Genomic DNA, 57,120 nt, shown 5'->3' with positions numbered 1-57,120 from the left:
CGTGCGTTTCATCGGCGATGCTCGCCAGCGCATTCGCGAGGACTTTCTGCGCATACTGCGCTTCTTCCGCTTCGTCGCGCAGTATGGCAACGCCGCCGCCCCCGACGCCGATGGGCTCGCAGCCGCCCGCGCCGAGAAGGCCGGCCTGACACTGTTGTCCGGCGAACGTATCCGCGCCGAGCTGTTGCTGCTGTTGGTTGCGCCCGGCGCGGTGGCGGCCCTTGACGCCATGCGCAGAAGCGAGCTGATCGGACCGCTGATCGGCGTTGCCGGCGATGTCGGCCTCGTAGAACGGCTGTCCGCCATCGAGCAGGCGCAGGGGCTTGAGCCCGATGCCGTACTGCGACTAGCCGCGCTGGCCTCGGACGCGCGCGTGGATCTGCGTGAGCGGCTGCGGCTGTCGTCGGCCGAGGGCGAGCGGCTCGCCAACGCCGCCCGCGGCGACCCGGCCTTCGACCCTCGCATAGACGAAGCGGCGGCCAAGGTGTTCCTCTATCGGCACGGACCACAGGCGTTCATCGATGGCTCACTGCTCGGTTGGGCGCGTTCGGGCGAGGATGCCCGCAACGCGGCGCGTGCCCATCGTCTGCGGCTTCCGCAGCGCTGGAGCGCACCCCGCCTTCCCGTGCGCGGCGCCGACGTCATAGCGCTCGGCGTCGCCGCCGGCCCGGCGGTTGGACGGGTGGTGAGTGCCTTCGAAGAGTGGTGGATCGGGGCCGGCTTCCCCAGCCAACCCGAGCGCATTTCAGCCAAGCTTGGCGAGCTGGCGCGCAGCGAGCTGGCAGCTCGCCGCGACGCTTGAGTCTCAGGGTGAGAACAACCCGCTGATGGCGTCCGACAGCGAGGTCGGGCCGCCGTACTGCGACTGCTTCTTCTTCCGCCGGGTGTACTGCTGCTGACCGATCGGGCCGTCATCGGACGTGGCCACGACGTCATCGCCCGGGTAGCTCGGCTGCTCGAAGCGGATCGACTTGCCGGTCAGCGCCGCGGCCGTGCGACCGTCGAGGCCATAGAAATCGCCGTACGTATGCAGCTTGCCGTCGTCATCTACGCGTGCGGTGAAATAGGTGATGTGCACGGGGATATGCTTGTCGAGCCCGACCTCGCCGCCGCTGGAGAACATGCTTTGCACCTTAGCCGCCGACCAGCCCTTGTCCTCGGCGAGGAGAACCTCGGCGAAGCGGCGCGGTTCGTGCACACGCATGCAGCCGTGGCTCAGGGCGCGATAGGCTTTGCCGAACAGGTTCCGCTCGGGCGTATCGTGCATGTAGACGTCATGCGAGTTCGGGAACATGAACTTCACGTCCCCGAGCACGTTCTTCGGGCCCGGCGGTTGCTGGAAGCTGTAGTTGTGGATGTTGACGCTGGCCCAATCGACGGAGTTGGGATCGATCTGGCGGCCACCCGCGTAGGCCTTGAGGTCATAGGCGTCGAGCACGGCCTGCGCCGAGTACCCGCCGCCGAAGATGCCGAAGAAGCCCGCGCCAGAGCTCTTGCGCAAGAGCGGCGCCAGCTCCTTGGCCTTGATGCCGGCGGGGACGCCCCAGCTGGGGCGGAACACGACGGTCTTCATGTCGGCGGAGAAGATCGGGGTTGGCCAGGACGGCTGTCCGACGATGATCTCGTCAGTATGGACCACGTTGCCACCCTTCACGATGCGCGTGAGGAACTCCGGCACGTTGTCCCAAACGTAGAACTCGCCCATGTCGGCCGGCACCCAGCGCCAGCGCTCCATGTTGATGAGAATGCGCTCGATCTTGGAATCGTTGGTCGCCGGCGGCGGAGGAGCCGGCCCGCCGTTCAGAACCTGACGCGTCCCGTTGCCGACGACGCCGTCGGGGCGCAGGCCGTTGCCGCGCTGGAACTCGCGCACCGCCTCCTGCAGCTTCTCATCATATACGTTCTCGTTCGCCGGATCATCCGCAGTCACCTTCAGACGCTGCCGCAGCAGGGCGACCTGCTCATCGCTGCTTCCGGGGCGAATGATGCGGCCCATCGGCAGCTTCACGGCAAGCGCCGGATCGACCACCGGCACCTCTTCCTTCACCTCGCCGCCGCGCAGCTTGAGCAACACCTGACGCAGCGCTTCGAACTGCGGATGCTTGGGGTGCAGCGATACGAGATAGGCGTCCGGCTTCTCGGCCGTGGCGATGTCGGACAAGACCGTTCTCGGGGGCACCAGCGTCGGCCGCTGGTCCATCAATTGCGAGATGCTGCCGGGATTGACGCGGCCGCCGCGCGCATAGCGCGCGTACTTCAGAACCGCGAGTGCCACCTGCAGCTCGGCATCGGCAGCTGCTTCCGGCGTCAAGTTGCTGGCGCCAGCCGAGGGTACGTCGAATGCCGAGGCCGGCAGGCCCCAATTGTCGGCGCGGCCGATTTCGGCGACGACCGCCTTGCCCTTCTCGGTGAGACCGGAGGTCGAAGCCCAAATCGCCGTGCCGGTCAGCTCGCCGTAATAGGCGGCGAGTGCGGCGGCATCATCCTCGCTGGCCTTCTTGCCGAGTTCGCTGAGCCTCTGGCGGATGCCGGCAACGATCGGGTCGGCCGGCGGCAGCACCTGGGCGGGCGCGCTGTCGGGCGTCGTGCCCGACGCATCGGGAAGCGCGGCGGTGGCCTTCGGCGGCTCGCCGGGCTTGGCGGGTTCGGTAGTGGAAGCGGCTGGCGACGCAGCGGCGGTCGCGCCAGCTGCCGGCGTAGAGACCGTCGGAGACGTAGTCTTGCTCGGATCGTCGGCCTTGGGGCTGTTCTCCGTAGCCGCCGTTGTCGTGGTTGCCACCGGACTAGCCGGCGGCTGCGGCGCCGCCGCGGTTGCCGATTTTGTGCTCGGATCCTCGACCTTGATCGGGGCCGCGGCCGTAGTCGGCGCCGGCGTCGCCGCGGGCGCCCCATTCGTCTGGGCGCCGGTGGGGGTGCCGGCCTGCGTCGCCGCCGGGTTCTCGGCGCGCACCGCGAGCGAGCTCGTGACGCAAAGCGCCGCGATCGCCGGCAAAAGCCCGACGCGCGTCAATACAGCCGTTTTTCTGATCATCCCTCGGTCTCCAAAAGCGCCTGCAAGCTAGATGGAGAAAATGGCCGCGGCTGGGCCGGATCCGACGCACACGACTAGGGGAGCATGTGGCAATCGATGCAATATGCCGTCAAGGCTAACATGGGTCATGCCGGCCACAGTGCAGGCATAAATATCTCACGAATCGCGAAAAAGCCCCGGCCATGGCCGGGGCTTCTCCGTTCGTCCACATCTAAGGCGTGGGCGGACTTTAGAAGTCCATGCCACCCATGCCGCCCATGCCGCCGCCGGGCATCGGCGCGTGCGCATGCTCCTTCTTGGGCAGCTCGGCGACCATGGCCTCGGTGGTGATAAGCAGGCCCGCGACGGACGCGGCATCCTGCAGCGCGCAGCGCACGACCTTGGCCGGGTCGATGACGCCTTCGGCGACCAGGTCGCCATAGGTGAGCGTCTGTGCGTTGTAGCCGTAGTTGTACTTGTTGTTCTCGAGGATCTTCCCGACGATCACCGACCCATCCTCGCCGGCATTGTTGAAGATCTGACGAGCAGGCGCCTGCAGCGCCTTCTTGACGATATTGATGCCGACCCTCTGGTCCTCGTTCTCGACGTTGAGGTTGTCGAGCGCCTTGATGGCACGCAGCAGCGCAACGCCGCCACCGGGGACAATGCCTTCCTCGACGGCCGCGCGCGTGGCGTGCAGCGCGTCGTCGACACGGTCCTTGCGCTCCTTCACCTCGACCTCGGTCGCGCCGCCCACCTTGAGCACCGCGACGCCGCCGGCGAGCTTGGCCAAGCGCTCCTGTAGCTTCTCACGGTCGTAGTCGGAGGTAGTCTCCTCGATCTGCGCCTTGATCTGCTTCACCCGCGCGTCGATGTCGGCCTTGGAGCCGGCACCATCGACGATGGTGGTGTTCTCCTTGTCGATTGTCACCTTCTTGGCGCGGCCGAGCATCTGCAGCGTGACGTTCTCGAGCTTGATGCCGAGGTCCTCGGAGATCGTCTGACCGCCGGTGAGGACGGCGATGTCCTCCAGCATGGCCTTGCGGCGATCGCCGAAGCCCGGAGCCTTGACGGCCGCGACCTTGAGGCCGCCGCGAAGCTTGTTGACGACCAGCGTCGCCAACGCTTCGCCCTCGACGTCCTCGGCAATGATAAGCAGCGGCTTGCCCGACTGCACCACCGCCTCCAGCACTGGCAGCATCGCCTGCAGGCCGGAAAGCTTCTTCTCGTGGATGAGGATGTAGGGGTTCTCGAGCTCGGCCACCATCTTCTCGGCGTTGGTGATGAAGTAGGGCGAGAGATAGCCGCGGTCGAACTGCATGCCTTCGACGACGTCGAGCTCGGTCTCGAGGCTCTTACTCTCCTCGACGGTGATGACGCCCTCGTTGCCGACTTTCTTCATCGCTTCCGCGAGCTTGGCGCCGATCTCCGTGTCGCCGTTGGCAGAGATGGTGCCAACCTGGGCGATCTCGTCGTTCGACTTGATCTTCTGCGCCTTGCTCTTCAGCTCTTCGACGATGGCGTGCACGGCGAGATCGATGCCGCGCTTCAAGTCCATCGGGTTGGCGCCGGCGGCAACCGACTTGGCGCCTTCCTTGACGATCGCCTGGGCGAGAACGGTGGCGGTGGTGGTGCCGTCACCGGCGAGGTCGGAGGTCTTGGAAGCAACCTCGCGCACCATCTGGGCGCCCATGTTCTCGAACTTGTCCTCGAGCTCGATTTCCTTGGCGACGGTGACGCCGTCCTTTGTTACGCGCGGTGCGCCGAACGACTTCTCGAGCACAACATTACGGCCCTTGGGACCGAGCGTGACCTTGACGGCATTGGCGAGAATGTCGACGCCACGCAGCATCTTCTCGCGCGCGTCCTGCGAAAACTTCACGTCTTTGGCGGACATGTGGGGAAGCTCCTATAAGCTTGTACTATTTGTCGGCTCAGGCAGTCGCCTCAAGCAGCGGCTTTAACGCTGGCCTTGCCCTCGATCACGCCGAAGATGTCGCTCTCCTTCATGATCACGAGATCCTCGCCGTCGATCTTGACCTCGGTGCCACTCCACTTGCCGAACAGCACCCGGTCACCGGGCTTCACATCGAGGGGGATCACCTTGCCGGTGTCGTCGCGGGCGCCGGGCCCAACGGCGACGACCTCGCCCTGAATCGGCTTTTCCTTGGCGGTGTCCGGAATGATGATGCCACCCGCGGTCTTGGTGTCTTCCTCCATGCGGCGGACGACAACGCGGTCATGAAGAGGACGGAACTTCATGGTATCAACCTCATGATATGACAGGCGTTTTTATTGCGAGCGCCGCTGGCGGAGCGCGCGACTAAGGAAGCGGAAGCGCATCGAGCCTTTTGCAAGCCTTCCTCCGCCCCGCGTCGCGTATATGATGCAGGCCGTTAGCACTGTCAAGTTTCGAGTGCCAAAAAACGCGTCAAGGCCGGCGCTGCCACTATCCGCGTGGGCGCATTAATTTAGGCTTAGCAACCGCTTCGTTGGCGGGCACCGAAGTCAGGCGGCGCGGCGGTGCTCGCCCTCCTCGACCTCCTCGATGATCTTGGCGACGAAGGCATCGATGTCGCCCGGGTGGCGCGAGGTGATGATGCCCTCGTCGGCGACCACTTGCTTATCGACCCAACGGCCACCCGCGTTGATCACATCAGTGCGGATGGCGATGTAGGACGTCACCTCGCGGCCCGCAATCACTCCGGCCTCGATCAGCAGCCAGGGGCCATGGCAGATGGCGGCAACCACCTTTCCGGATTGAATGAATGCTTTGATGATGGCCAGCGCCTTGTCGTTGATGCGCAGCTTGTCCGGATTCATCACCCCACCCGGTAGCACCAGCGCGTGGTAATCGCCCACCTCCACATCATCCAATGTCAGATTGACGTCGACTGGCGCCCCCCAATTCTTGTCCTTCCAGCTCTTGATCTGACCGGGCTCCGGTGCGGCGACATCCACCGTCGCCCCCTTCGCCCGCAACTGCTCCAGCGGTTTCACCAGCTCAGATTGCTCGAAGCCGTGGGTTGCCATGATTAGGATACGGCTCTCACCAATGGACGGCATCGCGTTCTCCCATTTCTGCTCAAAGCTATAACGAGGGCAGAGGACTTCTGTTCCAGACACGGAGCATAAGTGATGAGTATATCCGCGCCGGCAAGGAAGACCGCGCGAAAAGAACAGGGCCCGCAGCGATCATTCGCCGGCGGGCCCTGTTCTACTTTATTCGGGTCGGCCGAAGGCCGGAAAAAGCAACGCGCTAAATGGCAAAATCAGTGAGCTTGGCGCCCTTGCTCAGCTTCGCCACCAGCCAATTGGGCTTGCGGCCGCGACCAGTCCAAGTCTCCGACTTGTTGTCGGGATTGACGTATTTGGCGGCGCTCGACTTGCCGCGGCCACGGCCACCGAAAAGCTCGGAAACGGAAAACCCACGCTTTTCCGCCAGCTGCGCCAATGCCTGTTTCACTTCGGCCCGCTCGCGATCGCGGGCGGCGCTGATGGCCTTCTGCACCTTGCCTTCGAGTTCGAGCAGATCCTTCAGCGACATCTTATCGACATTGGGGGTGGCCATGCGGCAGTCCTTCCTTATGCGCGCTTCACTAAGGCAATTTGCCAATTGCCACATCTACGGCTGCTTCAATTACTTTTTGCCTTCCATTTGTCAAGCACAGTCGAAAAAACATTGAAATTTAAAACGCGCTGGCAGGCCAACCATGCAACCATAACGAGCACTAGGCGCAACTACTGCGCACCCGTTGATTTTCGAAGCATTTCGTTAGAAGCCGTTGGCCGGGAAAGGCGCCGGGTAAAGTGTCCGTCTTTCGCTCGGGTGCCGAAATGAGCTGCCGGATTTGTTCAGCCACCGTTCAGGTGGGGGCGCCTAGGTGTGCGTAACCCTGAACTCCCATCTTCCCCGGAGTGATCCACGAGGGCGCAGCATTCAGGGTCGCTGCGCCCTCACCTCCCCGCTCGTGCACTCGAAGGCGCGCGTAGCGTTGGGTTGTGCGCGGAACCCGGCTGGTCAGGCCGCGTTTGCCATGGCGCATGCGAGCCGGTACGTTCCCGCCACAAATCACTCCCTGCCGAGCACCCCATTCCGGAGGCCTGAGATCATGACATTCCAGCTCCCGCCGCTTCCCTATGCCTACGACGCGCTCGCCCCATACATGTCGGCCGAAACGCTGCAATTCCACCACGACAAGCACCACCAGGCCTATGTGGACATGGCCAACAAGCTGATCCCGGGCAGCAAGTACGAAGGCAAGAGCATCGAAGAGATCTGCAAGGAGGCCTACGCCGATAGGGCGCAGCCGGTGATCAATAACGTCGGTCAAGATTACAATCACATCCATTTCTGGCAGTGGATGAAGAAGGGCGGCGGCGGCACCAAGCTGCCGGGTACCGTCCAGAAGCTGGTCGACGGCTACGGGGGCTTCGACAAGATGCGCAACGACTTCATCGAGAACGGCAAGACGCAGTTCGGCTCCGGGTGGACCTGGCTCGCGATCAAGGACGGCAAGTTACAGCTGCTGAAGACGCCGAACGGCGAGAACCCGCTGATGCACGGCGCCTCGCCCATTCTCGGCTGCGACGTGTGGGAGCACAGCTATTACATCGACTATCGCAATGCCCGCCCGAAGTATCTCGAGGCCTGGTTCGACAATCTGATCAACTGGGAGCACGTCGAGGAAATGGCCGCCAAAGCGGCGTAGACTTGGCCGGAGGCAATTGAATACGGCGCTGGCCTTGGCGGTCGGCGCCGTTTCGTTGTCGGCCTACTTGCCGGGCGAATTGAGCGAGCCGAGGTAGGCCGTGATCGCCTCGATCTCCGCCGGCTCGAAAACGAACTCGGGCATGTCGGGATGTCCAGACATTATCCCCTCGGCAAGCGCCTCCGCCAGATTGTCGGGAGGATAGCGCGTGACGACGACGCGGAATGCGGGCGCCTCCTTGTGCTTGCTCTCATCGTCCATGCCGATGGCATGACAGCGGGCGCAATTGGCCTCGAGCAGGAGGCGTCCCTTGCTGACGGCATCGGTCTGCGCCAGCGACAGGCAAGGTGCTCCCACGGCAATGGCCGCTGCGGCGATCAAGGCGAGCGTGCGAGGTCTTGGTAGCATCGGGGCCTCCTTGCTTGCGTATCGCCTTCGATGATCCCGCTGCGCTCCTCGCGCATTGACCCCGCGCAACGCCCGATCATCGTCCGCGGATGCTCTTCATGATGATGCTGCGTATGACCGAGGCCACGGTGCGCGCAAAGGAGCGCTGCACCTCGCGCCCGATCATCTCCCCCATCCCCTGGCGATGCCGCCCGCTCGGCCCCTTGCCGCCGAAAATGATATCGCTCCAGCCGCCGCTCGATGCCTCGGCCTCCTTTGCCGACGCGGCCTGCTGGCCGCGCTGCGCGAGTATCTCCTCGGCGCTTTCGCGGTTCTTCACCGTCTCGTATTTGCCGTTGAACGGGCTCGCGGCGATCAGGGCACGGCGCTCGGCGTCGGTGATCGGCCCGATGCGGCCCTCGGGCGGGCGAACGAGGGTACGCTGCACGATCGACGGCTCGCCCTTGTTCTCCAGCATGGAGACGAGCGCCTCGCCGACCTTCAGCTCGAGAATGACGCGTTCGGTGTCGAGCTCGGGATTGCGCCGGAAGGTCTCGGCCGCCGCCCTCACCGCGCGCTGCTCTTGTGGCGTGAACGCGCGCAGCGCGTGCTGCACGCGGTTGCCGAGCTGCGCCGAAACCGAGTTCGGCACGTCCATCGGATTTTGCGTGATGAAGTAGACGCCGACGCCCTTGGAGCGGACGAGGCGCGCGATCTGCTCGATGCGGTCCATGAGCCCCTTGGGCGCGTCGTCGAACAGAAGATGCGCCTCATCGAAGAAGAAAACGAGCTTGGGCTTGGGCTGATCGCCAACCTCGGGCAGGGTCTGCCACAGCTTGGAGAGCAGCCAGAGGAGGAAGGTCGCGTAGAGCCGCGGCTTCTCCATTAGCTTCTCGGCCGACAGAATGTTGACCACGCCGCGCCCGTCCGGGGCCGTGCGGATGAAGTCCCAGATGTCAATCTCCGGCTCGCCGAAGAAGTGATTGGCGCCCTGATCCTCGAGCACCAGGAGCCGGCGCTGGATGGCGCCCACGGAGCTGGTCGCCACGTTGCCGTACTTGGTCGTCAGCTCCTTGGCGCGCGCGGCCACGTTGTTGACGATGGCGCGCAGGTCGCCGAGGTTGATCAGCGGCAGCTTCTCGTCGGAAGCGACGCGGAAGGCGATATTGAGCACGCCCTCCTGCACGTCGTTGAGCTCGAGCATGCGCGACAAGAGCAGCGGGCCCATATCCTCGACCGTGGCCCTGATCGGATGACCGGCGGCGCCGAACACGTCCCACAGCACCACCGGGGAGGCGCCGTTCTTGTAGTTATCGAGGCCGACCTCGGCGGCGCGCTTCAACAGAAAGTCCTTCGGCTCGCCCACCTCGGCGATGCCGGACAGGTCGCCCTTGATGTCGGCGGCAAAAACCGGGACACCGGCGCGCGAGAAACCCTCGGCCAGCACCTGCAGCGACACCGTCTTGCCGGTGCCGGTGGCGCCGGTAATGAGGCCATGCCGGTTTGCGAGGCTGAGATCGAGGTATTCCGGCTTGATGCTCTTACCGAGGAAGATCATGCCGTCCTGCAAAACCGATTGGCTCATAGCTGTCTCCGGCCCCCAAAGCGGCCCGACTCGAAGGATTGACCGCCGTTCGCTCTTGGCATGGGAGGATACCCTTTGCAAACATCGGTTGCATGGCGGACTTGGGGAAAAGTATGTGTCCCGGCGCGCGGCGCGCTCTAGCGACGCGGGCGCCTTAAAGCGCGCGCTTTCGGCGTGCGAAACGCCACGAGGAGCGACTATAGAATGATCGAGCGGCAGCCGCTGCGATGCGGATGCTCCGGCCTAGGACTTGAGATCGCCCCGACATGACTGAGACGACCACTCCCCTCGACCTCGCCTCCGGCTTCGCGCCGGCCACGTTCGAAAAGTGGCGCCAGCTCGTCGACAAGGCATTGAAGGGAGCCGATTTCGAACGCCGCCTGGTTACCAAGACGGCAGACGGCCTGCGCATCGAGCCGCTCTATTCGCGCTCCGACACGCTGCCCGGCGCGCAGGGCGCGGTGCCCGGCAAGGCGCCGTTCACACGCGGCACGCGGGCGCAAGCGTCAGACCTCGGCTGGCAGATTCATCAGCGTGTCGTCGAGGCTGATGCAGCAGCCGCGAACAAGGTCATTCTGGAGGAGCTGGAGGGCGGCGCCAACGGCGTTGTGCTGCAGATCGCCGGTCCGGGTCAGAACGGCATCAAGATAACGAGCGCCGAGGACGCGGTGGCGACGCTGCCCGGCGTGCTCGTCGACTACGCACCCATCCAACTCGCGGCGAGCGTCGCGGGCCTTGAGGCGGCGCGACATTACCTGAAGGCGCTGGCGGCATTGAAGCGCGAGACCGGCGGCAGCGCCGTGTCGCGGCTCAACGTCGATCCTGTAGGGACGCTGGCGCGTTTCGGTGCAGCGTGGGCGCGCATCGACAAGGCACTCAAAGAGACGGTGCACTTCGCCAGCGAAGCGCGCGGCACCGAGCGGCGCATGACGACGGTTCTCGTCGACGCGACAGTGCCGCACGAGGCCGGTGCCAGCGAGGCGCAGGAACTGGCGTTCCTCGCCGCCGCCCTCGTCGCCTACCTGCGGGCCTTCGAAGCGGCCGGCGTGCCGCCGAAGGATGCGCTTGCCAGCATCGCCTTCGCACTGTCGGTCGACACCGATCTGTTCCTCAACGCCGCCAAGGTGCGCGCCGCGCGCACCATCATAGCGCGCATCGCCGAGGCGAGCGGCGCATCGGCCGCCTCCATGCACATCACCGCTGTCACCTCGGCGCGCATGATGGCCAAGCGCGATCCGTGGACCAATATGCTGCGCACGACCGCGGCATGTGCGGCGGCGGCCTTTGGCGGCGCCGATGCCGTCACGGTGCTTCCCTATACGTGGGCGCTCGGCATCCCTGACCGCTTCGCGCGACGCATCGCGCGCAACACCCAACTCGTGCTGCAGGAAGAATCGCAGCTCGGCCGCGTCGTCGATCCGATCGGCGGCTCCTGGTACGTGGAGAAGCTCACCGACGAGCTCGCCAGGAAGGCGTGGGCCTTGTTCCAGGAGATCGAAAGCAAGGGCGGGATCGTCGCCGCGCTCACCTCCGGCGCCTTGCAGGACGACATCGGGCGCGTCGCCGACACGCGCGCCAAGGCCATCGCCAGCGGGCGCCTAGAGCTGACGGGTGTCTCGGTATTCCCCTTCCTCGGCGATGACGGCGTCAAGGTCACCCCATATCCGCAGCCCGCGGCTGTCGCCGAGGCCGCCGTGCGCCCATTGGCCCCACATCGCCTCGGCGAAGCCTTCGAGAAGCTGCGGGACGCGGGCGACGCGTTCCTTGCCAAGACCGGCAAGCGCAAGCGCGTATTTATGGCCAATCTGGGCGAAATCGCCGAGCACAACCGGCGCTCGCAATGGATGTGGAACTTCCTCGCCGCGGGGGGGATCGAAGGCCTGACGAGCGATGGCTACAGGAGCGCGGCCGAGGCGGCGGAGGCATTCAAAGCCTCGGGCGCCGCGATCGCATGCATCTGCTCCTCGGACGAGGTCTACGCGCGCGAAGCGGAAGCAGCGGCGAAAGCCTTGAAGGCGGCCGGCGCCGCCCGCGTGCTGCTGGCCGGACGCCCAGGCGAAGCCGAGGCCGCCCTGCGCGCCTCGGGCGTCGACGGCTTCCTGTTTGCCGGGCAGGATGCGGTCGCAGCCCTCGAGGGTCTGCACAAAGCGCTCGCGCAAAGCTAAGTACTACGCGTTGGGGCAAGCCGTATCGGAGGAACGCCTGTGGCCAGCCTGCGTTTTCTCGCCAGTCTGTTCGCGCTCATTGCCGTCGTCGCTCTCGTCGCCGACGCAACGCCAGCACTCAACGGCACCGGGCCATTCACAACCCATAGTGTGATCGGCTATTGGACCGAGCTGGCGCCGGCCTCACTCGTAGCGACGCGCGCCAATATCATCGAAATGACGTTTCCGTGGGTATGGAATACCGTGCTGTTGAGCGTGCTCAGCGCACCCATGTCGGCGTTGTTCGGCGGACTCGCGATCGTCTGCGGCTACTTCGGCCGCCGCCGCGAGCAGATGAAGGTGCACGTCAACTAGGCGGTGCTACTTCTTCTTCGCCGGAGTGGCTGTAGTACTCGCGGTCGTGCTGTCCGGCATCACGAGCTTTGTGATGCTGGTCAGCGCGGGTGGCAGGCCGCTGCTCGGCGGGAAGATGATGTCGAGCGCAATACCGAGGACGACCAGCCCGACGAGCAGGCCGATCAAACGCATCACCCACTTGCGGTGACTCTTATTGAGCGCGTCGATCTCGGCCTCCGGAACCTCGCCTGCCGCCTCGGCGAGAAATTCCTTCTTCAGCCCGAAATACTTCTTCTGCAGTGAGCGGCGCACGTTGCCTTTGTGCTCAAGCTGCAGCCCGGCCCGCTCGGCGAGCTTCTGGGCAATCTCCGGATAAGGGAAGCACGGGTCGCTGTTGGCCTCGCTGACGTAGCCGAGCTTCACCGTGCTGTCGTCTTTCAGGATCAGCCGGGCACCCTGCAACAGCACCGGAGCGACCGAGCCGCCGTAGATCTCGCGGCGCGTCTCCACGGCCTTGATCTGATCGTATGGAATGTCGTGGCTGCGGTAGCGCACGATGGGCGTCGGTCCGCGCCCCGCTGGCAGCGTCATCTTCACCGAGGTATCGCCGAGCTCAATGCGCGTCATCAACGAATGCATCAACTCGATGACGACTAGGAACATGATGAACGTGAACCCGGCCGCCAGCACCACGAGGCCGAGCGTGCCGTGCCAGTGGCCTTGCGAGATGCGCCAGAACAACATCGGCGGCAGGCTGACGAAGAACGGCAGCAGCAAAAGGAAGACCAAGGAGAAGGCGAATTTGCGCCCCCCTCCAGCAGCGTAAACGGTGCGTTCGGGCTTCTTCGCTGGCGCGGCCGCCGGTGCGTCCCCCATCACTGCAACATCCGCCATCGCTCGCGTCCCCCCGAACGTTACGCTGCAACTTGCTCAGATAACATCACAATAACATGACCCTAGTAGGTCTGCCGGTCCGGCGGGCGAAAGACTATATCAGGGCCAGTCATCATCCAATCCGGGTGGACCATGCTTTTCCGCAAGAACAAGACATCGATACCGACCGCCGAGACCGCGCTGAAGGGGCGCGGGAGCCCGATCCCGACCGCCGAGGAGCACGACATTTTCTCGCGGCCGCTGAAGGGCCCCTACCCTGCTGGCCTCGAGATGGCAATGTTCGGGCTCGGTTGCTTCTGGGGCGCCGAGCGCAAGTTCTGGAGCCTCGGCAACGGTATCTGGATCACCGCGGTCGGCTATGCCGGCGGCTTCACGCCGAATCCGACCTATCAGGAGGTGTGCACTGGGCAGACGGGGCACAATGAGGTTGTGCTCGTCGTCTACGATCCCGAGGAGATCAGCTACGAGCGGCTCTTGAAGACATTCTGGGAAAGCCACGATCCAACGCAGGGCATGCGGCAGGGCAATGACGTCGGCACCCAATATCGCTCCGGCATCTACACGTTCACCGAGGCGCAGCGTGCGGCGGCCGAGGCTTCCAAGGCCGACTACCAGAAGGCGTTGACGAAGAATGGCCTGGGCAAGATCACGACCGAGATCCTGCCGGCGCCGGAATTCTTCTTCGCCGAGGACTACCACCAGCAGTACCTGTCGAAGGTGCCGCACGGGTACTGTGGCCTCGGTGGCACCGGTGTCAGTTGTCCGATGCCGACCGGCGTCGCCGCCGCCTAACCTATTTGCTCGCCGTTGCCGATGCCGGCACCGCAGCCGGTGCTGGCGTCGAGGCAACCTCGTCGCCGGTATCGGGCTTGGCGGCGGGGCCGTTGAGCACGACTTTGCACTCGGCCGGCAGCTGATCCATCGTGACCTTCCGGCGCTCGCTGTCCGGGATGATCCTCACGCCCGGCTTCGGCTGAGGTTTCTTCAGCGAAGCCTCGATGGTCTTCAGCCAATTATCGACCTCTTTGCCGCAACCGTCATCGCCCGAGACCGCCGGCTGGGATTGGCAGCCGCCGTTGGGGCAGCCAATACGGATGTGGAAGTGATAGTAGTGCCCCCAGATTGGTCGCACCTTGCCGAGCCACGCACGGTCCTTTCCGGCCGCCTGGCATAGCGCCTTCTTGATCGCCGGGTGCACAAACACCCGCTCGACCGCGGGATATGATGCGGCGCGCTTGATGACGGCGACATGCGCCGGCGTGAACACCGCCGGGTCGACGGCTAAGCTCGTCTTGTCGAGCATCGTGGTCGCTTGAATCTCCTCGCGCTCCCTGCGCGTCAACACACGGTTGGGCATCGGCGTCAGCCAGATGTCGGCATCGAGGCCGACTTGATGGCTGGCGTGACCGGACAGCATCGGGCCCCCGCGCGGCTGCGAAATGTCGCCGACAAGCAGGCCGCTCCAGCCGTCCTGCTTGGCCTCGGAGGCGAGGCGCTTCAGCAGCTTGATCAATTTGGGATGGCCCCAGGCGCGATTGCGCGACAGACGCATCGCCTGCCAGTCCGGGCCGGTGTCGGCGAGGTGCACCGCGCCGGAGAGGCAACCCTTCGAGTACCAGCCAAGCGCACGCGGGGCGAGTGCCGCAGCGGTCGGCACCTTGCCGAAAAGCTCGCGGGCCAGCACCTTCGGCTTCTTCTCTTTTTTGTCGTTCTTCGCCGCCTTCGTGCCGGCGCCATCGTTCACGTTGGCGGGCGCGGCGGCCTTCTGCTCCGGTGCAGGGACGGGCGCGGCTGCCGCGCGTTTCGCTTCGACGGGCGCAGGAGCGTTAACCGCTGGCTGCGGCTGTGGATCGGCTGAGGCTGCGTACGGGATCGCCAATAGCGATCCGATCAGGCAAAGAATGCGGGTGCGTTGCATAGCTCCCCCCAAAGCAATGTTCAGGCCATACTAGATGCATACGGCTAAAAAGCGACCTTCAGTTGCATCGGCCAGTTAACGACGATAACCCCCGATAGGCGCTTGATCCGTGACGCATTTTCTGACTGCCGGACCGTCGCAGGCAAAAACTCACCTGTCGCTCGCGCATGGGGCCGGGGCACCGATGACCAGCCCGTTTCTGGAGACGATGACACGCCTGCTGACGGACCGTGGGCTGCAAATATCGCGATTCGAGTTCGAGTATATGGCGACCCGGCGCGCGGGGGGAAAGCGGCGACCGCCGCCGAAGGCCGAGCTGCTGGTCCCGGAATACAAGCGCGCGGTCGATGAGCTACGGGCGAAGGGAGCGAGCGGCCAGGCGCTGCTCATCGGCGGCAAGTCGCTGGGCGGGCGCGTCGCCAGCCTCGTTGCCGACGAATTGCTCGCAAGTAGCACGGTCTGCGGTCTGGTGTGCCTCGGCTATCCGTTCCACCCGCCGGGCAAGCCGGACAACCTGCGCACGGCACACCTAGTCGATTTGCGCTGCCCGGCATTGATCGTGCAGGGCGAGCGTGATCCGTTCGGATCTCGGGCGGAGATCACGGGCTATCGGCTGTCGCCCGCAATCACATTTGCCTGGGCAGGCGATGGTGACCACGACCTCGGCCCGCGTGGAGGCAGCGGGTTCACACGAGCCGGCAACCTCGCGCTCGCCGCCGACGCCGTCTGCGCATTCGCGCGTGGCGTCGGCTAGCAGTGGAACGCGACGCGCTCAGTCGTCGTCCCTCTTCTTCTTCTTGTCGACGACCTTGTCGCCCAGTTTGCCTTTGATGCTCTCGATGCCGTCCTTGAAGATACCATCGATGGTCTTGCGCGCGTCGGCATCCTCTTTGCCGTCGGCGGCATCGTAGGTGGCGGCCCAAACGATATTGACCTCGTCGAGGTCATCGTCGTCGGGCGTCACGGTGAACTGCGCCTCGTAATTTTTCACCGGCAGCGGGCTCTCGATGATCTCATAGCGGTAGCTGGCGCCGGACCTCTCGAGCAGCTTCTCCTTGATCACGCCGCCGTCCTGCAGCGTCAACGTGCGGTATTCGGTGTCTCCGTCCTTCGATTCTTCGCACGTCTTCACAGCCGGATGCCATTCGGCAATCGCGCACCAGCCGCCGAACTGCGCCCACAGCGCCTTCTTTTCGTCTTCGACCTTTGCCTCGTCGACGTGCACCTCGAGCTTCTTGCCCGAGGTGAGGCTCGCGGCCTTGGCGCCGCCGGCGAGTGGCGCGAGCGCGGCAGACAGCAGCAATGCAGTGATCAGCAATCTCATCGTTTTCTCCCAGATCGGGCCCCAGCGCCCCACACGTTTTTGGTGCGCCGTCACAGGACGGCGAAGTGGTATAGTGTAACCTTGCGGTGGCAAAAGTGCGAGGGGATTTGCGGTAGGTCAGGCGGCAGACACGCGATGGTCGCCGGGAATTCCCAGCCGCTCCAGAAATGCAGCGACGGGTGTCGGCGTGCCCGTGTAATGCCCTTGGACGGCATCGCAGCCTTCGCCGCGCACCGCGGCGAGCTGTTCGTCGGTCTCAACCCCCTCCGCCGTAACCTCGAGCCCGAGACTGTGCGCGAGCATGACGATTGCCCGCACGATCTTCAACGAGCCTTCGTTGCGGGTGATGTCGCGGATGAACGAGTGATCGATCTTGACGCGGTCGAACGAGAAGCGATGCAGATAGCTCAGCGACGAATAGCCGGTGCCGAAGTCGTCGAGCGCAATCGACACGCCGAGATCCTTCAATTCGTCCAGCACGGCAATGTTCACCGCACTGTCGCGCAGTAGCACCGACTCGGTGATCTCGAGCTCCAGACGCGAAGGATCGAGGCCAGATTGCTCGAGCGCTGCAGCCACCGTCCGCACGAGACCGGGATTGTCGAACTGCATGGGCGAGAGATTGACCGCGACGGCAATGTCCCGAGGCCACTTGACGGCGGCGAGACATGCCTTGCGGATGGCCCAGGCGCCGAGCTGCTCGATGAGTCCGCACTGCTCGGCAAGCGCAATGAACTCCGCCGGTGAGACCATCCCGCGCTCGGGGTGGTGCCAGCGCAACAGCGTCTCGGCACCGGTGACGGCAAGACGTTGCAGGTCGAAGATCGGCTGGAAATAGAGCTCGAACTGTTCGTACGTCAGTGCATCGCGCAGGTCTGCCTCGGCGCGGCGGCGAGCCTGCATGCGCGCATTGAGTTCCTTCTCGTAGAAAAAGTAGGTGCCGCGTCCCAGCTCCTTCACCCGCCGCATGGCGAGCGCCGCATCTTGGATGAGCTCGTCGGCGCTGTTGGCATCGACGCCGAGGGCGATGCCGATACTGGCGCCGAGTTCCAGACGCTGACCACACGCCAAGTACGGCTCACCAATGATCTCGATGATCCCCCGTGCGCGCTTGGCAATGTCCTCGTCTTTGAAATCACCCACCTTGATGACCGCGAATTCATCGCCACCAATCCGCGCCACTGCATCGCGATCCTTGACCACGCTCCGCAGACGGGAGGCGACAACCTTCAACAGCTCGTCGCCGGCAGCATAGCCGAGCAACTCGTTGACCGCTTGGAACCGGTCGAGACCGATGTATTGGATGGCGATGCGCTGCCCTGTCTCGGCCACGATAGCCATCGCCTCGCTCACGCGTTGCTGGAAGCGCGCACGGTTCGGCAGTTGGGTCAGCGGATCGGTGAACGCCTGCTCGTAAGCGCGCGAGCGCGTCTCTTCATGCTCCAGAGCGATCATGCACAGATGCAGGCAGGTCGCCACGACCTGGCGCTCGAGGACCGTTGGCCCGCGCGGCCGCGGGTAGTAGAAGGCGAACGCACCCACCACCCTGCCGTCCGGTGCCTTGATCGGGCTTGACCAACACGCACGCAGGCCGAGCGGCAATGCCAGGTGCTTGTAGTCCTCCCACAACGGATCGCTGGCAATGTCGGTCACCTCCACCGCCTCGCCGCGGAACGCAGCCGTGCCGCACGAGCCAACCTTGGGGCCGATGGGGACGCCGTCGATTGCGCGCGAGTAATGCAGCGGTAGACTGGGACTGGCGATGTGCCGAAGTTGCTGGTCGCGATCGATGGCCAGCACCGAGCAAATCACTGACGGAGCTAGCGCCTCGACCCTCCGGCACAGCGTTTCCATGATACCCCTCAAAGGGGCGCCATTGGCCATCGACTGGAGTATCTCCTGCTGCATCAAATGCAGGCGCCGTGTTGCCGACCGGCGCACTTCGATCTTGACTAGCGGCATACCATCGCTGACGAAGCGGCCGATCTCCAACTCGACGAGCTCGCTGCTCGTCCCCTGCTTGGTGCGCGCCACCACTTGCACAACTCTCGCCGCACCATGCTCCTGTGCGTTGCGCCAGATCTCCTTCCAGCGGCCGGGGTTGAATTCCGGCCAGACATCGCCGACCAGACACTCGCGGAACTCCAGCGATGACTGCGCGCAGTCATCGGCGAACGCCGGCGACCAACCGTGCAGTCTCCCTTGTTCATCGAAGAGTGCAATGGACGCGTGCGGTGCGTGTTGGATCTCGATAGCGTCTTCGCCCGCGTGCATTGGCAATCGCCTTGGTGGCTGCGTGCCGCTTCGTGGACGGCCTTCGTGAGGCTAATTCGATCACAAATTCCCATAAAAAATGCGTTACGGAATCGATTCTCATTATTCGCGTAGAAATTGCATCGACCGTCGCGCGCCAAAGTAGGGCAAACTGAACAGTCCTATAGAGGATGTCGCACTGGCCGTGCGCCCGCCTAAATCTGCTTGTGACGCGCGTGCGCACTGCGTTCCAGCGCCGTGCGGACCAGATCGTCGAGTTGCAGCCCGTCCGCCAGCAGCGCCAGAAAAGCGCGTTCATCGGCCTTGAATACCAAGTCGCTGGCGGCGACCTCCGCCGCCAGCGCATAGGCCGTCTCACGCAACTCGCGCGGTAGCGCCTCGACAATCAAGCGAACCACTTTGTTCACGCCGTCGGGCTTAGCGAGGATCTTTCCGCACTCCTGCGCCTCGCGGCTGAGCCACGCGTCGTCGATGCCGCGCAAGGCAGGCAGCTCGCGCACCATCGAGTTGATGCGTGCCAGCTCATTCTGCGAAATCAACCGATCCGCCGCGGCAACGGTCACCATGGCGTAGATGAGAGCTTCCTGCGGCGAGAGCCTCGCCTTCGTCGGGTGGTCGGAGCGCACGTGGTCTGATCCCCTTCACCATTTCTGGAGGCGTCCGCGTCATCGGCGCCTTGTGACGGGCGTTGACGCAAGTGCCGGCCGGAACATAGGGTTCCCCGCACGCCAATTCCACCGCCCTCCGCAAATCCAGCACAGAAGCGCTTCGCTCGATGTCAGCCTCCGACTCCGCCATCTCGCCCGCCCTCTCCGACGCGAAGGCCTGGCCCTTCGAGGAGGCACGCCGGCTCATAAAGCGGCTCGAGAAGCTGAAGGGCGGCGACGAGAAGACGGTGATTTTCGAGACCGGCTATGGCCCATCGGGGCTGCCGCACATCGGTACCTTCGGCGAGGTGGCGCGCACCAGCATGGTGCGCCATGCGTTTGAACTGCTGACCGAAGGGCGGCGCAAGACGCGCCTCATCTGTTTTTCGGACGACATGGACGGGCTGCGCAAGGTCCCGACCAACGTTCCCAATCAGGAGCTGCTGCACGCCGCGCTCAATAGGCCGCTAACCAGCGTGCCCGATCCGTTCGGCAAGTTCGAGAGCTTCGCGCACCACAACAACGCCATGCTGCGCGACTTCCTGGACCGCTTCGGGTTCTCTTACGAGTTCATGTCGGCCACCGAGGCGTACAAGTCCGGGTGCTTCGACGAAACGCTTTTGAAAATGCTCAAGGCCTACGACAAGGTCATGGAAATCATCCTGCCGACCTTGGGACCGGAGCGCAGGGCGACCTATTCCCCGTTCCTACCCATCTGCCCGCGCACGGGACGGGTGTTGCAGGTACCGATGATCGAGCGCCACCCGCGCAAGGGCACCGTCGTCTACGTCGATCCGGAGACCGGCGAGAAGGTCGAGACCAAGGTCACCGGCGGGGCGGTCAAGTGCCAGTGGAAGGCCGACTGGGCGCTGCGCTGGACCGCGCTCGGCGTCGACTACGAGATGGCCGGCAAAGACCTGATCGAGTCCGTGACCCTATCCTCACGCATCTGCAAGGCGCTCGGCGGAACACCGCCCGAGGGCTTCAACTACGAGCTGTTCCTTGATGACAAGGGCGAGAAGATCTCCAAATCGAAGGGCAACGGCCTGACGATCGACGAGTGGCTGCGCTATGCGAGCCCCGAAAGCCTGTCGCTGTTCATGTATCAGAAGCCGAAGTCGGCAAAGCGGCTGTACTTCGACGTCATCCCTCGCGCCGTGGATGAATACCTGCAATTGCTTGCCGCCTATCCGCGCCAGGATGCGAAGGCCAGGATCGATAATGCCGTCTGGCATATTCATGCCGGCAATCCGCCACCGGCCGACATGCCCATCACGTTCGCACTGCTGCTCAATCTCGTCGCCGCCTCCAACGCCGAGGACAAGGACGTGCTGTGGGGCTTCATCCGGCGTCACGTAAAGGGCGTGAGCCCGCAGACGCATCCCCTACTCGATCGGCTCGCCGGCTACGCCGTCCGCTACTACGCGGACTTCGTGAAGCCGCGCAAAAAGTACCGTCGCGCCGACGAGGTGGAGACGACAGCGCTGCGCGCCTTGTCAGAGGCGTTGAAGGGTGCCGAGCCCGACGCCACGGCCGAAGAGCTGCAGGGCATCCTTTACGACGTCGGGCGCTCCATCCCACGCTATCAGGATCCCAACGCCAAGGGCGCCACGCCCGAAAGGCCCGGTGTATCCAACGCATGGTTCAACGCCATCTACGAAATTCTCCTCGGCGAGGAGAAGGGGCCGCGCTTCGGCAGCTTCATCGAGCTCTACGGCATCAACGAAACGCGTGCGCTCATCGACAAGGCGCTGAGCGGCGAGCTCACCCAAGCCGCCTGAGGGTGGCGTTCTGCGCCACGTCGCTGCGCGCGCCCTGCATGCCGGCGATCTCGATGCCCCAGATGTCGCGCATCAGCCCCAGGAGCTTGGCCTCGCGGGCGCGAATCTCGGCGGCGCGCCAGACGTTGGCGTCGACCACGTCGCGCGTGATTGCGAGCACCGGCGGATCGTCGACCGTGCCGCGATAGATCTCCCGCTTGCGGTAGAATTCCTGATTGCGGGCGCGATCGTTCTGCTTTTGCGTGACGGCGACGAGATTACCCAGGCTTTCGGTGCAAGCCTCGCGCTCCTCGGCGTCGGCGAACCAGCGGCGCCACTCGCTCGTCGCGCCGGGGCGCTGCGGAAGCACGTGCTCGACGCTGTAGTCCTTCGGATCGAGCACGGTAGTGCTGCGCGTCAGCTCGTCGTTGAGGCGCAAGAGCAGTTGCTTGCACACTTGCGCATCGCGCCGGTACATGGAGCGCAAATGGTAGCCGATGTTGCGTATCTCGTCCCGCGTCAGCGCCAGCGGCCCCTCGCCCGGTAGCACCGGCGCGCGCGACTTGACCAATTGGACGACGTTGGCGAGACGGCGCACGCGCTTGCCGGTTCCAAGGCAAAGCACCCGTAGCAAATGGACGAGACGATCGATTTCCTTCAGCAGCATCGTGGCACGCTCAGGATCGTCCGCATACTGGTGCACCGCGAGGATCGCAGCCGGTGCCCAGTCGCCCTCGGGGAGCCGTCCGAGGTAGACGAGATAGCGGCGTGCATCGGGATCGATGTTGAGATTAACGTCGGCGGCTCTAAGGACCGTGTCGTAGGCCTTGGACAGCGGGCAGACGACTTCGTTGAGAAAAGCTTCGGCGCCACCGACCTCGCGGATCGTGCGGCGGACGCCGGCGATGATCTTGGTATCGCCACGACCGTAGATAGTGAACACGTGGCTGAAGAACGTCTCGAACTTCGGACCGAGCAACTGGGCTGCGTTGTCCCACTTCTCCAACGCCTCGGCCAAGCGCTCTTCCGGTATGCTTTTCAGGAGCTCTGCCTTGAGGATGTCGTTGCGCTGCAACGCCCGCCCGCGCTCGTTGAGGACCGTGAACAGCCGATGGGCCCTATCGATGTCGCGCGTCAGGACGACGACGAAGTGGCATTGGTCGCACAGATAATCGGCCAGTCGGCGCCGATCGGCTTCATCGAGCGAGGACAGCTCGTGCACGAAATGATCACGTACCTTTAGCAGCCGTTCCTCGGCATCGCTCAGCGCCTCCGCCGTCGGAGCCGACAAACACGCGCCCCGTGTTTGCACGCAGGTCTCGAGGAACGCTTGCTCGCGCGCGCTCACCTCGATGCGGAATTTGATGCCGTGCTGCTTGGTGGCGGCGGAATCGGCAACGATCAGCTGGTCGAGCCGATTGCGAGCGCCCCAACGCCAGCGCTCGGTCCCCAGATCGCGCAATACCGCTGCCAGCATCGCCAACGTCACGAGGCGCTGCTGCCCGTCGATGATCTCAAACAGGCGCGGATCGCGCTCCCGCGCCTTCGGCAGGTCGCTTCCGCTGCCGTCGAGCAGCAAGATCGTGCCGAGGAAGTAGTCCTGTTCCTCCGCCCCGGCCACACCTCCGAGGCCCGCTGCCGCCAGGATGTCCTCGAGCAACTGGCCGGCTTCCACGGTCGTCCAAGAGTACGGCCTCTGGTAACAGGGCACAGAAAAGTGGAAAGGTGAGGAGAAGAGATTCGTTAGGGTCAGCGACGCTGTTGGGAGACCGGGGAACATCGAATTTCTTTTTTCGTTTGGCGTTCGCAAGCGCCGAGGGCGAGCCACGAGCGCCAGTTTGATGAAGGTATCATGACTGCGCTCATCGTGACAGACGCCATCTCAGAAAAGCACCTATCCGCCAGACGTCGTATGCGCGGTGTTGATAGAATGCGACAGGCGCGCGGCGCCGCGACGCGCGCGCAAAGGGCGCGGCCGTGCGGCAAAAATTTTCCAGCGTGGCGTGCACGATCGGGCAAGCGATGACAACAACTCGGCAATTCGTCTTCAAGGTCACCACGCGCGCGGCCTGGAAAACAGCATGTCGCTCGGGCGTTTACGCCGGCTCTGCCGACGACCTGCGCGACGGCTACATTCATCTGTCGCTGCGCGAGCAACTGCCCGGCACTCTGGCCAAGCACTTCCGCGGCCGGCACGATCTCGTGTTGATCCAGTTCGAGACCCTGGCGCTCGGCGAGCTGCTACGGTGGGAGGTCTCGCGTGGAGGAGAAGTGTTCCCGCATCTCTACGCTCCGCTGCCTACGCAAAAGGTTGTTGCGGTGTGTGACCTTCAACTAGGCATTGACGGCGTGCCGATGCTGCCCAAGGAATTTGCGGCATGCTGAGAACGCTATTCGACCTTGCTCCGCGCGCGCTCGCCCTCCTGCCACCGGAAGAAGCTCACGAGTTGACTCTCAAGTCGCTGGAGCTCGGCGTGTTTCCAGCCGCTCCCGAGGGCGATGATCCTATCTTGGCGGTTGAGTTCGCCGGCTTGTCGCTGCCCAACCCCGTCGGCATTGCCGCAGGCTTCGACAAGGATGCGCGGGTACCCGACGCTATCCTGCGTCTCGGCTGCGGATTTGCCGAGATCGGCACCGTCACGCCGCTACCGCAGCCCGGCAATCCGGCGCCACGCGTGTTCCGCCTCGTGCGCGACCGCGCCGTCATCAATCGGCTCGGCTTCAACAACGGCGGCCATCAGGCCGCACTCGGTCGACTGCAGCGCCGCACGCACGCCGGCATCGTCGGGGTCAACATCGGCGCCAACAAAGACTCGACCGACCGCATTGCCGACTACGTACGCGGCCTCGATACATTCTACGATGTGGCCAGCTATTTTGCGATCAACATCTCGTCACCTAACACACCTGGCTTGCGCGATCTGCAAGACCCCGCCGCACTGGAGGAATTGCTGCGCCGGCTGTTCGACGCGCGCGCCCGACGGATGGATGCAGGCAGTCCGAAGCGACCCATCGTCGTCAAACTGGCACCGGACATCGCCGAGAACGATTTAGGTCCCGTCATCGCACAGCTCGTGGCGCAAGGCGTTGACGGCATTGCCATCTCCAACACCACGATCTCACGGCACGGGCTCACCGACGCAAATGCACGTCAGGCGGGTGGGCTTTCCGGACGCCCGCTGTTTCACCGCTCGACCGTTATGCTCGCGCGCGTACATCAGGCGACGGCAGGCAAGATTCCGCTCATCGGCATCGGCGGCATCGACAGCGGAGCCACAGCGCTGGCCAAGATCGAGGCGGGAGCGACGCTGGTGCAGCTCTACACCGGCCTGATCTACGAGGGCCCAGGCCTCATTCAGCGCATAAAGCGTGAACTCGCCCAGGGCGTGCAGCAGGCCGGCGCGCAATCGCTTTCCGCACTTGTCGGGCGAGGAGCCGCAGACTGGGCCGCCAAGTCGATCGATGGCTAGGCCGAGCCGCCGCGCGGTGGCGGCGGCACATCGGGCCCCCGCATGGTTTTGATCAGGCGGGAGATGAACCAGATCGGCACCACTACCATGGCGCCGAGGATCAGGTAGCCAAGCACGGATTCGATGGCGCCGAAGCCGAGATCGTAGATCCGCCGCAGCAGGACGTTGATCTGGTAGAAGAAGTTCTCGGGCGTGATGCCGAGTGCCGAGAGCACGACGCCGACGACGATGGAGAGCACGACGAGGCGGACGAGAACGCCCAGGACGCTGCCGCCAAGAAACGTGTTGCGGTCCATCGGGTCGTTCTCCCTTCAGGCGGTGGCGGGCATCGGGTAGCCGCCCCATCTCAATGCGGGTGACACGGCTCACCGCCCTTAGCATAGTTGCGAGAGCGTTTCGACAGCGGAGCGTCGCGTAGGCGGAAATGAGGATCGCGAAGCCAGACCCGACCGCCACCGTACGTCACCTGCGCGAGCCGGCGCAGACTCCGATCGCAGCCGCTTTGCCCGAGCCGTTTGCCGCCTGGTTTGCCGCGCGTGGCTGGAGCCCGCGCGCCCACCAGCTGGCGCTCATCGAGGCCGCCAACCAGCGGCGCTCAACCCTGCTTATTGCCCCCACCGGCGCCGGCAAGACACTCGCCGGCTTTCTGCCCAGCCTTCTGAGCCTTGCGCAGCGCCGGCGCGCCAATCGCGGGCGCGGGCGCGGGCTGCATACGCTCTATATCTCTCCGCTCAAGGCGCTGGCCGTCGACGTGGCGCGCAACCTGACGGCACCGGTCAGCGAGATGCAGCTCCCCATCCGCACCGAGACGCGCACTGGCGACACGTCGGTGGCGCGGCGCGCGCGCCAGCGGCGCTCCCCGCCCGACATCCTGATGACGACGCCGGAGCAGCTGACGCTGCTGCTCAGCCACGCCGACAGCGCCGCGCTGCTCGCTGACCTCGACACGGTCATCCTCGATGAGGTGCACGCCCTGGCGGCGACCAAGCGCGGCGACTTGCTGGCCCTCGATCTTGCCCGCCTGCGCACGCTCGCCCCCGGGCTGCGCGCCGTTGGTCTGTCGGCGACCGTCGCCCGCCCCTCCGAGCTGCGCGCCTATCTCGTGCCGCAAGCGGCACCGCAATCACGCATCGAGATGGCCGATTTGGTCCTTGTCGGCGGAGGCGCCAAGCCGCACATCGACATCCTCGAGCTCGACGAGACGATGCCGGCGGTGGGGCACACGACGCGCTATGCGATCGGCGAGATCTACGCGGCTATCGACGCGCACCGGTTGAGCCTGTTGTTCGTCAACACGCGCATGCAGGCCGAGCTGCTGTTCCGAGATCTGTGGCGGATCAACGATCTCGGCCTGCCGATCGGCCTGCATCATGGCTCGCTCGATGCGACGCAGCGGCGCAAGGTGGAGGCCGCGATGGCGGCAGGTTCACTGCGGGCCGTCGTCGCAACCTCGACGCTCGATCTCGGCATCGACTGGGGCGACGTCGACCTCGTCATCCACGTCGGCGCGCCGAAAGGGGCGAGCCGCTTCATCCAGCGCATCGGCCGCGCCAACCATCGGCTCGACGAGCCCTCGCAGGCCATCCTCGTTCCCTCCAACCGCTTCGAGGTCCTCGAATGCCGCGCCGCTGTCGATGCGGCCGAGGTCGGGGCACAGGATGTTACCTTCTCGCGACAGGGCGCGCTCGACGTGCTGGCACAGCACATTCTCGGTACTGCATGCACCGGCGCCTTCGATCCCGCCGCGTTGTATGCCGAGGTGACGTCGGCGGCGCCCTACGCGGCACTGACGCGTCCCGCATTCGATCGGGTGCTCGGCTTCGTCGCCGACGGCGGCTATGCGCTGAAAAGCTATGAGCGATACGCGAAGCTGAAAGCTACGCCCGACGGGCGCCTGCGCATAGCGCACCCGCGCTTCGTGCAGGCCTATCGGATGAACGCCGGAACGATCGTTGCCGCACCGCTGATCAAGGTGCGCCTCGTCGGACGCCGGACCGCCGCCACCCGCAAGGCGCTCACCGGTGGGCGCGTCATGGGCGAGGTCGACGAATATTTCATCGAGCAGCTGCGCCCGGGCGACGCCTTCGTCCTCGCCGGCGAGGTGCTGCGCTTCGAAGGCATGAGTGAGAGCGAGGCCTTCGTCACCCGCGCCACCGCGCGCGATCCCATCATCCCCAGCTACAACAGCGGCAAGTTCCCGCTTTCGACGCACCTTGCCGAGCGCGTGCGCGCCATGCTCGCCGACGCGCACGAATGGAGCCGCCTGCCGCCGTCCGTCGCCTATTGGCTGGAGCGGCAGCGCGAGCAGTCCGCCATACCAGGGTGCGACGAGGTGCTCATCGAGACGTTCGCGCGGCGCAACTGCCACTACCTCGTCGCCTATCCCTTCGAGGGGCGTCTTGCGCATCAGACGCTCGGCATGCTGCTCACCCGGCGGCTCGATCGCATGGGCGCCCGGCCGCTCGGCTTCGTCGCCAATGACTACGGCATGGCGCTGTGGGGCTTAGGTGACCTCTCGGCGCTCATCGCCGCGGGTAAGCTCGAACTCGATAAGCTTTTCGCGCAGGATATGCTCGGCGATGACCTCGACGCCTGGCTGGCGGAATCGAACCTGATGAAACGCACCTTCCGCCAGGTCGCGCTCATCGCCGGCCTCGTCGAGCGGCGGAACCCTGGCCGCGAGAAAACCGGGCGCCAGATCGCGCTGTCGACCAATCTCATCTACGATGTGCTGCGCCGGCACGACCCGCATCACAGCCTGCTCGAGGCGGCGTGGGCCGATGCGGCCACAGGCCTGCTGGACATCGCCCGACTCGGCGATTTTCTGCGCCGCGTCGAGGGAAGAATCGTGCATCAACCGTTGGACAGGGTATCGCCGCTTTCCGTGCCGATCCTCCTCGAGATCGGGCGGGAGGCTGTTGCCGGCTTCGCCCGCGAGGAGTTGCTGCGCGAGGCCGCAGCTGAGCCGCGGCTGCGCGAGACCTTAGAGGAGACGCAATGCTCGAGCTGAAACCTGAGCGCCTCGCCTTCGACGACTTCCAGGATCAGGAAATCTCCATCTGCGGCAAGCTGTTTCGCGCCGACATGTCGGGCGCGCTCTATTGGCCAGGCGAGGACGCGCTGATCGTCGCCGATTTACACCTCGAGAAGGGCTCGGCACTCGCCAAGCGTGGGCAGCTCGTTCCGCCGTACGATACGCGCGAGACCCTGCGCAAACTAGCCGCCGCCATCGACCGCTACAATGCCGGCACCGTCATCGCGCTCGGCGACAGCTTGCACGACATCGAAGCGTCGGGGCGCATCGGACTCGAGGAGCTGGAGATCCTGCAGATCATGCAGGAAGATCGCGAGTGGATCTGGGTGACGGGCAACCACGACCCCAAGGTTGGTGAGCGGCTGGGCGGCAACGTCGTCGAGGACATCGAGGTCGAGGGCATTGTGTTGCGTCACGAGCCACGTCCCGGCCCCGTCACGCACGAGATTGCCGGGCACCTGCACCCGGCGGCCAAGATCTCCATGTACGGCTACACGCTGCGCCGGCCGTGCTTCGTCGGCAACGGGCGCCGTCTCGTCGTGCCGGCGTTCGGCGCCTATACGGGCGGCCTCAACATTCTCGCCGCTCCATTCGAGCCGCTGTTCGGCAACGACGGCATGCACGTGTGGATGCTCGGCCAGGAAGGGCTCTACCCGGTAGCAACCCGTCTGCTCAAGGAAGATTGAGAGCTCAACCCGGCTGGCGGCTGAAGTAGGCAGAGGCGAGCAGCCCCGATCCGACAGCGAGCAGGACGGCAACGAAGCCATAGCTCATCGGATAGACGAACGCGAAGTTGTGCACCAGCCGCTCGATACCGGCGCGGTGCAGCGTCACCCGCGCAATGTGCGCGCTCACCACCTCACCGTTACGGAACAAGTAGGTGCGCGCGACCAGAGGGCCCACCGGCACGTTGGCAGGAAGAGCGATCGTGCTTCGGAACAGGCTGCGGCCCGCAAAGGTGACCCCGTCGGGCTCGATAACGTACAGGTTGTCCTTCTTTTTCAATCGAATGACGGCGGCCCTGAAGGCGGCGAGCTCGTAGTCCTTGTAGCTCGCGCGCGTGGCGGCCGATGGCGTCATCTTGATGTGCTGCAGGCCGATGGCGTGCCGCTCCAGCACCAAGGGCCCGGCAATCTCCTCGATCGGCCGCGTGGATGCGATGGCGTAATAGCTTGGCACCGAGCCGAAGGTGACCGAGGAGGTATTGATCCACACGCCGGCCACGTCGCTCTTACGGCGGACAACGACCGGGAAGGGCGTGCCTTCTACGACGATGACCACGTCGTAGTAGCCGGTCTGCTCCTTTGGAGCCTGACTGTTGTCGATGGCACCGAACACGACGATCTCGTGCCCGGTAAAACCGGTCGTCACCGCAAGGGTGCGCGTCGAGATGTCCGCCTCGACCTTCTCCTGAGGCACCGGCGGCGTGGGAGCGAACGTCGGTCGCGGGGGGCCCATGCGTGGTTGGCGTGGCTCCTGAGCCAGCGCCGGCGCAACGCACATCACTGCGAGCAGAAAGGCCAGGAGGTGGCGCATCACAGTCATCCCCCGATCACCGGGCCAATCGAGTAGACCTCGCTCGGCTTGACCATCAGATCCCAACCAATGCGCAGGCAAACGAGCAGCACCAGCGCCGCCAGCATGAAGCGCAGCTGCTCTCCCTTGAGCCGCCCTCCGGCTGCCGCTCCGAACTGGGCGCCGATCACGCCGCCGACGATGAGCAGCAGGGCCAGCACTACGTCCACGGCCTTGTTCTGCATGGCCTGCAGCAGCGTCGTCACGGCCATGACGAACACGATCTGGAACAGCGAGGTGCCGATGACGATGCTGGTCGGCACGCGCAAAAGATAGATCATGGCCGGCACCATGACGAAGCCGCCGCCGACCCCCATGATCGCCGCCATGAAGCCGACGAACGCGCCGATCATGGCCGGCGGCAGCGCGCTGATATAGAGCTTCGAGCGATGGAAGCGCATCTTGAGCGGCAGTCCATGCACCCAGCTGTGCTGGCCAGTCTTGCGCACCGAGACCGCCTGACCGGCCTGCGTCCTTTGGATGCTGCCGATGCTCTCGATCAACATCAGCGCGCCGACCGCACCAAGGAAGGTCACGTAGCTCAGCGACACGAACAGATCGAACTGGCCGACCTGGCGCAATATCTTCATCAGCGACACGCCGATGATCGACCCGGCGACACCGCCGACCACCAGAACCGCGCCCATCTTCACGTCGACGTTTCTGCGCCGGTACTGCGCCAACGCCCCGGAAACCGAGGAGGCGAGGATCTGCATCGACCCGGTGCCCACGGCTACCGCCGTGGGCACCCCCATGAAGATGAGCAGCGGAGTGAGCAGAAATCCGCCCCCGACGCCGAACAGGCCGGATAGGAACCCGACGGCGCAGCCCATGCCGAGAAAGAGCGCCACGTTGACGGACATCTCGGCGATGGGCAGGTAGATGTTCATCAGCTTCGCTAGCGGACAGACCCTTCGGAGCGCGCCGCATCACCTAGCGCAGCGTACCGGCCGACTGCCGCCTGATGCTCCGACATCGCACGCCATGTCAAGGTAGGAGCCGTGGTCGACGGCCAGGATAGGCGAGGTAAGTAAAGATACCCGTGTCGCAAGACAAAAATGCGCCGCGTTTGGCGCGGCGCATTGCAGCCTTTCTCTCTATCCCGCGATCAGCCGCGACGGCTGCCATCCTTCCAAGCTTGGCCGGCAAGGCGCGCGTCGTTGGCCAGACCCTTCATCGGCTTGGCGCGCCATTCTTCGGCCTGGGCCTCGGCGGCGGCAAGATCGTCCGCGCTCAGCTTCGGCTTCAGCGCGTCGCGGCGGCCGGCGGCGTCTTTGTCCCCCGACTTGGCGGCCAGGAGCAGCCACTTGTAGGCCTGCTGCAGGTCCTTGGTGACGCCGAGGCCGTTCTCGTAGAGCACGGCGAGATTGTACTGGCTGTCGGCGAGACCATGGTCACCGGCGGCCTTGAACCAGCGGGCAGCGCCTTCGTAATCGCCCTTCGGGCTGCGCGCGGCGGTGAGCACGGCAAGATTGTGCATGGCCTTGACGTTGCCCTGGGCGGCGGCGCGCTCGTACCACACCTGGGCGCGCTGCGCGTCGGCCTTCACGCCGAGGCCGCGCTCATAGAGCGTTCCGAGGCGGAACTGGGCCATGGCGAAGCCGTTGGCGGCCGCGCGCCGGTACCACAGCGCCGCTTCCTTCAGATCCTGGTCGGTGCCTTTGCCCTCGGCGAGGCGCGATGCCACCTCGAACTGCGCCGAGGCATCCCCCTGCGCCGCCGCGAGACGCAGCGAGAAGGGGCCGACGGTCGCCGGCGGCAGCTTCGAAGCCCCGTTGACAGGGGCAGCCTCCTCACCGGTGGGGGACGCAGCACCCCCGTTGCGGCGCAGGACGTGCTCCTCCATCAGAGCGGCGGGGGTGACCTTCGCCGCCGCAGCACCGAGCTGGCCGGAGAGGTAGGCCATGCGTTGCTGCTCATTCAACTGCGCGAGTTGGGCCCCGGTGGCATCGTTGTCCTGCATGGTGATGCCGTCAGGCAGCGAGGCCGTGTCGACGGGCGCGCCAGTGGCATTCACGTCCTCATATTCGCCGGCGCCCTGCTCGAGCGGCGGCACGACCTGCTTGGTCTGCTTCGAAGGCGGCGTGGCCGAGGGCGGGAGCGCGTTGGGCGCGTCCGGCATCGTCGGAGCCTCGTCCATCGCTGGGTCGACGGCCGGATGGGCGCCGGTCGGCTTGGTTACTGGAGCGATCGTAGCGGCGGCCGGAAGCGCGTCGAGCTGCGGAGCTGGTGTGCGCGGCATGAAGAAGATCGCCGCCGGGATCGCCGCCAGCAACACCAACAGGCTCATTGCCACGCGCTGCGAGCGAAAGCTGAAGATCGAGCGCCGACCGCGCGCCTTCGCCGGCGCCTCGCGCGGCCCGGCCGAAAGCTGGCCAGCGCGCAGATCGCTGTCGGCGCCGACGCCATCCGGCCTGCTCGCGGCTTTCAGCTTGGCGCGGTGCGCGTCAGCGATGAAGTCGTGGCGCAGCACTTCCATCGAGCGCTTGGGAGCTTGTGGCTCGCCGAAGCTCTCGGCCTCGGCATCGCGCGAGCGCGAAAATGCAGCATCGAGATCAAAGCTGGCAGTCGTGTAGACCGGCACGCGCGGCGGCTGATCGACCTCGGCATCTTGCCGGTAGGCGCGCACATTGGCTTCGACCGCCTCTTCCATGGGCAGGAAGTCCGACTGGTCGGCCTCCGCGCTCGGCATCTCGGCGTAGACCGTTGCCGTCGGCGGCACCAGGTCGTCGATCGTTGCTGCCGCGGGAGTTGCGGCCGTGGCCGGCGCCGCTGCCGATCCGTAAGCGGGGGCGGAGGCCTGCTGCTGGGCAAGCTCGAGCGCGTCGATACGGTCGAGGACGCGGATGATCGCCTGCTGCATCGTCTCCAGCATGCTGGCGTTGTTCTCGTCGCTGTTGCGGCGCTCGTTGATGAGGTTCTCGAGCATGCCGCGCATCTCGCCGATATCGCGCGAGCGGGCGTCGCGGAGGTCGCTGTCGACGAAATTGGCGGCGACGCGCTGCGCCGCGGCGTTGGCAACGTCCTCGTAGTTCACGTCGCGGGAGGCGCTGCGGCTGACCAGGCCGCAGAGGCGCTCGTCGGAAAGCTGCACGGCGATCATGCGTAGCTGCGCATCGATGGCATCGAGCCGGCCGACGTCGGCGCTGACCTGCACGCCCTCATTGAACAGGCGGGTCAGACGCTCGTCGGACAGTTGCGAGGTCAGCGTCCCAAGATGCGCGTCGATGACGTCGAGGCGCGCAAGCTGGCGACGGAACTGGCTGAGCTGATTGGCAATGTCCTCGATCTGCGCTTCCGCGGCACGCAACTCGTCGAGGTCGGCGCGCGTCGCCACGTGGCCGAGGACCGCATTAAGCTGCGTCTCGAGCTGGTCGAAGCGGCGTCCCAGCGAGGCCAGTGCGCTCTCGGGGCGAATCTGCGCCAAAGATTGCTCGATGCGCGCCGCAATGTCGGCAAAACGCTGGTCGAGCCAATTGGAATCCATCGCGCAGCCGCACTGCGGCTCTGGCGCGGCTTCGGTCATGGCACCGGTGGGCGCGCTGGCATAGAGCGCCTGCTGCGAGGCACGGGCGGGAACTGCCCGTGCACCCGTGCGCGCGCTACCCTTGGCGGCATCTTCGCGGCGCGACGCGGCGTAAGCCTCCCCGGACTCGTATAGTTGGACGAGAGCGTTGGCGGCGGCCTCGTCCCAGGGATCGATGTTGTCGGCAGCGCGCCGTGTGGAATTGGACGCGCCAAGGGCAATGACCTCGTTGGGCTGCGCGCGGGCCACCCGCACGTCCTCTTCGGTGACGTAGCGGACGGTTTTGACGCGGGCCTCGGTCGCGCGTTGTGCCGGGTTGTATGGCACCAGGGCACCGCGGCTGAGGTCGGACAGCCGTTCGCCGAGGCGTTGCATCTGCTGCTGGATGCGCTCGACATCAGGCTCGAACTCGTGCGGCACCTGCGCCCTGATGGACCTGGCCTCGTCGCTCAACGCGGCCAGCCGGTCGCGCATCTGATCCAGCATCGTCGCCTGGGACGGCTCGTTCGAAGCCATGGACGCGGCATCGGCACGCGCGCCATAGATTTCGTTGTAGGCTTGGTTCGACATCTCAATCCCTTGGCGCTGGTCGCTGGAGCCCTGCCGGGGCTGTGCCGGCTGCGGTTGCCGAATCGGGACGCGCAAAACGAGATTCCGCTCATCCACAGGCTTTGCGAGTCGCGGTAAACGTGAGGTTAAGCAGCGCATGAAAATCGCACCGGCAGGCGCAATTAGCCGCAAGATGGGCCCCGATCGGCCCTGGCCGGCGTCATTGATTGCGGTGCAGCGGCCAGCGATGTGATGCAGATGACGACAAGGTCACCAGCCGACACGACAGTCGGGCAGGCGTTCGACACGCTGGCGGTCCAGACGCGCGGGCCCGGATTGTCGGATCAGACTGCGGCGGTACGCGGCTGGCTGGCGCAGATCGGAGCCGGCGATGGGTTGCTCACCGTGTTCATCCGCCACACCTCGGCGTCCCTGCTCATCCAGGAGCACGCCGACCCGGACGTGCACACCGACCTCCTCGACGCGCTGGAGCGGCTGGCCCCGCGCGACCGCCCCTATGTGCACGACATCGAGGGGCCGGACGACATGCCGGCGCACATCAAGGCAGCGCTGACGGCAACCTCGCTATCGATCCCCATCAAGGCGGGAAAGATGCTGCTCGGCACCTGGCAGGGAATCTACGTGGTCGAACATCGCGACCGGTCGCACCGCCGCGAGGTCGTACTCCACTACCTGGGCACATTCGACGGTTAGGCCCCAGCTGGCCCGCGCCGATGGCGGCGGGTTGCCGATACCAGCTCGTGTGCGATGCCCGGCTCGCTCATTGCATGACCAGCGTCGGCGACGATGCGCAGCTCGGCCGTAGGCCAGGCGCGCTTCAGGTCCCAGGCGTTCTTGACCGGGGTCACGACATCGTAGCGCCCATGCACGATGGTGCCGGGAATGTCGCGCAGGCGGCCGGCATCGGCGAGCAGCTGGTCATCGCTGGCGAAGAAGCCGCCGTTGACGAAGTAGTGGCACTCGATACGCGCAAAGGCGATCGCATAGGCATCGGCGCCGAAGTGACGGATGCGCTCGGCGTCTTGCAGCAACGACAGCGTCGAGGCCTCCCATACGCTCCATGCCTTGGCGGCGGTGAGGCGCACTTGCGTGTCGGGGTCGGTGAGGCGCCGGTAGTAGGCAGCGATCATGTCGCCACGCTCGGCCGGCGGGATGACTTGCTGATAGGGGGCAAAGGCGTCGGGATAAATCCAGCTGCAGCCCTCTTGGTAGAACCACTCGAGCTCGGCCCGGCGCACCAGGAAGATGCCGCGCAGGATGAGGCTCGCGACCCGCTGCGGGTGCGTTTCGGCGTAGGCGAGGGCCAAGGTCGATCCCCACGAGCCGCCGAACAGCTGCCAGCGCTCGATTTCGAGGTGCTCGCGCAACCGCTCCATATCGGCGACGAGATGCCAGGTCGTGTTGGCCTCTAAAGACGCGTTCGGGGTCGAGCAACCGCAGCCGCGCTGGTCGAACAGGATGATCCTGTAGTGGTTGGGGTCATGGAAGCGGCGCATCGTGGGGTTGGAGCCGCCGCCCGGACCGCCGTGCACGAGCAGCGCCGGCTCGCCTTGCGGGTTGCCGCACTCCTCGAAGTAGACCGTATGCCCGTCGCCGACATCGAGCATACCGGTGCGATACGGCTCGAGCGCCGGATAGAGAGCAAGCCGTTCATGCACGGTCATCGAGGTCTTCCCATTTATTTGCGCTACTTCACCCGCGTTCGCGGTTCTTGAGCCGCAGCAGCCGCATCTCACGATCGTATATGACCTCGCCGCCGGGAATGCGGATTTCACGCACCAGCTCCAACACGCTGCGGCTCGGTCCGGGGGTCGTGATGCTGGCGAGGACGGCACCCGCGGCACCCGCCGGCAGTCCCAGAATGCCGGCCAGCGCGCCGTCGAGGCCGAGAATGTTGGCCTCGCCGGCCAGGATGGTGAGGACGGCGACGGAAAATCCGCAGCCCATCCCGGCGATGGCGCCAAACGCATTCATGCGCTTCCACCAGATCGACAGCACGATCACCGGGAAGAATGTCGAACCGCTCAGCGCCAGCGACCACAGCAGCAGCCGCAGCGGGTCGGTCGGCGCCAGCAGCGCGACCAATCCACCCATTACGGCGGCGCCGGCGATGGCGAGCCGTCCGATATGCACGCGCCCCGTGCGCGGCAGCGGCTCCCAGGACAGCCCGTTGACGACGTCCTCGGCGACCACGTTGCCCAGCGCGCTGGCCGTGGCGCCGGCGCCGACCAGCGCCGCCGCGACGATGCCGGTCGCCGCGAAATACACGAATACGCTCGGCAAGCCTGCCGCCACCGGCAGGCTCAAGAGCACGGCATCGCGCGCGAAGCCGAAGCTCATGTACGTCAGCGGCGCCGTCGCGGCATCGACCTTTGCGAAGCCGAGATCGACCAGCTGGCGCATCCATTCGGGGAGCGCCGTCGGCGGTCCCGACTTGACGATGTCCATGAGGAAATCGCGCATGTACACCGCCACCGCGGCGGCCGTCAGCATGATGAGGCCGAAGTAGACGGTGGCCCAGCCGAGCGACTTGCGCGTCTCGTAGACGCCGGGAGTCATGGTCACGCGCGGGATCAGCCAGGGCGAGGAGGCGACGCCGGCCATCACGGTGAGCGTCGCCACGACGAAGGCCGTCGGCCCGATGGCGCCGAACGGCGCGCTGAAGCGCTTGGCGATGTGGGCGACGCCTTCGCCCGGCAGCGCAAAGGCGAGCCCCGGCGCGTCGACGATGGGCAGCCCCTGCGCCGCTTCGCTGTGCATCAAGGCTCGCAACAGCGGCCCATTGGTCAGCTGCGGCAGCGGGAAGTTGGTGACCATCACCGCGACGATGGTGACCGGCACGAGCAGCGCCAGAACGGCGGCGATCGCCTGCGCACTCCCCGACCAGGTCAGCGAGCGCATGCCGCCGAGCACCACCGTGACGATTAAGGCGGCAACCAGCATGACGATCATCAGGCTCTGCGGCTGGCCTGAAAGCCAGCCGGCGGCGAACGCCCCCATGCGCAGCTCGGCAGCGAGCATCAGCAGCGCCGGCACGGCCAGCAGCGCGGCCGACAACAGGCGCACGCTCTTGCTCTCGAAGCGGCGTCCAAGATAGCTCGGCACCGTGAAGGTGCCGAACTTGCGGAAGAACGGCGCCAGCATCACCGCCATGATGACGAAGCCGGCGAGGCCGCCGATCATCAGGCACAGGGCGTCGAAGCCGATGAGGAAGAACACGCCGGTCATGGCGACGATGCCGGTGGCGCCCATGGTGGCGACGCCGATGCCGAGCCCGGTGTAGCCGGCCGGCACGCGACGCCCGGCGGCGAAGAACTCGAGCGGCTCCTGCGTCGGCACGCACAGCCCGATCGCCGCGTAGAGCACGAGCGGACCGAGCAGCATCCCCCAGCGCAGCAGCGCGTCCGAGGTGCCGAGCTCCTCGAAGATGAGCAGCAGCATCACGAGCCCCGCCAGCGAGCTGGCGAAGATGCCGAAGTAGGTCCCGAGCCGCGGATTGACGAAGCGGGTGCGCGAGGTGACGGACATGGCTATCTACCCGCCCGCGCTCTCACGTGTCCTCGTGCGCGCCATGCCAATGGTCGATGGCATCCTGGCGGTTGACGAAGCTCGCCACTGTGAAGATGGCGATCACCACGATGCCGTGGGCGCTGAGGAAGTAGCCGAGCGGGAAGCCGAGAAAACGCTCGCCGTTGAGGCTCTCGGCGTAGAGCGGCAGCACGATGATCAGCACCAGGAAGGGCACCACGCTGGCCAGCATCTGCCACTTGGTGTGCCGCCAGTACGGCTTGCGCTCCTTGCGCTCCATCATGTCGTCAGCTCCCCTCGCCCGATGCCCGGGAAGGGCCCCGGCGCAGCCGCATCACGTACACGCCAACAGTGCGACGCATATATGGCGCGATGCCTCGGGACCACCCCGCAAGACCGGTTCTGGGCTCGCTTTTCTTGGCTTAAGCTGTTCCGGGGCGCCGCAGCAGGGCCCCCGACCAGTCGCCTTAGCCGAGGGAAGCCGCCAATGAAAGAGATGTGGGAAGAATTCAAGAACTTCGCGATGAAGGGCAATGCCCTGGACCTCGCCATCGGGGTGATCATCGGCGCCGCTTTCACGCCCATCGTCTCCACCCTCGTCGCCAACATCCTGATGCCGATCATCGGCTACATCACGGCGGGGGTAAACTTCTCCAACCTTGCCATCGAGCCGGTGGAGGCGGTGGAGATCAAGTACGGCCTGTTCCTCAACGCCATCATCCAATTTCTGATCACCGCGGTGGCGCTGTTCTTCCTCATCAAGGGTATCAACATCATCCGCCGCCCGGCACCCGCCGCCCCGCCGCCGCCGACCCAGTCGGAGATCTACCTGAAGGAAATCCGCGACGCCCTGGTCAAGGGCAAGGCCTGAGGGCATCTGCGCGCGGGCCGCGCCTTCGGCTTTTCGCCGGGGGCCGGCCTGTGCTACATGCCATGCCAGAGCGCGGGCGTAGTTCAGTGGTAGAACGTCAGCTTCCCAAGCTGAATGTCGTCGGTTCGATCCCGATCGCCCGCTCCACTCTCCTGCCCGAAATGCCCAAACGGGGCGCTAGCTCGCCCGGCGCGCCATGCCCGCTGCCGCGCGGAACAGCTGCAGCCCGGCGTTGATGTCCTCCTCGGACGGCAGCCGGCTCCGGACGCTGTCGAGGCGGTAGCCGTCGAGCGACATCTCGACCAGCGACGCCGTCACCCGGATCGGCGCCGAGATGTGCTCGCGCGCCTGCCTGACGCGCTGCAACAGCCGCCGGCGCTGAGCCAAGCTCTCGCCGGCCAGATCGAATACCGGCTCGTTCCCGCCGTCGGCCCTAGCGAGCGTCGCGGGCCGGTGGTCGAAGGGCGGACCATCGAACAGCCGCCCGCCTTTCGCCGCCGCGTACGACTCGAGCACGAACGACGTGAAGCTGTACCTCGCCGCGTCCCACACCGCATCCGCCATCAGCACAAGGAGGAATTCCGCGATCAGCGACCCGCGCTTGCGGCCGAGATCGCGGATGACGAAGCCGGGCGCGCTGTCGTTGATGCGATCCGGCACCGTGGCGCTCTGGTAGTAGTGCGCATGCGCGCCCAACAGGATTTGCGCCCCGGCAACGACCTGCTTGGAGCCCCCGGTGCCGATCCCGCCGTAATAGGCGGCATCGAGGCCATCGTACTTGAGCGTGAGGACGTGCCGTTCCATCTGCCCACATGGCGGCGATTCCCGCGCTTGGCTCAAGTGATGCACAAGCAAAAAGTGCGACGGTGCCCGACGGGGCACACGCCGGGGGCAGATGGCCGCTCGCACGAGTTGCAGCGGCGCCTCGCCGCAGGGCAGCGAATTTCCGCCGGAGCGCGGCCAGGCGGCGCGTTGCAGCGGAACGGCAACCATCCACCACTCGTTGTACATCCCATGAGTAGGCCTTCTACGAGCGCGGCTTCCGTCCTGGTCGTCGAGGACGAGCCGCTGGTACGCGATTACGTGTCCGACATCCTCGGCCAATCCGGGTTCGACGTGGTCGAGGCCGCGACGGGCGAGGAGGCGCTGTCGCGCCTCGCCGAGGGCGGCGTGTGCGCCGTGGTCAGCGACGTGGCGATGCCCGGCCGCCTCAACGGCTTCGAGCTCGCCCGGCGGGTGCGCGAAGAATCCCCGCGCACCGGCGTCGTGCTGGTCTCCGGCGTGCTGGAGCCGTCGAAGGCGCACCTGCCCGGCGGCGTGCGCTTCTTGACCAAGCCCGTGAAGGCCTCGACGCTGCTGCGCCTCGTACGCGAGGTCGCCGATCCGCGCGCGCGGCTGCCGGCGGCCGCTCCAAAGTTGGTGCCTTAAACCGGACTTTACTGCCGGCGTGCAAATTAGGATGCTCATTTTGCAGCAGGAATTTGCCTTGTCCACGCCCTGGCCGAACCTTCAAGGCGCGCTATAGGTCAGCGCCGATGCCCCGCTCGAAGGCTCTCGCAACTCACGCCCCGGAGCACGCCTCCTCCCGCTCCGCCGCGCCGCTGCCTGCCTTCGTCGCGCCGCAGCTTGCAACGCTCGTCGCCGAGCCGCCTGGCGGCGACGACTGGCTGCATGAGATCAAGTACGACGGCTACCGCGCCATCACTGCCCTCGCCGGAGGCCGCTGCCGCATCTACACGCGCTCGGGGCAGGACTGGACCGAGAAATTCTCCCCCATCGCCGCCCCGCTGCGCGAGCTCAACGTCGGCAGCGCACTGCTCGACGGCGAGATCGTTGCGCTCGACCAGCATGGACGCTCCAGCTTCCAGCGCCTGCAGAACGCCCTCAAGGATGCGCGTATCTCGCTCACCTACTACGTCTTCGACATTCTCGAGCTCGACGGCCGTGACTTGCGGGGCGAGCCGCTCAAGCGGCGCAAGGAGATCCTGCGCAGGCTGCTGCAGGGCGCGCCGGACGCGATCCGCTACAGCGAGGACGTGGCCGGGCACGGCGATGAGGTGCTCGCGCACGCCTGCCGCATGGGTCTCGAGGGAATCGTCTCCAAGCAGGCCGACAAGCCGTACGTGTCGCGGCGCACGTTTAGCTGGCTGAAGACCAAGTGCCTCGGCAATGAGGAGTTCGTCATCGGCGGCTACCGCGTCTCGGACAAGAAAGGGCGCCCCTTCGCCTCGCTGCTGCTGGGCGAGTTCGTCGGCGATAAGCTGCATTATCGCGGCCGCGTCGGCACCGGCTTCGACGCCGCGACGCTCGATGATCTGGGCGCGCGCTTTGCGAGGCTGCGCCGCAAGACGAGCCCATTCATCGATGCCCCGCGCGCCATCAGCCGCGATGCGCACTGGGTCGAGCCGCGCCTCGTGGCGCAGATCGCCTTCACCGAGCGGACGACGGACGGGCTGTTGCGGCATCCTGCATTCCTCGGCCTGCGCGGCGACAAGCCAGCGCGGCAGGTGCAAGCGCAGATGGCGATGGCCATGCCCAATAGCCCAAGCAGCGACGATATTGCCGGCGTCAAATTGTCGAACCCGGAGCGCGTCCTGTTCTCCGCAGCTGGGCTCACCAAGCTCGATCTCGCCCAGTACCTGCTGGCCGTCAGCGAGCGCATGCTGCCCTACGTGCGCGAGCGGCCGCTGAGCCTCGTGCGCTGCCCGCACGGGGAAGCCGAGAACCGTTTCTTCCAGCGCCACCACAAGAAGGGGATGCCGCCGGCGCTCAAATCCGTAGCGGTCGAGGAAAGTGACGGCGACATTGCGCAGTACCTGATGATCGACGATGTGGCTGGGCTTATCGCCATAGCCCAGATCGGGGGGCTCGAGATCCACCCGTGGGGGGCGCGTGCGCGGACGCTCGAGCACCCCGACCGCTTGATCTTCGATCTCGATCCCGACCCGAGCGTCGGCTTTGAGGAGGTGTGCGCGGCCGCGCGCGACGTGCGCGATCTCTTGCAGACGGCCGGGCTCGCAAGCTTCCCGCTCGTCACCGGCGGCAAGGGCATTCACGTCGTGGTGCCGCTCGATGCCAGCCAGGACTGGGAGGTCGTCAAGGGCTTTGCCCGCGGCGTTGCCATCAAGCTGGCGGAAAACGAGCCGGAGCGCTTCGTCGCCACCATGGCCAAGGCGCGGCGCAAGGGCCGCATATTCATCGACTGGCTGCGCAACGAGCGCGGGGCGACTGCCATCGCGCCCTATTCACCGCGCGCCAGGCCGCAGGCAAGCGTCTCAACGCCGGTGGCATGGGCAGAGCTGCCGCGCATCGAGGCCGCCAACGTGTTCACGATCCCGACCATCCTGCAGCGCATCAAGCGCAAGACCGATCCCTGGAGCGATTACTTCACGACGCGTCAGCGCATCTCACGCGAGGCGCTGCGCTTCTTCACCTGAAACGGCGAGCGCGGGGGCCGGCGTAGCGTCTTCACCAGGGGCCGCTGCGTGTGCGCTGGCGCGCCCGGCATGCTCCGTTTTCTCCCAGTAGTAGGGTGCCGCGACGAGCTGCCAGAGGGCGCGATAGGCAGCGTACGAAATCGCCAGCCAGTAGGCCGGCATCATCAACGCGTGGGCGGCCAGCCTCAGCCGCCCACGACGCGCCGCCGCAACCGTGCCGAGCGCGATGGCGCTCACGTATCCGGCAATCAGGTTGAAGATGCCGATGCCGAGCAGCCATTGCCCGAATACCGTGTCCGGCACGCCGAGCAGGCGTCCTTGCCAAAGGTCGAAGGCGATGAGCAGGTAGAACCACGGATGCACCAGCGCCGACAGGATCATGCCGCCCATCAACACCTGAAAACCGATGAAGCGGCGCGCGCCCAGCTCGTGCCATAGCCGGCGCGGCTGGCGCATGTGCACCAGGTATGTCTGCATCCGACCTTTAAGATTAGGGTAAATGTCCTGATTTCATAGGCTTGCCACTTGCGGCATCCGCGTTTTGGGTCAAAACTCATTGCCGTTTGGGTCAAATGCTGGGTCAAAAGTTGAGCCGCTACGTCGCCAAGGTACAAGGCACCTACCATTATCGCCGCTACGTTCCAGCGGACGTGCGCCCCCTTCTCGGCAATCGTCAGTGGTGGAAGCAATCGCTCAAAACCGGTGAGCTGCGCCTGGCAGAAGCGCGTGCGCGCGCCCTCGCTGTCGAACACGATCGGATCATCGACAGCATACGACAAAAGGGACAAAGCGAGCGGCTCGCGGCATTGCAAGCCGAAGAGCGTGCGATCGTCGACGTAGCCAAACGTGATGCCGTCCGTCTGGCGACCCAGAGGCCCGACTTACTGACGCCGCAGTACACAGCCGAGGGAAGCGCACGACTTGTGCAGGCGCTGCCGCCGGCATGGCACAGGCGCTTTTTCTCAGCCGCTTCGGCACGCGTCGAGGCCGAGCTGGAACTCGAGCGGCAGCAGGTGCTAGCTGCGCAACAGCGACTTGGCGCGCTTACCCTGCAAGAGCTTGAGTTGATCCAGAGCGCCGGAGGTCTCGAAGAATTCGCCGCCGGCGTGCGCGGTAGTCTTCAAGCACTGGGAGCGCTCGATACTGCGACGGGCGACGAGGCGGTAGCGGAGGAACTCGAGGTGAGGCGGCAAGTCCGCCTTCGCCGTCTCAAACCTGGTCTCCGCGTGCTTGCCAAGTTAGGAGTCGACCTCCCACACGCCGTCGATCCAAACAACCCCCGAGTGAGCGCAGCAGCCGAGGCCTGGTTTGGTGAGCGCAAGCAGGGAGTGTCGGCGCAACGTCGGCACCGCGTAGCGGTCCGGCGTTTCATTGAGCTCCATGGAGACCTGCCCGTCCGTGACATCACGCGAGAGCTGGTACGCTCTTTCGCGAAAGCGATCGAAGATTTGCCGGATCATCGTCGACTGCCGACTAGCCAACGCGGGGGACTTGCAGATCCAGGAAAGGACGTACCGCGCGTGTCGGCCAAGACCGTCGAGCGTCATTTGACGAGCATCAAGGCTCTGCTCGCGTTCATGACCGATCAAGGATGTACCGCTAGCAATGTGGCGATCGGAATTCGTCCGCCGAAGGACACCCGGCCGCAAGCCAGCCGCCGTAAGCCCTTCACGCGTGAGGAACGTGTTCGAGTCCTTGCGCAAGCCGTCGAAGAAAGCGGTGAGAATAGCGACATGGCCTGGCTCATAAGGTTGGGTGCATACACGGGCGCACGCTTGGAAGAGCTCGCGTCACTGCCATCTCACAACGTGCGCGAAATCGATGGGGTTATGTGCATCCAGATAGACGATCTCAGCGGCCGATCAGCGAAAACGCCGGGCAGCGTGCGTGCCGTTCCGTTGCATCCCCAGATCGCCGATGCGTTTGTCTCATGGCTAAATGCCCGCAAGCGTGATCGCGTCTTTGCGACATTTAGGTGTGCCGGCGATGGCCGCTATGCCAACAAGATTTCGGGTGATTTCGCTCGTTTGATGGATAGAGCGGGCCTCTTCGACCCACGCCTTACATTCCACTCGTTAAGGCATACTCTCAAGCGCGAAATGAGCAATGCGCGGGTCGATCCCGACGTGCGCCGCGCTATCCTGGGACACGTTGGGAAGGACGCACATGACGGATATGCAAGCGCAGCTTTGTGGGCAGTGAGGCGTGAATTGGCAAAGGTGCCACCTCTTTTTAGTGAACCCTTTCCACCAGTTTCCCTGCCCGAGCCTCAGTCTAATCTCTGCGAGTAAGTGCCTCGGCAACCGCCTGTAGCCCCTTCGCAACTTCCAGGACGGCCGACACCACCGGATCCATCGGCTCCAGTGCAATCTCCTCTCGGAGCGGATCGGAGACTTCGGTTTGCGGGTCGCTCAAACCGCAAACCCGGCGAAATGCACCGACGGGATCCGGGTGACCGTTGCGCTTGCCGGAAATAAGGACGCACTTCTCCAGCTTTACAATCGCGGCAGGTGTTAGGCGAGCGAACTCCCGCATCTTTTGCTTCGAAAAACCCAGCCCCCCGAATGCGGGGTGGTCTGCAAGCGGCGGAAGCAAACCCCTCTTAGCGTAGCCCGTCCAGTTCGCGTGAACGACCGAAGTCGCCCGTGCGAGATGAGCAACGAAGACAAAGCTGGGGTCGATATTCGGCGGAGTACGACGGCGCATTACTGGTCTCCTTCAAGCGACATTGCTTGGGCGGAGGATACTCAACTCTCGGCAATCGCCAAGTAATTGAATAAATCTTTTTTCCGCTTATACTAGTGCCTACACGGGCCGCTAACCGGTCCTTAAGGTAACGATACTTGGTTACTAAGTATATCCACTCGTCATATTGCCACCTCCAAAGATCTCGTGCTCACACGAACCGCAGCCGCAAGCCAGCATTATGGACCCGTTGGATTTTGCGTCGCGCTCACGCAAGAGTTCAGCGTCAGAATTAGACACGCCTCTAGTTGCCCAATCCCATTTGCGCACGTTGGGCCGCACAGAAACCGATCCGATGCCTATGGCCGGGCATATACATTTTCGGACCTGGACCGCCCCATGATCGGCGAGGCGGAGCCATCGCCAAAGTCGCCTGGTATTCCAACGATTACGTCACATGTTGATATTCCGACAGCTTCAATGGATATCGACTTGACGCCGAAACAAAGCACATTGCTCTTCGGCGAACACAATGCACGGAAGGTGAAAGCTGCAGGGCCATGAACTCGCAACCTCAGTCGTACCGTGCCGCGCAATACGTTCGGATGTCGACCGAGCACCAGCAGTATTCTACTGCCAATCAAAAGCGGGCCATCGGCGACTACGCCGCAGCGTGTGGGATTGAGATTGTTGTCACCTATGAAGACCTAGGAAAGAGCGGTCTTACGCTCGCGGGCCGCCCAGCTCTGTGCCAGCTCATCGCCGATGTGGTCTCCGGGGAACGCCCCTTTGAGATCGTTCTCGTCTACGACGTCTCGCGATGGGGCCGCTTTCAAGATGCCGACGAGAGCGCGCATCTCGAGTATCTCTGCAAGCTCGCCGGCGTGCGCGTCGAGTATTGCGCCGAGCCATTTTCCAACGATGGCAGCCCGTTCGCGAGCATTTGCAAGGTCGTCAAGCGCGCACTCGCCGCCGAATACAGCCGCGAACTCTCTACCAAAGTCTACGCGGGAAAAAGGCGGCTGGTCGAGCTCGGCTTCCGGCAAGGTGGATGTCCTGGTTATGGACTACGGCGATGCCTGATCGACGCGTCCGGCGAAAGAAAGGGTCTACTGGCGCGGGGTGAATGCAAGTCCGTCGCGACGGACAGAATCATTTTGGTCCCTGGCCCTCCCGAAGAAATTGCCGTCGTACAGCGCATCTACGAAGACTATGTCCACAACGACATGGGGACCTGGTCCATTGCCCACGCCCTAAACCTGGATGGCATTCGCAGCGAGAGCGGCGGCCGCTGGTCAGAGGCGGTCGTGAAGCGGATACTCACATCGGAGAAATACGTCGGCGACAGTGTCTGGGGTCGCCAATCCTGCAAGCTCAAGACCGAACACCGCAATACCGACCCCAGCACTTGGGTACGCTACCGAGGTGCCTTCGAACCCATCGTCAGTCGTGAACTGTTTGAGAAGGCGCAGAAGGTGAGAGCCAAGCGCGCGAGGCGCGTCTCGGACCATGATGTCGTGCGACGGCTGCGGCGCATCCACGCGGAGCACGGCGAGATCACTACACGACTGATCAAAGAGGATGGTTACCTCGGAAGCGGTGCCATTCGGCAGCGGTTCGGCAGCCTCGTGCGAGCGTACGCTGATGCAGGATTCAGTCCTTCACGCGACCTTGCGCTCATTTCGATCGATGGGGCTGCGCGCAGACTCAGAAGCACAATCGCCACGGCTGTCGCAGAGGGTATCGAGGCTCACGGTGGAAGCGTCGAACGCCTGCGCGGCCGTTGCCGGTTTCTCATAAATGGAGAAATCACGGCATCCATATCCGTCGCGCGACGGCATCGGCGAGACAGAGGTATCCCGCGTTGGGTCGTTAAGCGGGGAGGCACCGATGATGATCTCACAATCACGGTAATCCTGGACGGGCACGAAGAACGCCCCGTCTGCTATTATTTCTTTCCGGTCACTGAAATAGGTCGCGGTCTGCTCCTTGCCGCTAACAATCCAGTTCAGGTGGAGGTATTCCGCGCCAACGGCCTGGAGCCTCTATGGCACCTTTGCGCCCGATGCGATCCCGCTACCGAGTGGTCCCCGGCACCAGCCAATGGTCGCAGCCGTCGGGAAGATGCTCCCCCGGTCAGACCGCTCGCTTTTAAGCTAGGCCGTTCCAGATCCGCGTCGAGAAAGGCAGGTGCTGGCGCCTTCGTGAAGACAACGGGTGCGCTACGGGCGGCTGCCTCGAAAGCTGATCTGACCGCCGCATACATCTCCAAGCTGCGTCAGACTCTCGTCAAGCTGCTCATCGATGTCCGATTCGTGAGGGTACTTGCCCTCCAAGGCATTTCGTCCGTACCGTCGACCGTGTTCCGCACTGGGCGAGACAGAGACGAGCATAGCCGTGCATTTCAAGAGGGTGTTCGCGATCGCGCCATAGCACTTATTTCCGGCAACGCGCTGAGCCAAAAGGCTCGGCTGCTCCTCGACAGGCTCACACCAGAACGTCGGATCGAGGTTGCGGAAGTAATGGTTCTCACGAACGACTTCACCGACTGCCACACCCTGTCCCTGGTCGCGGCTACGCCTAAACATCAACTCCTGCAGAGATTTGGGAGCCGCGCCAATGGCCCGAGTGAACGGTTGCGCAGGATCATGATCGCGGAAGGCGCTTACACTTATCGAGAAGCAAAGCGTGCACTCGCATGCTCCGGATGCGACGCCCTCGACGGTGTGACCCTCGCCGCGTTCGCGCGCAGGCTGATGGCAAACCCTGATGTGGGCTCTTGGCTCGAGCAGCACAATCGGAAAGCGATGGGCGCTCTAAAATCGGTGCTGCGTCACCGGTTCGATGGTGCGGACACAAACTGAGCTCAGAAGAGCTTCCACAGCTGCAGAAATACCAGTCCATAGGCCAACACGGTGCCGCTGGCGATCAAGAGACCAGCAGCGAGCTTGCGCCATGACGAAACCGGCGCCGCCCGGTGTCGCTCCGCTCCGATCTGCTCCCAATGCCCCATTGGCCGCACCTATAGCAGCTCTCACCAGAGATTCGGTGTAGCCCTTGACGCCCGGTAGGCCGAAATCATGTCAGGCGTGACATCACTCGGGACGCAGAGGGGTTTTGCCCCGCCCGCCTTGCTCCACGCCCGCTTCAGTCGAAGATGGCGACACGTCCTCCGCACATCCGACCGTAGGCTGGCATAGAGCGACCGCAAGTGTTAGCGCGACAAGCTTGAACATGGCGCTTGTCCCCACGTCCACGCTAACGTCGAAAAAGCGCCAGGACAATGATTGAAGGGGCGCGGCGATCTCACCCCTTTCTTTAGCCCGTGCGCTCCGCAAGTTGCCGAGCGCGTCAAGTACTCGCCAACCCACTGGGATTGGAGCTTAGCACCCGTGTTCCTCTTGAAAACTTTCGGCCTTTTTGTCGTGACGGCGGTTGCGGAGATTGTAGGATGTTATCTGCCGTATCTCTGGCTGAAAAAGAACGGCTCGTTCTGGCTCCTGCCCGTGGCCGCCCTCAGCCTGGCACTGTTTTCCTATCTTCTAACGCTGCACCCTGCGGCGGCTGGGCGTGTCTATGCCGCCTACGGCGGCGTCTATGCGACCGTAGCGCTGTGCTGGCTCTGGAGCGTCGAGGGTCTAACGCCCAGCGGGTGGGACATAGCTGGCGTAGCAGTCACGCTGATGGGCATGGGAATAATCGTTTGGGGTGGCAGCTGAAACTGCGCGCCCTAGCGCGGTCACTTGCGTACCGCCTGCAACAGTATGGCATCGCGGTGGTATTCCAAGTAGCTCTTTTGGCCGCTCGAGAACGAGCCCACGTTCACCGGCTCATCCACCCTGATTCCCATACGTCGTAGTGACGTCTTGTGAGCAACCGGCGAGATGATGAGGCGCCCGTTGTTTTCGAAGCCAATGAAGCCACGATCAAAGAGATGATCAATACTCGGCGTGAGCAGGAGCCCGTTTTCGCCATCAAGACGCTCTTCGTTGCGTGCGTCTCTCCAAGGTTTGCAATGGCTCGCTACGAGGTGGGTCGGATTGTCAACACCTGTGATACGGCAGCCCTTTTCCAGCTGGGCTACGCGATCTCGGAAGATCCCCTGCCCGGCGCGGGCACGCACCAGCGCTAGTCGTTCGGTTTCGGGGATCGAAGTATCAACGATGACCCGGCTTTCGAGTTGAGTTTCCCAAACTTCAATGTCGTCGCCCGGGACAGGCTGCACGTGTTTAGCAGCGAGGCGAATCGGGTTCGCCTCCTGCCCGATCAAATCGAGCAACGCTTCGGCGAGTAGCTGCGGAACCTCGGTGAGATAGACCGATTGCAGTCCGTTGCCGCTAGGCTGCAGCGGAGAATACCGCTCGGGGAGCAACGGCCGCAGGAGCTCGATGTGCTCCTTCGGGCGGATTTGGTTCTGCAAGCGAACGAAAGTGACTTTAGCTCGCCAACCTACGTCCTCCCAATTCTGTCCAGCCGTGCCGAACTCGGAAGGCTTTGGGCTCTCCCAACAGTACGATTGGGCGATACCGATCGCGGGAATGCGTGTATCGACGAATGAGAAGATGAGATCGCCCGGCGCGACCTCGCGCATAGACTCATAGAAAGGGTTGCGAGCGCCGTTGGCATTGCGCTTCGGCGACCAAAGGTACCCGCCCCCCAATTCGTGGCGAAATGTTTGGTTCTGATTGACCCACCAACAGCGCATGCTGGATCGCTAGCACGCCAGGGTGCAACGGTCGACGGGGAAGCCGCACTTGCTCAAAAACTCTGAGCGCGGCAGATCCCATTGAGAAGAGTTAGCGCCCTAGCAACGTCAGGCCCTTAGACGACAATATACAGAAGCCGACATCGAGTCTGTCACCGAAACGTCGTCGCGGCTGCTCCGTGACGATGTGCGCTTCATCCCAGAAGCAGAAGTCGACGCACGACCGCGTTTGCTCCGGCGACGTGAACCCATAGAGGTCTGCTTCGTGAGGTAGAGCAGCCTTCGCGTGCATCACGCGGAGTTCCGCTTCCGGACCATCCAGAACACGCACCCGCGACCCCTGGGTTATGCTGGACCGCGTGAGCGCCTGCCCAATGAGCTGAGTGACCTGCGTGCGCTGAACCTGGTGCGCTACGAGAATAGCGAGGTCACCCTACTCGCAAGTCCCGACATCGATGCCGAGATCCTCATGCGCCGGGCGGTGAGTGAGATGCGAGCATCCAGATTGCACGCAGTGTGATGCGCATCAACCCGGACGCCAGCGCCAAGGACATTGCCGACGCCGTCGCCATGGAGTTGCAGCGGACCTGGTCGAAGGACGCAACGCGACAGCATCGGTGGCGCGATCAAGCGCTGGACGGTGTGGCTGGAGCCGCATCTCATCGACCCGACGAGCAGCGGCAAGGATGTTTGCATGAGCCTGGGCGGACGGTAGGGCGGTGATGCGGGGGCTGGCGGCAGCCTTTGCAAAACCGGCAGAATGGGCGCCGACGGTTTATTGGGATTTAAAGGCAGGACGGCTGCAGCGGGACGGCAGGCATCCCAGCATTGGCCAGCGTTTCTTCCGCGATCTTCGCGTATGCTAGTGTTGGGCCGGCGGGGAGGCTCAGGCACGGCCCGAGTGGAGAATGTTGTCGCAATCGCACGGGCGCCGCCGCATGGCCGCGCGGATGCTATCCACAGCAGCTTCGCTGATGGCGATCCCATGGTCCGGGGCCTTCGCCGCCGAGATATATTTCGAGGGCTTCCCCGGCAAAGACTGGCGGCGGCTTGATGTCACCAGCCGCATGCAAGCGCTCTCGCTTGACGGCATGACGGTCTATATCGGCGGCACGATCGAGGCAGGCGATACTGATCAGCTCAAAGACATCCACGCGCTGGTGCCGATCCACACCCTGCACATTTCGTCTCCAGGTGGCCTCGTCGCCGAGGCGGTAAAGCTGGCGAAGTTCGCCGACACCTACGCCATAAGCGTCGAGACGGAATACCGCTTCCAGTGTGAGCACGGCTCCAAGTCATCAAACTATCCGGCCGACGGGCAATGCGGCTGTGCCAGCGCCTGCGCGCTGATCTGGCTCGCAGCCCCAGTGCGACGCGGTGACGATGTACGCATACACCGTCCGTACTTTGCCAAAACCGAATTCGCAGCTCTCGACGATGCCGAGGCGCAATCCGCCTACACGGCCGCGATCGGACAGGTGCGGGCGATGCTCAGCGCGCGCGGCTACTCGGGTGAGTTCATGACCCGCCTGTTCAACACCCCGCGTGAGAAAGCCGAGCGCATCCGCCGCGAGGAGAGTGACACGCTGCCAGTGGACACCGCTCTCGATGAGCTGGCGAGCGCGCGCTGCTATGGCGACCGGGCGGAAAATCTTGCCGCCTATCACGCACACAAAGAGAAGCTCAAGGATGTGAGCCGAATGGTGAAGAGCCTCAGGGCAAGTCTTCCCGGCGACGTTATCCTCGGCGAGCTGGCCAAGGACGATTATTACGGCCCTATCCTGCGCGATCTTGAGAAGGCCGAGCGCGAGCAGACCGCCCTGGAAACGGCGATCCGCGACCTGGAGCCGGTCCAAAGGACCTTCAACTCCTGCAAGGCCGAGGAGCGCCGCAAGGTTTCGCTGCGCCGAAGCGGGGAGCGTTTGTCGCCGCAGCTGCGGGCAAAACTGGAGAAGTTCGCCGGCCTCGTGTCGCTCAACGCCGATCTAGCGACGCTGGTACCGAGCGATCCGGATACTGGCGCGCCCCTCGCTATGTACACCGAGGAGATGACGGCGCTGAGGGCCGAGCTCGCGGCGCACTTGCCGCCGGGGATCTGGCGTTACGTCACCGGACAGGACTAGCGGCAAATTTCCATCGAGGCGTGCATCAGCTGCACACTCGCTGCCGTCGTCGGGGAGGATGGCACGGTCACTACTGCTCAGTCGTAACGGGCGTTGTCGAACACCCTGAAGAAGTTTTCCGCCACCTTCGTCGATTCCACGAGAACGCCCAGCTCGCTGATTGGCTTATCCTTGGGCGGATTGGCTGACAGCCAGTTGAGACTGGTGACTGCCAGAGCGTCGTCGTCCCAACCGAGAACCTTTGCGTGCAGACGTGGCCGGTGTACCGGGCGTATGGTGATACCGTGATTGTTGTATTCACGTATGAGCTCGGCGCTGGCGGCACCGGAAAGGGGACCGGTCGTGCGACCATAGTAAGCGTGAGCGGAGATGTTGTTGGCAGCGACGGCGGAGAGGATCGGCAGCAGGGCGACAGGGCGCGCGGCGATGCCGAGACGATGGCTCAGAACAAAGATGCGGGCGTTGGCCTTGTCGCGTGCTTCCAGCGGAAGCCCAGCGTGGTCATGGGCGTACAGGAGACGCATGTTGCCGGTGCGGCCGGCACCGCGTGGCATCTTTTCGATCCTGCGGCCGAGCGCGGCCATTTCTTGAGCGAAATCGGTCCACACGCCCGGTCGTCCCATGGATAGTCCGGCAAGGGCGCGGATGACCTCACCCACCATCGCGGGTTCGCGCAGTCTGAGGGAAGTTTCAAAACTGCTGAAGTCAGACGCCAGCCAGTTGCACGATCCGATCAGTGCCTGCCAGGCTCCTTGCCCGTTGTCGGCGACGATGATCTTGGCATGGGAGTGCGTGGAGAAGGGATGCACGGTGACGGCATCTTTGCGGCCGGCATTGGCGATGGCTGCGGCGAGGCGCTGCGCGGCCGCCTGTGAGGGATTTTCTTCCTCCTCGACATCAGCTTGCCCGAACATCAAGTCGATGTGCGCACCGCGGGCCGCCGCCTGAAGCAAGGAAGGCAGCAACGCCGCAGCAGCTTTGTCGTTGACGAACGTTGAGTGGATGATGAGCCGCTGCTTGGCGGCTCTGATGGTCGCCTCGAGTGACTTTCTGTGCGCGTCGCCGTCGACGATGAGGTCGGAGGTATCGAATAGGGCCGTGCGGGACAAGGGCGCGGGCGCTTCGGTCGACTTGCGCTGTTGCGACACGTGCGCCGCCGGTTTGCCGCTGGAGGGGGCGGTCTGCCTTTCGGCGAGTGCCTTTTCTGCGGCTTCCAGAACTGCGGCCTGCAGCGCCTTGGAGGCGCGTGCCGGCAATCCTTGAATGACGCCGTCCTTGACCGTAACGACGGCGTGGCGCTCGGTCAGTCTGGCGCCTGTCTGCTGTATGCCGACGATCTCCTCGTCCTCGCCTTCGATGGCGACGTAGACATGGCTGAGATGCTCCTGGCCAGGCGAGAACGAGGCCGACAAATGACGGACGATCTGAGTTTCGTTTGTGGTCGGAAGATTGGTCAGCGGCCTTGTTTCAAGCTCGCGCGTACGGAACACGCCGCCGCTGACCTGCTCGATGTGGAAGGATCGCCACTGCTGCTGCATCACCGTGGCGGCGGGCAGTTGCTCCGCTTGAGCGTTGACGGCGCCGATCGGGGTTGCGCGGAAGAGGAGCACGCCATGTTCCGTGATCATCTCCACCCAACCGGCGCGCATCAGGCGTATGAAGGCTTCCAGCACCACGCGGCGCGGCAGGCGCGACTTTTGGGCCAGCTCGGCCGCTGACGCCGGCTTGGTCGCAGCGGCGTGCAGCAGAAGGTGCTCAATGACACTCCATCGGCGTCCAACCTGGATGAAGAACCTGTTCGAGCCGCGCAGCACTGGGAAGGTGACATAGACGGTCGTCATCCCCGTTTGCCCTCCAGCGTGCTGAGCGACATCACGGCGGCATCCTTGTCTCTGACGGCGGCTTCGAGCGCCTCGAGAAACTTTTTCAGGAATCCGACATCCTGATCGGGAAGCGCTTCGGCGGTCGTGACCACGTGACGGTAGAAGTCGAGGCTGCCGATGAGGACCATCCTCCATTTGGCGCGGCTGAGCAGGACGTTCATGCGCCGGACGTCGCGCAGGAAGCCAAGCGCGGCCGAAGGCGTGGACAGGTGGTTGTTGCGAACCAATGAGATCAGCACGAGGTCGGCCTCAGAGCCCTGGAAGCTGTCGACGGTGCCGCAGTATTCCCCCTCACCGATGGCCGGGAGGAATGCTTTCAGATCCGGAAGGCTACCGCCGTCGTGATAGCTGGCGAGCTTCTGGCGCAGCAGCTTCACCTGTTGCCGGTAGGGCGAAAGGATGGCCAGCGAGGGCGACGAGGCGCCGGGCGTCGGTCGCAGCATGCGTAATGCTGTCATCGCGACGCGGGCCTCGTCGGGGTTGGACCAAGGGGGCGCGCGCTCGCCGGATTTGGCACCGGGCTTGTCGGCCCGGGAATAGGGCATGTCGATGAAGACGATGGGCAGATCGGGCAGGCGTTTGGGATCGGTGCTGGCAAAGGGTGGAGGCGTTTCGGCGTACTTGCGCGCCGTCTTGTCGTTGGTGATCAGCTCTTTGTCATAGAAGCAGTGGGAGACGACGCGGGCGATCGCCGGATGCATGCGATACTGCTCGTTTAGACGCCGCGCGATGGGCCGACCGCGGCCTCCGTTCTGCCGTCGCAGCTCCTGCTCGATGAGTGTTTCGAACAGCGACAGCACGTTGAGGGTAGACGCGCAGACGTGCTCGAGCTCGGTCTCCTTCTGCACTTCGCGGTAGATCTCGTCGATGCCTGGTTCCTTGAGGTATCGGGAGATCAGGTTATCGGCCAACAGAACCGCTTCGCGGACCTTCTTGGGGCTGAGGAGCAGCTTGCCGATCTTATCGACGTCGAAAGGTGGAAGCTGCTTGTGGTCACCGATCATCAGCCGCCGATGCGACAGCAGCAGTGGCGAGAGCAGCTCCCCGCCGGTTGCCTTCCCCGCCTCCTCGACGATGCTCCAGTCGAACAGGCTCTTTTCTTCGATAAGGCGTGCGACGGCGTGGGAGTTGGTGGTGGCGAAGACGAGGTTCGCAGCCCTCAGGATCATGCCCTCGAAAGCCCGTACCTCCGAGGATGTGCGGCGCATCAGGGGATCGGTGCTTGCATGGTCGACGGTTTTGTAGGCCGTGGCTAGACCCCTGATGCGATCGCGCAGGTGGGCAGGCGCTTCATCGACGAGGTCGCTGTCGGCGAGGGAGCGAAGATAATTATCGGCCTGCACATCGATCTCGTGGTCTCCCGCCGATTCATCGTCGTCGACGGAGCGGGCGCGGACGATGAGCGGACGCTGGTCGGCCGGCAGGGCTTGGAACACCCCTTTGACTTCGTTCATCAGGTGGTCGATGGCGGCGTTGCTCTGGGCCGATAGCAGCAAGCGGCTGGTCGCCTCATCCTCGAAGCGGCGCTGAACGACGTCGCCGGCAAGATAAGTCTTTCCCACGCCGGGAGGGCCTTGCAGCAGGAACAGTGGAATTGTGGAGAGGATCTCGCGCAGCGCGGCCTGCTTGGAGCCGTCCAGTGCCTTGAAACGCGCGTCGTTCTCATCAAGGGGGTCGTGGGTGTCGTAAATTCGGGCACGCGGATCGGCGAGCATGCCGAGCAGCTCGGTATGCTGGCGTAGAGCGGTGAGGGCATTGAGTCGGCGCTTGAACTGGGCGATGCGTCCGGTCATACCGGCGGGGGTGAGGAAGACATCGCCGGTCGGCACGACGGCCGTCTGGCCTTCGAGCCTCAGGCATGGCTGGCCGTTGACGTCCTTGCGGCCGATATATCGCCATGTCGTTGCAGTCGGAACTTTGTCGCCGAGCATGTGGGCTTCGGCGAGGATCCACCCACCCTCCTCGCGCACCTCGTCACCGTCTAGCATCTTGGCGAGACGCTGCGCTGGCGCATCGAGCTGCAGACGCTGGGAAAGCTTGGCGCGATCGGGATCGTTGCGTGAAGCGACGTGCAAAGCATAGGTATCGCCGCCGGCGGGCTCCGGAGATTTGACCACCTGCACCGGAAATATATCGGCAGCGGCATAGGCCATCTCGAGGATTAGTAGCACGGCCAGCGATTGGTGCATGCGATCGAGGTCTGTCTTGTCCTTCGAAGGCGTGCTGGTCTTCGACAACAGGTCGGTCCAGTTTTGTACCTTGCCGCGTCGGCGCGGAAAGGACTGCACGGCAACATTCAGGGGGACGAGCTCGAGGGCGGCGTTCGTGCAGGCCGTGCTGCCGATAATGGCGCCTTGGGTGGGGATGGCGTCGTCGGCGCGATCGCAGAAGGCAAATTCCCAGGTTGGCTCTTCGTCGGTGCGCTGCTGGCGATAGGGATTGATGCGGTAGGTGAGCTGCTTGCCGACGAGGACGTGCCGTTGCCGGTTACCGTCGCGCAAGGTCTGGAACAATGGCTGCGCGCCCAGGTCGTCGGCGACGAAGCGGAGCTGCTGCTCTCCATCGCTGGTCTCGATCTGCTTGCCAGAGGCCGTACGGATGGCCTGGCTCAACTGGCTCTCTGGCCCGAAGCGCAACGCGAGGCAATAGCGGGCGTCGCGCCGCGCGACTTCACTTTCGATACTGTCGAGAATGGGATCCAGGACGCTGCTGATGAACGGGCCGTCGAGGCGCTCGACCTTTTCGACGCCCAGCATGATGCGCAACAGGCGCACCTCGGCTGCGGAGGCGTGCTCGGCGACGTCCGACGGCGGGATCTTGTAATCGGCCAGTTTGTCGGCGGGGATATCGAGCAGCCGGGCAATGAGCAGTGCGAGATCGCGCCAGTCGTGGGCGAAGGATACTGTTTCCTTGCCGCGGGGCGGTGTCTTCTTCTTGCCTTTTGGGGCGCCGCTGCTGGCGATGCGCATCGACCATTCGAAGCCGGTGATGCGGAAGTCGGGCTCTGGTGTGAGCGCCGTGACGACAGCGAAAGTATCGAGGTTGCGGTGAATGGCGCCCTGCGAGTGCAGCAGCTCGAGGCCTTCGACGAGGCGTCTGGCGTTTGACCATAGGAGGTGGCGCGATCTCGGCAGGCGCGCGCGGGCAAGGATCTCGGGCTTGCGCGCCGCATTGAGGAAGGTGTCGAGGGGGCTTGCCTGTCCGGGATCGAGGACGAGGTAGAAACCCTTGTCGTCTTTGCCGCTGGCGCGTACGGGGACGAACAGCTCTTCCGCGCGCGGGAGCGCGGCGAGGCGGTGCAGTTGCCTCAGCTCACTGCGCCAGATGTCCTCGAGGTCGGCGTCATCGACGGACTTGTTACGCGGCCAGTGTTTGACGAGGACATCGTTGCCTTGCGGATCGCGCGCGCGGAGGATACCGGGGCGGCCAAGGGTTCGGTCGGGCTTGAGTAGGAAGCTTTCGTCAGGAGCGTAGTCGGCGAGAAAGCCCCTTTTTGACGCGCGGCGTGCGTTCATGGTTGCGGCTTATACAAGAACGCAGCATTTGGGAGAATAGGGTTCACCGACTCGCCCAGCAGACGGCCTCAATTGCATGGGGATGAAAACGTGCCGACGGCGTGCGGCTACCGATTGGCCACGGGGTCGTGAGTCGAGCGGCGCTACTGCCCCGCGGCTAACCGGCGACAGAGATCCTCTGGTCAACGCTGATGGAAGCTACAGCCGTACGGCTGCCGCTCTCCTTTAGCAGCGCGTCACGAACGCCAGGCCATGGAGGCAACACCATGAAGTTCGCCAATGTCGCTGGCATGCGCCGTACCCCGGTCCGCCCTTTCTGGGACTTGTCCGGTGTGCAGCCCAACGGTGATCGCCAGAAGCGGCGCTGTGCGGGTGCCGCATCTGGGCACACAACGGCGTGGTGGGAGGATGAAAGCGAATGGCACTGTTGTTGGAAGAACGCGTTCGAGGCGCAGTCGGTAATTGGCGTCGTCGGTGACGTAATGCGGAGGCCGTTGATGTCGATGGTAACGAACGTGATTTGGCAAGCGGGCGCGCTGTTCGCTTGTGTTCGGTCGGCCCAGTGGTCGGTGCCGCCCTCGAGCTCATCGTCAGCGCTAGCGCGGGGCCACGCGATGGGATGGTCACTGGCCGAGCGTCGAGAAGGCGAGGGCATTGGTCGCGAGGATGACACTGGCAAGGTTTGGCGTGATGGGTATGGAAATCTTTCTAGCAGGCAGTTTTTTGGTATGTTGGCCTGGGGGAACGCGATTGCCGCCTCCTGCGTGAGCTGCATTTCAAGCTCCGCTATTGCGATCATGCCTTTAATCGTTTTGCCCAGCTAGGCAGCTAAGGAAATGACATGTTTCGAGGCCTGCTGATTACAGCCGTGATTGCCTTCTACACGCCGGTCGTTGCTCAGGTCGGTACGATCATGGCCCTGGTCAACGACCAGGTCGTTTGTCGAAAGCCGACGTCGCTTCAAGTCCGCTATCGGAAGTCGGCGGTTTGCCCGCTCAGCGTTGGAATGCTGACGAGGGTGCGCAGCCTAGTATCTGACGTAGTCCTTTCCAGTCGCATGTCTGCAATCTCTGAGGGTTACGGATGCCAGCCATCCACGCACCTCGCCGCTGCCTGGGTAGGCTGGCGTCGGGAAGCCTGAGGAGAAGGAACCCGCGGGACGATCTGTCGTGACGGTTCAGAGATC

47 protein-coding genes and 1 tRNA gene (1 of these 48 only partly in view) are annotated in these 57,120 nt (G+C 64.4%); 21 read left to right on the top strand and 27 right to left on the bottom strand.

Going from position 1 to position 57,120, the window contains the following annotated elements:
* A protein-coding gene (locus tag F9K20_RS10010) for a CCA tRNA nucleotidyltransferase (RefSeq protein ID WP_291000729.1) crosses the window boundary here: on the top strand, positions 1-802 show its 3' portion. Its footprint begins 473 nt before the window's first position; the window shows 802 of its 1,275 coding nt (coding positions 474-1,275); its start codon lies beyond the left edge, outside the window; its stop codon occupies positions 800-802.
* Positions 803-805: 3 nt separating this feature from the next.
* Here F9K20_RS10010 and F9K20_RS10005 read toward each other — a convergent pair whose 3' ends face one another.
* The 5 genes from F9K20_RS10005 to F9K20_RS09985 form a co-directional block, all read right to left on the bottom strand.
* A complete protein-coding gene (locus F9K20_RS10005) occupies positions 806-3,031 on the bottom strand; it encodes a L,D-transpeptidase family protein (RefSeq protein ID WP_291000727.1) in 2,226 nt (741 codons plus the stop codon).
* Positions 3,032-3,260: 229 nt separating this feature from the next.
* Positions 3,261-4,907 carry a chaperonin GroEL gene (groL, locus tag F9K20_RS10000; protein WP_291000725.1) on the bottom strand — a complete coding sequence of 549 codons (1,647 nt, stop codon included), beginning with the start codon at positions 4,905-4,907 and terminating at the stop codon, positions 3,261-3,263.
* Positions 4,908-4,957: 50 nt separating this feature from the next.
* Positions 4,958-5,272 carry a co-chaperone GroES gene (gene groES, locus F9K20_RS09995; protein WP_291000722.1) on the bottom strand — a complete coding sequence of 105 codons (315 nt, stop codon included), beginning with the start codon at positions 5,270-5,272 and terminating at the stop codon, positions 4,958-4,960.
* 246 nt (positions 5,273-5,518) lie between these two features.
* On the bottom strand, positions 5,519-6,076 hold the full coding sequence (locus tag F9K20_RS09990; RefSeq protein WP_291000719.1) for a type 1 glutamine amidotransferase domain-containing protein: 558 nt from the start codon (positions 6,074-6,076) through the stop codon (positions 5,519-5,521).
* Positions 6,077-6,269: 193 nt separating this feature from the next.
* On the bottom strand, positions 6,270-6,581 hold the full coding sequence (locus F9K20_RS09985; protein WP_291000717.1) for an H-NS histone family protein: 312 nt from the start codon (positions 6,579-6,581) through the stop codon (positions 6,270-6,272).
* Between the two features lie 541 nt (positions 6,582-7,122).
* Between F9K20_RS09985 and F9K20_RS09980 the strand changes: the two genes are divergently transcribed.
* A complete protein-coding gene (locus tag F9K20_RS09980) occupies positions 7,123-7,722 on the top strand; it encodes a superoxide dismutase (protein ID WP_291000714.1) in 600 nt (199 codons plus the stop codon).
* Between the two features lie 63 nt (positions 7,723-7,785).
* Here F9K20_RS09980 and F9K20_RS09975 read toward each other — a convergent pair whose 3' ends face one another.
* Positions 7,786-8,130 (bottom strand): cytochrome c, encoded by a 345-nt coding sequence (locus F9K20_RS09975; RefSeq protein ID WP_291000711.1) that lies wholly within the window; start codon positions 8,128-8,130, stop codon positions 7,786-7,788.
* Positions 8,131-8,206: 76 nt separating this feature from the next.
* Positions 8,207-9,694 (bottom strand): helicase HerA-like domain-containing protein, encoded by a 1,488-nt coding sequence (locus F9K20_RS09970; RefSeq protein WP_291000708.1) that lies wholly within the window; start codon positions 9,692-9,694, stop codon positions 8,207-8,209.
* A gap of 266 nt (positions 9,695-9,960) precedes the next feature.
* On the opposite strand from F9K20_RS09970, the gene F9K20_RS09965 reads away from it, so the two are divergent.
* Both F9K20_RS09965 and F9K20_RS09960 read left to right on the top strand, forming a co-directional pair.
* Positions 9,961-11,859: a methylmalonyl-CoA mutase family protein gene (locus F9K20_RS09965; RefSeq protein WP_291000705.1), complete on the top strand. Its 1,899-nt coding sequence runs from the start codon at positions 9,961-9,963 to the stop codon at positions 11,857-11,859.
* 39 nt (positions 11,860-11,898) lie between these two features.
* Complete coding sequence (locus F9K20_RS09960) at positions 11,899-12,213, top strand: hypothetical protein (RefSeq protein WP_291000702.1); 315 nt, start codon at positions 11,899-11,901, stop codon at positions 12,211-12,213.
* A gap of 6 nt (positions 12,214-12,219) precedes the next feature.
* Here the strand turns inward: F9K20_RS09960 and F9K20_RS09955 are convergent, their stop codons facing one another.
* Positions 12,220-13,089, bottom strand: a complete 870-nt coding sequence (locus tag F9K20_RS09955) for a hypothetical protein (RefSeq protein WP_291000699.1) — start codon at positions 13,087-13,089, stop codon at positions 12,220-12,222.
* Positions 13,090-13,221: 132 nt separating this feature from the next.
* Here F9K20_RS09955 and msrA point away from each other — a divergent pair, with 132 nt between their 5' ends.
* Positions 13,222-13,881, top strand: coding sequence for a peptide-methionine (S)-S-oxide reductase MsrA (gene msrA, locus F9K20_RS09950; RefSeq protein WP_291000696.1), 660 nt, complete (start codon positions 13,222-13,224; stop codon positions 13,879-13,881).
* A 1-nt stretch (position 13,882) separates the two neighbouring features.
* Here msrA and mepA read toward each other — a convergent pair whose 3' ends face one another.
* Entirely contained in the window at positions 13,883-15,007 is a 1,125-nt protein-coding gene (gene mepA, locus F9K20_RS09945) for a penicillin-insensitive murein endopeptidase (protein WP_291000693.1), read from the bottom strand.
* Between the two features lie 109 nt (positions 15,008-15,116).
* Between mepA and F9K20_RS09940 the strand changes: the two genes are divergently transcribed.
* Positions 15,117-15,761 (top strand): alpha/beta family hydrolase, encoded by a 645-nt coding sequence (locus F9K20_RS09940; protein WP_291000690.1) that lies wholly within the window; start codon positions 15,117-15,119, stop codon positions 15,759-15,761.
* Between the two features lie 18 nt (positions 15,762-15,779).
* Here F9K20_RS09940 and F9K20_RS09935 read toward each other — a convergent pair whose 3' ends face one another.
* The 3 genes from F9K20_RS09935 to F9K20_RS09925 form a co-directional block, all read right to left on the bottom strand.
* Entirely contained in the window at positions 15,780-16,331 is a 552-nt protein-coding gene (locus tag F9K20_RS09935; RefSeq protein ID WP_291000687.1) for an SRPBCC family protein, read from the bottom strand.
* Between the two features lie 117 nt (positions 16,332-16,448).
* The gene (locus F9K20_RS09930) at positions 16,449-18,605 is read right to left on the bottom strand and encodes an EAL domain-containing protein (protein ID WP_291000684.1); all 2,157 of its coding nucleotides are present in this window, start codon (positions 18,603-18,605) and stop codon (positions 16,449-16,451) included.
* 194 nt (positions 18,606-18,799) lie between these two features.
* Positions 18,800-19,231 carry a tellurite resistance TerB family protein gene (locus tag F9K20_RS09925; RefSeq protein ID WP_291000682.1) on the bottom strand — a complete coding sequence of 144 codons (432 nt, stop codon included), beginning with the start codon at positions 19,229-19,231 and terminating at the stop codon, positions 18,800-18,802.
* A gap of 149 nt (positions 19,232-19,380) precedes the next feature.
* On the opposite strand from F9K20_RS09925, the gene F9K20_RS09920 reads away from it, so the two are divergent.
* Positions 19,381-21,033, top strand: a complete 1,653-nt coding sequence (locus tag F9K20_RS09920; RefSeq protein ID WP_291000679.1) for a lysine--tRNA ligase — start codon at positions 19,381-19,383, stop codon at positions 21,031-21,033.
* On the opposite strand, the gene F9K20_RS09915 is transcribed toward F9K20_RS09920, so the two are convergent.
* A complete protein-coding gene (locus F9K20_RS09915; RefSeq protein ID WP_291000676.1) occupies positions 21,017-22,792 on the bottom strand; it encodes a DUF262 domain-containing HNH endonuclease family protein in 1,776 nt (591 codons plus the stop codon). The two genes, F9K20_RS09920 and F9K20_RS09915, sit on opposite strands and share 17 nt — an antisense overlap.
* Positions 22,793-22,989: 197 nt before the next feature.
* Between F9K20_RS09915 and F9K20_RS09910 the strand changes: the two genes are divergently transcribed.
* Positions 22,990-23,397, top strand: a complete 408-nt coding sequence (locus F9K20_RS09910; RefSeq protein ID WP_291000673.1) for a DUF952 domain-containing protein — start codon at positions 22,990-22,992, stop codon at positions 23,395-23,397.
* Complete coding sequence (locus tag F9K20_RS09905; protein ID WP_291000670.1) at positions 23,391-24,482, top strand: quinone-dependent dihydroorotate dehydrogenase; 1,092 nt, start codon at positions 23,391-23,393, stop codon at positions 24,480-24,482. Before F9K20_RS09910 ends, F9K20_RS09905 begins: the two co-directional genes overlap by 7 nt.
* Here the strand turns inward: F9K20_RS09905 and F9K20_RS09900 are convergent.
* The gene (locus F9K20_RS09900; RefSeq protein WP_291000667.1) at positions 24,479-24,778 is read right to left on the bottom strand and encodes a DUF6460 domain-containing protein; all 300 of its coding nucleotides are present in this window, start codon (positions 24,776-24,778) and stop codon (positions 24,479-24,481) included. The two genes, F9K20_RS09905 and F9K20_RS09900, sit on opposite strands and share 4 nt — an antisense overlap.
* Positions 24,779-24,906: 128 nt before the next feature.
* Here F9K20_RS09900 and F9K20_RS09895 point away from each other — a divergent pair, with 128 nt between their 5' ends.
* Together F9K20_RS09895 and pdeM are read left to right on the top strand one after the other, a co-directional pair.
* Positions 24,907-27,492, top strand: a complete 2,586-nt coding sequence (locus F9K20_RS09895) for a ligase-associated DNA damage response DEXH box helicase (protein WP_291000664.1) — start codon at positions 24,907-24,909, stop codon at positions 27,490-27,492.
* Positions 27,480-28,202, top strand: a complete 723-nt coding sequence (pdeM, locus tag F9K20_RS09890) for a ligase-associated DNA damage response endonuclease PdeM (RefSeq protein ID WP_291000661.1) — start codon at positions 27,480-27,482, stop codon at positions 28,200-28,202. Before F9K20_RS09895 ends, pdeM begins: the two co-directional genes overlap by 13 nt.
* Positions 28,203-28,206: 4 nt before the next feature.
* On the opposite strand, the gene F9K20_RS09885 is transcribed toward pdeM, so the two are convergent.
* The 3 genes from F9K20_RS09885 to F9K20_RS09875 all read right to left on the bottom strand — a co-directional run bounded on the left by F9K20_RS09885 (position 28,207) and on the right by F9K20_RS09875 (position 33,187).
* On the bottom strand, positions 28,207-29,052 hold the full coding sequence (locus F9K20_RS09885; protein ID WP_291000658.1) for a TIGR02186 family protein: 846 nt from the start codon (positions 29,050-29,052) through the stop codon (positions 28,207-28,209).
* Between the two features lie 5 nt (positions 29,053-29,057).
* A complete protein-coding gene (locus F9K20_RS09880; RefSeq protein ID WP_291000656.1) occupies positions 29,058-29,981 on the bottom strand; it encodes a sulfite exporter TauE/SafE family protein in 924 nt (307 codons plus the stop codon).
* 218 nt (positions 29,982-30,199) lie between these two features.
* Entirely contained in the window at positions 30,200-33,187 is a 2,988-nt protein-coding gene (locus F9K20_RS09875; RefSeq protein WP_291000655.1) for a hypothetical protein, read from the bottom strand.
* Between the two features lie 237 nt (positions 33,188-33,424).
* Between F9K20_RS09875 and F9K20_RS09870 the strand changes: the two genes are divergently transcribed.
* Positions 33,425-33,880 (top strand): secondary thiamine-phosphate synthase enzyme YjbQ, encoded by a 456-nt coding sequence (locus tag F9K20_RS09870; protein ID WP_291000653.1) that lies wholly within the window; start codon positions 33,425-33,427, stop codon positions 33,878-33,880.
* On the opposite strand, the gene pip is transcribed toward F9K20_RS09870, so the two are convergent.
* Genes pip through F9K20_RS09855 form a run of 3 tightly spaced genes read right to left on the bottom strand, consistent with a single transcriptional unit; the run spans position 33,877 to position 36,998 of the window.
* A complete protein-coding gene (pip, locus tag F9K20_RS09865; protein WP_291000650.1) occupies positions 33,877-34,851 on the bottom strand; it encodes a prolyl aminopeptidase in 975 nt (324 codons plus the stop codon). The two genes, F9K20_RS09870 and pip, sit on opposite strands and share 4 nt — an antisense overlap.
* 28 nt (positions 34,852-34,879) lie before the next feature.
* On the bottom strand, positions 34,880-36,715 hold the full coding sequence (locus F9K20_RS09860; RefSeq protein WP_291000647.1) for a sodium:solute symporter: 1,836 nt from the start codon (positions 36,713-36,715) through the stop codon (positions 34,880-34,882).
* Between the two features lie 22 nt (positions 36,716-36,737).
* Positions 36,738-36,998 carry a DUF4212 domain-containing protein gene (locus F9K20_RS09855; RefSeq protein ID WP_291000644.1) on the bottom strand — a complete coding sequence of 87 codons (261 nt, stop codon included), beginning with the start codon at positions 36,996-36,998 and terminating at the stop codon, positions 36,738-36,740.
* A gap of 204 nt (positions 36,999-37,202) precedes the next feature.
* Between F9K20_RS09855 and mscL the strand changes: the two genes are divergently transcribed.
* Both mscL and F9K20_RS09845 read left to right on the top strand, forming a co-directional pair.
* Positions 37,203-37,586 carry a large conductance mechanosensitive channel protein MscL gene (gene mscL, locus F9K20_RS09850; RefSeq protein ID WP_367238225.1) on the top strand — a complete coding sequence of 128 codons (384 nt, stop codon included), beginning with the start codon at positions 37,203-37,205 and terminating at the stop codon, positions 37,584-37,586.
* Between the two features lie 72 nt (positions 37,587-37,658).
* A tRNA-Gly gene (locus F9K20_RS09845) sits at positions 37,659-37,733 on the top strand.
* Positions 37,734-37,763: 30 nt separating this feature from the next.
* Here F9K20_RS09845 and F9K20_RS09840 read toward each other — a convergent pair.
* On the bottom strand, positions 37,764-38,390 hold the full coding sequence (locus tag F9K20_RS09840; RefSeq protein ID WP_291000641.1) for a hypothetical protein: 627 nt from the start codon (positions 38,388-38,390) through the stop codon (positions 37,764-37,766).
* A gap of 210 nt (positions 38,391-38,600) precedes the next feature.
* Here F9K20_RS09840 and F9K20_RS09835 point away from each other — a divergent pair, with 210 nt between their 5' ends.
* A complete protein-coding gene (locus tag F9K20_RS09835; protein ID WP_291000639.1) occupies positions 38,601-39,014 on the top strand; it encodes a response regulator in 414 nt (137 codons plus the stop codon).
* 107 nt (positions 39,015-39,121) lie between these two features.
* Positions 39,122-41,023, top strand: a complete 1,902-nt coding sequence (gene ligD, locus F9K20_RS09830) for a DNA ligase D (protein WP_291000636.1) — start codon at positions 39,122-39,124, stop codon at positions 41,021-41,023.
* Here the strand turns inward: ligD and F9K20_RS09825 are convergent.
* Positions 40,994-41,500, bottom strand: a complete 507-nt coding sequence (locus F9K20_RS09825) for a hypothetical protein (RefSeq protein ID WP_291000633.1) — start codon at positions 41,498-41,500, stop codon at positions 40,994-40,996. The two genes, ligD and F9K20_RS09825, sit on opposite strands and share 30 nt — an antisense overlap.
* Positions 41,501-41,610: 110 nt before the next feature.
* Between F9K20_RS09825 and F9K20_RS09820 the strand changes: the two genes are divergently transcribed.
* On the top strand, positions 41,611-43,314 hold the full coding sequence (locus tag F9K20_RS09820) for a site-specific integrase (protein ID WP_291000630.1): 1,704 nt from the start codon (positions 41,611-41,613) through the stop codon (positions 43,312-43,314).
* Here the strand turns inward: F9K20_RS09820 and F9K20_RS09815 are convergent.
* A complete protein-coding gene (locus F9K20_RS09815) occupies positions 43,298-43,729 on the bottom strand; it encodes a hypothetical protein (protein ID WP_291000627.1) in 432 nt (143 codons plus the stop codon). The two genes, F9K20_RS09820 and F9K20_RS09815, sit on opposite strands and share 17 nt — an antisense overlap.
* A gap of 539 nt (positions 43,730-44,268) precedes the next feature.
* Between F9K20_RS09815 and F9K20_RS09810 the strand changes: the two genes are divergently transcribed.
* Positions 44,269-46,572: a recombinase family protein gene (locus F9K20_RS09810; RefSeq protein WP_291000624.1), complete on the top strand. Its 2,304-nt coding sequence runs from the start codon at positions 44,269-44,271 to the stop codon at positions 46,570-46,572.
* A gap of 2 nt (positions 46,573-46,574) precedes the next feature.
* Here F9K20_RS09810 and F9K20_RS09805 read toward each other — a convergent pair whose 3' ends face one another.
* On the bottom strand, positions 46,575-46,721 hold the full coding sequence (locus F9K20_RS09805) for a hypothetical protein (protein ID WP_291000622.1): 147 nt from the start codon (positions 46,719-46,721) through the stop codon (positions 46,575-46,577).
* 379 nt (positions 46,722-47,100) lie between these two features.
* On the opposite strand from F9K20_RS09805, the gene F9K20_RS09800 reads away from it, so the two are divergent.
* Positions 47,101-47,427, top strand: a complete 327-nt coding sequence (locus F9K20_RS09800) for a YnfA family protein (RefSeq protein WP_291000619.1) — start codon at positions 47,101-47,103, stop codon at positions 47,425-47,427.
* Positions 47,428-47,447: 20 nt separating this feature from the next.
* Here the strand turns inward: F9K20_RS09800 and F9K20_RS09795 are convergent, their stop codons facing one another.
* Complete coding sequence (locus F9K20_RS09795) at positions 47,448-48,299, bottom strand: HNH endonuclease signature motif containing protein (RefSeq protein ID WP_291000616.1); 852 nt, start codon at positions 48,297-48,299, stop codon at positions 47,448-47,450.
* 1,088 nt (positions 48,300-49,387) lie between these two features.
* Between F9K20_RS09795 and F9K20_RS09790 the strand changes: the two genes are divergently transcribed.
* The gene (locus F9K20_RS09790; protein ID WP_291000614.1) at positions 49,388-50,536 is read left to right on the top strand and encodes a hypothetical protein; all 1,149 of its coding nucleotides are present in this window, start codon (positions 49,388-49,390) and stop codon (positions 50,534-50,536) included.
* A gap of 77 nt (positions 50,537-50,613) precedes the next feature.
* Here the strand turns inward: F9K20_RS09790 and F9K20_RS09785 are convergent, their stop codons facing one another.
* Together F9K20_RS09785 and F9K20_RS09780 are read right to left on the bottom strand one after the other, a co-directional pair.
* Complete coding sequence (locus tag F9K20_RS09785; RefSeq protein WP_291000611.1) at positions 50,614-52,377, bottom strand: phospholipase D-like domain-containing protein; 1,764 nt, start codon at positions 52,375-52,377, stop codon at positions 50,614-50,616.
* Positions 52,374-55,934, bottom strand: a complete 3,561-nt coding sequence (locus F9K20_RS09780; RefSeq protein WP_291000609.1) for an AAA domain-containing protein — start codon at positions 55,932-55,934, stop codon at positions 52,374-52,376. Before F9K20_RS09780 ends, F9K20_RS09785 begins: the two co-directional genes overlap by 4 nt.
* A gap of 266 nt (positions 55,935-56,200) precedes the next feature.
* Between F9K20_RS09780 and F9K20_RS09775 the strand changes: the two genes are divergently transcribed.
* The gene (locus F9K20_RS09775; RefSeq protein ID WP_291000606.1) at positions 56,201-56,758 is read left to right on the top strand and encodes a hypothetical protein; all 558 of its coding nucleotides are present in this window, start codon (positions 56,201-56,203) and stop codon (positions 56,756-56,758) included.
* The last annotated feature ends 362 nt before the right edge of the window (positions 56,759-57,120 follow it).

Source organism: Hyphomicrobium sp., from assembly GCF_009026145.1.
Classification (GTDB): Bacteria; Pseudomonadota; Alphaproteobacteria; order Rhizobiales; family Hyphomicrobiaceae; genus Hyphomicrobium_A.
The sequence above is the reverse complement of the archived record's forward strand: the minus strand, read 5'-3'. Positions and strand labels throughout refer to the sequence as shown.

Excerpts from the sequence above, each read along its gene's own strand:
- F9K20_RS10005 (WP_291000727.1), bottom strand. The coding sequence starts at position 3,031 with ATGATCAGAAAAACGGCTGTATTGACGCGCGTCGGGCTTTTGCCGGCG.
- groL (WP_291000725.1), bottom strand. The coding sequence starts at position 4,907 with ATGTCCGCCAAAGACGTGAAGTTTTCGCAGGACGCGCGCGAGAAGATG.
- groES (WP_291000722.1), bottom strand. The coding sequence starts at position 5,272 with ATGAAGTTCCGTCCTCTTCATGACCGCGTTGTCGTCCGCCGCATGGAG.
- F9K20_RS09990 (WP_291000719.1), bottom strand. The coding sequence starts at position 6,076 with ATGCCGTCCATTGGTGAGAGCCGTATCCTAATCATGGCAACCCACGGC.
- F9K20_RS09985 (WP_291000717.1), bottom strand. The coding sequence starts at position 6,581 with ATGGCCACCCCCAATGTCGATAAGATGTCGCTGAAGGATCTGCTCGAA.
- F9K20_RS09980 (WP_291000714.1), top strand. The coding sequence starts at position 7,123 with ATGACATTCCAGCTCCCGCCGCTTCCCTATGCCTACGACGCGCTCGCC.
- F9K20_RS09975 (WP_291000711.1), bottom strand. The coding sequence starts at position 8,130 with ATGCTACCAAGACCTCGCACGCTCGCCTTGATCGCCGCAGCGGCCATT.
- F9K20_RS09970 (WP_291000708.1), bottom strand. The coding sequence starts at position 9,694 with ATGAGCCAATCGGTTTTGCAGGACGGCATGATCTTCCTCGGTAAGAGC.
- F9K20_RS09965 (WP_291000705.1), top strand. The coding sequence starts at position 9,961 with ATGACTGAGACGACCACTCCCCTCGACCTCGCCTCCGGCTTCGCGCCG.
- F9K20_RS09955 (WP_291000699.1), bottom strand. The coding sequence starts at position 13,089 with ATGGCGGATGTTGCAGTGATGGGGGACGCACCGGCGGCCGCGCCAGCG.
- msrA (WP_291000696.1), top strand. The coding sequence starts at position 13,222 with ATGCTTTTCCGCAAGAACAAGACATCGATACCGACCGCCGAGACCGCG.
- mepA (WP_291000693.1), bottom strand. The coding sequence starts at position 15,007 with ATGCAACGCACCCGCATTCTTTGCCTGATCGGATCGCTATTGGCGATC.
- F9K20_RS09935 (WP_291000687.1), bottom strand. The coding sequence starts at position 16,331 with ATGAGATTGCTGATCACTGCATTGCTGCTGTCTGCCGCGCTCGCGCCA.
- F9K20_RS09930 (WP_291000684.1), bottom strand. The coding sequence starts at position 18,605 with ATGCACGCGGGCGAAGACGCTATCGAGATCCAACACGCACCGCACGCG.
- F9K20_RS09920 (WP_291000679.1), top strand. The coding sequence starts at position 19,381 with ATGTCAGCCTCCGACTCCGCCATCTCGCCCGCCCTCTCCGACGCGAAG.
- F9K20_RS09915 (WP_291000676.1), bottom strand. The coding sequence starts at position 22,792 with ATGTTCCCCGGTCTCCCAACAGCGTCGCTGACCCTAACGAATCTCTTC.
- F9K20_RS09905 (WP_291000670.1), top strand. The coding sequence starts at position 23,391 with ATGCTGAGAACGCTATTCGACCTTGCTCCGCGCGCGCTCGCCCTCCTG.
- F9K20_RS09900 (WP_291000667.1), bottom strand. The coding sequence starts at position 24,778 with ATGGACCGCAACACGTTTCTTGGCGGCAGCGTCCTGGGCGTTCTCGTC.
- F9K20_RS09895 (WP_291000664.1), top strand. The coding sequence starts at position 24,907 with ATGAGGATCGCGAAGCCAGACCCGACCGCCACCGTACGTCACCTGCGC.
- pdeM (WP_291000661.1), top strand. The coding sequence starts at position 27,480 with ATGCTCGAGCTGAAACCTGAGCGCCTCGCCTTCGACGACTTCCAGGAT.
- F9K20_RS09885 (WP_291000658.1), bottom strand. The coding sequence starts at position 29,052 with ATGCGCCACCTCCTGGCCTTTCTGCTCGCAGTGATGTGCGTTGCGCCG.
- F9K20_RS09880 (WP_291000656.1), bottom strand. The coding sequence starts at position 29,981 with ATGAACATCTACCTGCCCATCGCCGAGATGTCCGTCAACGTGGCGCTC.
- F9K20_RS09875 (WP_291000655.1), bottom strand. The coding sequence starts at position 33,187 with ATGTCGAACCAAGCCTACAACGAAATCTATGGCGCGCGTGCCGATGCC.
- F9K20_RS09870 (WP_291000653.1), top strand. The coding sequence starts at position 33,425 with ATGACGACAAGGTCACCAGCCGACACGACAGTCGGGCAGGCGTTCGAC.
- pip (WP_291000650.1), bottom strand. The coding sequence starts at position 34,851 with ATGACCGTGCATGAACGGCTTGCTCTCTATCCGGCGCTCGAGCCGTAT.
- F9K20_RS09860 (WP_291000647.1), bottom strand. The coding sequence starts at position 36,715 with ATGTCCGTCACCTCGCGCACCCGCTTCGTCAATCCGCGGCTCGGGACC.
- F9K20_RS09855 (WP_291000644.1), bottom strand. The coding sequence starts at position 36,998 with ATGATGGAGCGCAAGGAGCGCAAGCCGTACTGGCGGCACACCAAGTGG.
- mscL (WP_367238225.1), top strand. The coding sequence starts at position 37,203 with ATGAAAGAGATGTGGGAAGAATTCAAGAACTTCGCGATGAAGGGCAAT.
- F9K20_RS09840 (WP_291000641.1), bottom strand. The coding sequence starts at position 38,390 with ATGGAACGGCACGTCCTCACGCTCAAGTACGATGGCCTCGATGCCGCC.
- F9K20_RS09835 (WP_291000639.1), top strand. The coding sequence starts at position 38,601 with ATGAGTAGGCCTTCTACGAGCGCGGCTTCCGTCCTGGTCGTCGAGGAC.
- ligD (WP_291000636.1), top strand. The coding sequence starts at position 39,122 with ATGCCCCGCTCGAAGGCTCTCGCAACTCACGCCCCGGAGCACGCCTCC.
- F9K20_RS09825 (WP_291000633.1), bottom strand. The coding sequence starts at position 41,500 with ATGCAGACATACCTGGTGCACATGCGCCAGCCGCGCCGGCTATGGCAC.
- F9K20_RS09815 (WP_291000627.1), bottom strand. The coding sequence starts at position 43,729 with ATGCGCCGTCGTACTCCGCCGAATATCGACCCCAGCTTTGTCTTCGTT.
- F9K20_RS09810 (WP_291000624.1), top strand. The coding sequence starts at position 44,269 with ATGAACTCGCAACCTCAGTCGTACCGTGCCGCGCAATACGTTCGGATG.
- F9K20_RS09805 (WP_291000622.1), bottom strand. The coding sequence starts at position 46,721 with ATGGGGCATTGGGAGCAGATCGGAGCGGAGCGACACCGGGCGGCGCCG.
- F9K20_RS09795 (WP_291000616.1), bottom strand. The coding sequence starts at position 48,299 with ATGCGCGAGGTCGCGCCGGGCGATCTCATCTTCTCATTCGTCGATACA.
- F9K20_RS09790 (WP_291000614.1), top strand. The coding sequence starts at position 49,388 with ATGGCGATCCCATGGTCCGGGGCCTTCGCCGCCGAGATATATTTCGAG.
- F9K20_RS09785 (WP_291000611.1), bottom strand. The coding sequence starts at position 52,377 with ATGACGACCGTCTATGTCACCTTCCCAGTGCTGCGCGGCTCGAACAGG.
- F9K20_RS09780 (WP_291000609.1), bottom strand. The coding sequence starts at position 55,934 with ATGAACGCACGCCGCGCGTCAAAAAGGGGCTTTCTCGCCGACTACGCT.
- F9K20_RS09775 (WP_291000606.1), top strand. The coding sequence starts at position 56,201 with ATGAAGTTCGCCAATGTCGCTGGCATGCGCCGTACCCCGGTCCGCCCT.